Below are 40,373 nucleotides of genomic sequence, written 5' to 3' on the forward strand. Positions count from 1 at the left end.
ATCGAGACCGCGTTGGTGGTGTCGTCGGCGCCCTGGTCGATCACCTTGAGCACATCGTCCGGGCCGATGATCGAAGCGGTGACCTGGACGCCGCCGGTGCCCCAGCCATAGGGCATCGGCATTTCGCGCGAAGCGAACGGCACCTGGTAGCCGGGGATGGCGATGCCCTTGAGGATCGCCCGGCGGATCATCCTTTTGGTCTGCTCGTCGAGATAGGCGAAGTTGTAGGTGGCGATGTCAGTCATGGCGATCACATCCGCATTGTGCTATTGAATTGGCATCCAGGGCGCGGAAACAGGGGCGAAATCGGATGACCCAGACCGCTTGGCTGCATATCGGAATTCTGCTGCTGGCGTTCGTCGGCGTGGTCGCGTTTGTCCTTCGGCGCATGGTTCTTCCTGCGCCGAAAGATGGCGCGCAGGGCGAGACTGTAGCCGGCGCCAGTGGCGGTTACGGCGGCGGCTCGGTTGATGGCGGCGGCCACTAGCATCACTCTGCTGCCTCTCGCTTTTCTTCTATCTTTGCAGGGTTCTCACGCGCGTCATATTCGGCGCGCATGCGGCGCACGAGGTCGAGTTCGGCCTGGAAATCGACATAGTGCGGCAGCTTCAGATGCTCGACGAAGCCGGTCGCCTGGACATTGTCTGAGTGTGAGATGACGAACTCCTCGTCCTGGGCCGCGGCGACGACATCCTCGCCGAGCTCCTTCGCGCGCAGCGCCCGGTCGCAGAGCGCCATCGCCATCGCCTTGCGCTCGCTCTGGCCGAAGACCAGGCCGTAGCCGCGGGTGAACTGCGGCGGCGCCTTGGCCGAGCCTTTGAACTGGTTGACCATCTGGCATTCGGTGACCCGGACAGTGCCGAGCGGGACAGCGAAGGGCAGTTCGGGCACGTCGAGATCGAGCTCGACCTCGCCGATGCGGATCTCGCCGACGAAGGGATGGTTGCGGGCATAGCCGCGCTGCGTGGAATAGCCGAGCGCCAGCAGAAAACCTTCATCGCCGCGTGACAGCGCCTGAAGGCGGATGTCGCGCGCCATCGGGAATTCGAGCGGCTCGCGGGTGATGTCGCCGGGGACATGGTCCTGCGGCATGTCGCCGTCCGGTTCGATCAAGCCTTCGCGGGCGAGGATCGCCGAGACGCGCGGCATGGCTTGCGCTTCCGTCTGGCGCAGCAAGGGCTCGGCGACATCGGCGCCGGCGGCAAGCTCGGGATCGAGCAGCCGATGCGTGTAGTCGAATGTCGGCCCGAGCAACTGGCCGCCGGGCAGGTCCTTGTAGGTCGCCGATACGCGCCGCTCGACCAGCATGTTGGCGGTGTCGATGGGCCTGGAGTAGCCGAAGCGCGGCAGCGTGGTGCGGTAGGCGCGCACCAGGAAGATCGCCTCGATCATGTCGCCGCGCGCCTGGACGATGGCGAGCGCGGCCAGTTCACGGTCGTAGAGCGAGCCTTCGCTCATCACCCGGTCGACGCCGAGCGCCAGCTGCTCGACGATCTGGTCGAGACGAAGGGCCGGCACCGAACGGTCGCCGCGGCGGCGGTCGGCAAGCAGGCTGTGGGCGTTGGCGATTGCGGCTTCGCCACCTTTTACCGCGACATACATCTTACGCCTCCATCGTCTTGATGCGCGTCGTGCGCGGCAGGCAGGCAATGCCGCCTGATGTGACGAGGATGATGTCGACGCCACGCGGAAAGCGCTTGATGTTCTGTTTCCACTGCTCGACGAAATGGCGCGGCATCTGTGCCGGCGCGATCGTGGCGCTGGTTTCGATGCCGGGACCTTCGAGCAACAGCGGCGTGCCGGAGACGAGATCGCCGACTTGCAGGATCAACGTGGTCGAACGGTCGGGATAGTCCTGCGTGCCCTGCGAAAAACCATCAAGCGACATCATCTCGGCCGGGGCCGCGATGAAGGCGAAATGCGCATCGGCCGGTGTGTTGGCCAAGGGCGCACCAGTATGGAAACCAAGCCAGGATCTGATGGCGGTGGAAGCTTGCAGGGCCTGGTCGAGCCAGAGCGGGGTGTCGTTGTCGCACAGCGCCAGTGCGATGGCGCCGGCGGTCGCCGAGAGCGGCGCCGGCGGGCGGGCGAAGGCCGGCAGCGGCTGCACGGAGCCTGGCCGCGCCATTGCGTCCATGACGGCGCGGAACACGGTCTGGGCATTGAAGACCGGATCGGCGAAACCGCCCTCGATCGATTGCGCTGCAATGTCCATCAGTCTTCTCCGCGAACCATGGTGAAGAAATCCACCTTCGTTGCCGCCGTCTCGGCGCGGCGTTTTTCATGCGCTGCGGTCAGAGCCGACCGCAGGGGCGCTATCAGCCCGGTCTCGACCCCATTGCGGCGGGCAGGGTCCTGCCACAGCGCGTCGGCGATGGCCGCCAGCCTCGCCTTCTGCTTGTCGCGGCCAAGCGCATAGCAATGGCCGACCTGACCGGAGGGCAGCCGGACGGTGGCGCGGGTAACGGTCGCCTCGCCGACATTGAAAGCGGCGCCGCCGCCGCCGATGCGGCCGCGCAGGGTGACAAGGCCGGTTTCGGGGCCGCGCAGCAACTCGGCGTCCGAAGGCAGTCCGGCCTCATTCCAGAGCCGTACGATGTCATCGCCGCTGGATTGCGCAAGGGTTGCCATGGCGGCCTTGCGCTCGGCCTGGTCGCGGGCTTCCTGTCCTCGCATAAGCTATCGTCCTCGTGGCTAAATTTGTCTATTGATATAGACAACTATACAAATTATACCTATTATCTAGCGCGTGTCCATGACGGGTGGATGACAGCGATAGAAGACTGGGCGCTGGAAGGTGGGGGGCAATGAAGGTCGGGCAGCTGTCAGCGGACGGCATCGAGCGGCGCAGTGGCGTTTCGCTGTGGCGGCAGATCGCCGACAAGATCCTGTATGCGATCGCCATCGGCGATTTCACGGAGAATGCAGCGCTGCCGCCGGAGGTGGCGCTGGCAGAACGCTATGGCGTCAACCGTCACACGGTGCGCAACGCCATATCAGCCCTTGTAAGGGAAGGCGTGCTGCGGGCCGAGCAGGGGCGCGGCACCTTCGTGCTGTCGCGCAAGCGGCTGTCCTATCCGATCGGGGCGCGCACACGCTTTTCGACAGGGCTGCAAGGGCAGACGACGGAACGGCACATCGTCCTGCTCGCCTCGTCGGTCGAGCCGGCCAGCCAGCGGGTCGCCGAGGGACTGGGTCTTCCCAAGGGAGCCGATGTGATGCGGCTGGAAACGCGCGGCGAAGCCGACGGACGGCCGGTGTCGCGCGCTGCCGGCTGGTTCGAGGCCCGGCGCTTTGCCGGCATCGATGCCGCGATGGCGGAAACAGGCTCGATCACCGCATCGCTGGCGCGGTTCGGCATAGACGACTATCTCAGGCAATCGACCGTGCTGTCGGCGCGCCATGCCGATGCGGCGGACCTTGCCGACCTCGACCTGCAGCCGGGCGCCATCGTGCTGGTCACGGTTGCCGTCAACGTCACGCCGGACGGCCAGCCGATCCAGTTTTCCGAGTCGCGCTTTCCGGCCGAACGGGTGGAGCTGAAGCTGTCGGCGCTGTAGGGAGTGGACAGCTCGGTCGCGCTTATTTTTCAGCGACTTGGCGTTTGAGGACCGCCTTCCCCACTCCGTCTCGGCTTCGCCGAGCCACCTCTCCCCCCCTCCGGAGGGAGAGGAAGGAGCCCGCCTTGCTAAGCTCGCGCCATTCCTCTCCCCCGTCGATCGGGGGAGAGGTGGCTCGGCGAAGCCGAGACGGAGTGGGGGTCGACCTGCGCGGGCGTCGTCAATTCGGACCGGCTTCGCCGTCTGCCATGTTATGATCCGACCTCGATCACAGCCTTGATCAGGCCCGATTTCTCATGTGCCCAACGAGCCAGATCGCGCGGCGTGCCGGCGAGTGTGGTGCGGTGTGTAACGAGCTTGGCCAGGGGAACGGCGCCGTTGCGGATCGAGGCGGCGACGTGATCGAAGTCGGCGCGCAAGGCGTTGCGGCTGCCGATCAGCGTCATCTCGCGCTTGTGGAATTCCGGATCGGAAAAGCTGATGTCGTCCTTGACAACAGAGACCAGCACCAAGGTGCCGCCATGCGCGACATGGGCAAAGGCCGACTGCACCGACTGGGTGTTGCCGGTGGCGTCGAAGACCACATCGAAGCCTTCGCCTGATGTTGCTTCCTTGACCAGATCGGGCACCGCGCCGCGCGAGCCGTCGAGGGTCTGGAAACCAAGCTCATTTGCGGCGAAGGCGAGCCTTTCACTGCTCATGTCGAGCAGCGTCACGTCGAGTTCGGCGATGCGGGCGAAGATGGCGGTGCCGAGCCCGATCGGGCCGGCGCCGATGACCAGCGTGCGGGCGCCGGGGTCGGCGCGGGCGCGCCGCACGGCATGCGCTCCGATGGCCAGGAACTCGACTGCGGCGGCGTCGGCCAGCGACAGGCCGTTGGCCGGATAGAGATTTTGCGCCGGCACCAGGATCCGTTCGCACATGGCGCCGTCGCGATGCACGCCCAGCACCTCGATCCTGACGCAGCAATTGGGCTTGCCGTGCCGGCAGGCGATGCACTTGCCGCAGGAAAGATAGGGGTTGATCACCACGGGCTCACCAACGGCAAGATCGACGCCGTCGCCGGTCTCGACGATCGTTCCCGACACCTCATGGCCCATGATGCGGGGATAGGCGAGGAACGGGTGCTTGCCCTCGAAAATGTGGTAGTCGGTGCCGCAGATGCCGACATGGCTGACCGCCACCAGCGCCCAGCCGGGAGGCGGTGCCTCTGGTGCGGGCCGGTCTTCAAGGACAAGATCGCCGGGCGAACGGCAGAGGACGGCTTTCATGCGCTAATCCAGTCATGAAATCGCCGGCCCGTTGGTGTGGCGGGCCGGCGGTTGATTGCGGGATCGCTACTTGCCGCGGCGGCGCAGGCCGTCGAAGTAGACGATGATGATGATCAGCGCGCCGGTGATGATGCGCTGCCAGAACGAGTTGACGTTGAGCAGGTTGGCGCCGTTGTTGATGGTGGCCAGGATGAAGGCGCCGAGCAGCGGCCCATGCACGGAGCCGACCGCGCCGAACAGCGAGGTGCCGCCGATGACGGAAGACGCGATCGCCTGCAGCTCCCAGCCCTCGGCCTGCGTCGGGTTGCCGATGCCGATGCGGGCGGCCAGCAGCACGCCGACAAAGGCGGCGCACAGGCCCGACAGCGTGTAGGCCATGTAGATGGTGCGCTGGACATTGACGCCGGACAGACGCGAAGCCTCGGCGTTGGAGCCGACCGAAAAAAGGTATCGGCCCCAGCGGCTGTGGTGCAGGAAGATATAGGCTGGAATGCCGACCAGGATCACCATCCAGAACAGGTTGGGGATGCCGATGAAGGAATTGCGCGAGAAGGCGGTGAAGGTGTCGCTGTTGATGTTGATCGAATTGCCGTTGGTCATCAAAAGGCCGATGCCGCGCAGCGAGGTCAGCGTTGCCAGCGTGATGATGAAGGGTGGCAGGCCCATCTTGACGATGCCGAAGCCGTGGAACATGCCGATGGCGACGCCGACCAGCAGCGTCACCAGAATGGCGAGCCAGATGGGGAAGCCGGCATTGATCATCATGGCCACGACCACCGTGGCGAAACCGACCACGGCGCCGACCGACAGGTCGATGCCGCCGGTGATGATGACGAAGGTCTGGCCGACCGCCATGATGGCGATCATCGAGCCCTGGCGCAAGAGATTGGCCATGTTGTTGGCGGAGGCGAAGCTCGTCGTCGCCACGGAGAGAAGAATCCAGAGCAGAACCAGCAGCGCCAAAAGCGTCAGCCCAAACAGGACGTTGTAGTTGCGCTTCGGTTTTTCGACGGCGATCGCCTCGGTGCTCATATCTGTCCTCCCAGCTTTTCTTGTTTCTCGGCGAGCGCCTGAGTGAGAATATCCTCGTGGCTGGCGGCGTGAAAACCGTGCGTCGCCACCAGTTTGCCGCGCCGGAACACATGCAGCGTGTCGGCGAGTTCATAGACTTCCGGCAGATAGGACGAGATCAGGATGATGCCGGCGCCCTTTGACAAAAGTGCGCTGAACAGGCGGTAGATCTCGGCCTTGGTGCCGACATCGACGCCGACCGTCGGTTCGTCGAAGATGAACAGCTTGGCGCCGTGCGCCAGCCATTTGCCGATGACGATCTTCTGCTGGTTGCCGCCCGACAGGCTGGATGCCAGCGCGCCGCGCGTCGGTGTCTTGATGCGCAGATCGGCGATCTGGCGATCGGCTTGCGTCTTCTCCTGCGTGCTCGAAATCAGCAGATTGTTCGAGATACGCTTGTAGATCGGCAGGTTGAGGTTGAAGCCGACCGGCAGGTTGATGCAGAGGCCCTGGTCGCGGCGGCTTTCCGGCGCCAGCGCCATGCCGAGCTTGATCGCGTCATGCTCGGAATTGACCTGCACCTCCTTGCCTTCCCAGAGGATATGGCCGGCGGATTTGCGGTGGCGGCCGTAAAGCGTGGTGACGAACTCGCTGCGTCCGGCGCCGATCAGGCCATAGAGTCCGACGATCTCGCCGGCGCGGACCGTCATCGAGACATTTTCGAAGCCCTTGCCGGACAGGTTCCTCGCCTCGATGAGGGCGGCGCCCGGCGTGAAATGCTCCTTGTGGTAGACCTGCTCGATCGAGCGGTTGATCATCATCTTGACCAGTTCGGCATCGTTGGTCTCGGCGATGTTGCGGGTGCCGACCAGCGTGCCGTCGCGCAGCACGGAAACACGGTCGGCGAGCTCGAACACTTCCTCCATGCGGTGGCTGATGTAGATGATCGTCACGCCTTCGCCCTTCAGCCGGCGGATCAAGGTGAAGAGCTGGTCGGCCTCCTTGCGGGTGAGGTAGGCGGTCGGCTCGTCGAAGATCAGGAATTTGGTGCCGCGCACGGTGGCGCGGGCCGCAGCAATCAGCTGCTGCTGGCCGATGGTCAGGTCCCCAAGCGTGACATGCGCCGGCAGGTCGAAGCCGAGGTCGTCGATGATCGTCTGCGCCTGCCTGACCATGGCGCGCTGCTGCAGGATGCCGAAACGCGAATTCTCCTCGCCGAGGAACATGTTGGCGGCGACCGTCAGGTGACGGCACAGCACGACTTCCTGGTGCACGGCATTGATGCCGAGCGCCATCGCCTCGTGCGGCGCCGCCAGGGCGGCCGGTTGGCCCTCCCAGGCGATCTCTCCGGAGGTGCGCGGCATGACGCCGGTCAGAAGCTTGATGAGCGTGGATTTGCCCGCGCCGTTCTCGCCGACGATGGCGTGGATCTCACCGGACTTGAAGGCGAGGTCGACCGGCTTCAGCGCGTGGGTGCCGGGATAGCGCTTCTCCAGCCCGCGCAATTCGAGGATGGTCCGCCCCGGTTCCAGCACAGGGGCCGGATGCAGTTCCTGCGCCGTCGATGTCATGACAATCCTCCCAGATTGGCCTCACGATTGGCACGCGGCGAGACAAGGATATGTCTCGAAAACAGCCTAGCCTACGCTTATGGATTGCCAAGCCGTTTGTGCGGCAGCTTGTCTCCGGGGCGAGGTGCCCCGGAGACCATTGCGGATGCGACGGCTCAGAGCTTCGGATTGAGCAGCGCGTCGATCTTGGGGTCTTTCATGTTGTCCTTGGTCACCAGATTGGCGCCGGTGTCGACATTGGCTTCGACCTTCTCGCCCTTGGAGGCGGCGAGTGCGGTCTTGATGCCGTCATAGCCCATCCGGTACGGATCCTGGACGACGAGGGCGGAAATGACGCCGTCGTTGAGGAACTTGATCAGCTTCTCGTCGCTGTCGAAACCGACCAGCGCCAGCTTGCCGCCAAGGCTGTTTTCCGCGACAGCCTGGCCGACGCCCTGCGCCATGATCAGGTTGGAAGCGAAGATGCCCTTGAGGTTCGGGTTGGCGGTGATCAGGTCGGTGGCGATGTTGAGGCCGGTGGTGGCCTGGCCGTCGGCATATTTATCGGCGACCAGCTTGAGGCCCGGATATTTGGCGGCCAGCTGTTCGGTGAAGCCCTGCTTGCGCTGTTCGAGCGAGCCGGCGCCCGGTGCGTTGGTGATCAGGGCGACGTCGCCCTCGATCTTGCCGCCGTTGGCGGCGCCGATGGCGGCTGCGAGGCCGTCGGCAGCGACGCGGCCGCCCTGGACGTTGTCGGTGGTCAGGAACGAGGTGAACGCCTTGGAGTCGGCGCCGGAGTCGATGCCGATGACCTTGACCTTGGCAGCGGCTTCATCGATCGGCTTTCCAAGCGCCTTGAACTCCGTCGGCGCAATGACGATCGCCGCCGGGTTGCTGGCAACGGCGTTCTCGAGGATCGAGACCTGGCCGTTGACATCGGTTTCAGCCTGGGCGCCGAGTTCCGGCACGTTGACGCCGAGATCCTTGCCGGCCTTGCGGGCGCCGGCCAGAACGATCTGCCAGTAGAAGGACGTGGTGTCCTTGACGATGATCGGAATGGTGACGTCCGCCGCCGAAACCGGCGCCGAATGCATGACGCCGGCGAGCATCGAAGCTGCTGCCAGCGCCATGACGGCGCGGCGGTTGAGAATGCTGGTCACGAATTTCATGAGGTTTCCTCCCTAAGTCGCCCGGTGAACGATACGGAGCTCCGTTCGGATAGGCGCGGCCCAAACAGAACTTTATCAATAAAAAACAATTGCCATGTTTTGATAATGCATCGAACAGATCGATGCAAGCGGTGTTTGATCAGTCCTTGCGAGGTCTGGCAGAAGCAAATCCACCGCGCTGCTCCCCATTGGCGCCGTCACACTTCCGTTCCGTTCCGGGAACGTATGGAATATTAATTCCATCATTTCGTCAATATGGAATATACATTCCTTCGGGTGACTGCAAGAATATGAAATTTCACGCCAGCTCCTGCACCAGTGTGTAGGGACGATATCTGGCGTACTCCGTCTCCGGCACGTCGATGTCGAGCAGTTGGAGGTTGCGCGTCAGGTTCGCCAGCTTGGCGGTGCCGGTCAGCACGGTGGCGACGGCAGGTTCATGCAAGGGGAATTGGAACGCTGCGGCGGCGAGCGGATAGCCTCCCTCGGCGGCGATCCTTTCCATTGCGCCGACGCGGTCGAGCACGTCATGGCTGGCAGGGCGGTAGTCGAAATGCGCGCCTTGCACCGGCCCGGTCGCCAGGATACCGGAGTTGAACACGCCGCCAATGACCAAGGAGGTCTGCCGCGCCCGGCACAGGGGCAGCAACTCCGCTTCGGCGCTGCGGTCGAGCAAGGAATAGCGGCTGGCGAGCAGGATGCAGTCGAGCGGCGCCTCGCGCATCACGTCCAGACAGATCTGCACTTCGTTGACGCCAAGCCCATAGGCGGAAATGACGCCGGACCGTTTCAGCTCTTCAAGTGCCTTGAGGCCGCCGTCCATCAGGTCGCGAAAGTGCAGCTTGGTCTTCTCGACACCATGGGTGTAGGCGCCGATGTCGTGGACAAACAGGATGTCTATCCTGTTTAGGCCAAGCCGCGCATAGCTGAACTCGACCGACCGCATGATGCCGTCATAGGAATAGTCGTAGTCGAGCGCGAAGGGCAGCGGATCGACATAGGAGTGATCGGGAACCTGATCGTCCGGCACCGGGCGGAACAGCCGGCCGACCTTGGTCGACAGCACATAGGAATCGCGCGGCTTGTAGCGCAGGAAGTCGCCGAAGCGGCGCTCCGACAGCCCGAAACCGTAGAAGGGTGCGGTGTCGAAATAGCGCAGGCCGGCATCCCAGGCGCCCTGCAGCGTCTCCATCGCCGCTTCGCGCGAACAGGCGCGGTAAAGGCCGCCAAGTGCAGCGCCGCCGAAGCTGACCTCGGTGACTTCCAGCGCTGTCTGGCCGATGCGGCGTCTTTCCATGCACAACCTCCCCGTTGCCCGCCGCTGACCGGCGCGCAGTCTACTTTATATCAGTAAAATCTAAAGTGTTGCGCCCAGATGCCAGGGCACGAACTCGTTGTCGCCGTAGCCGAAGTCCTCGCTCTTGGTCTTGCGGCCGGAAGCCGTCTCGACGATCAGTTCGAAGATCTCGCGACCCATACCGGCGATGGTCTTTTCGCCCGAGGCGATGACGCCGCAATTGACGTCCATGTCCTCTTCCATCTGGTGGTACATGGTCGAGTTGGTGGCGACCTTGATCGACGGCGTCGGGCGGCAGCCGAAGCATGAGCCGCGGCCGGTGGTGAAGACGATGACGTTGGCGCCGCCCGCCACCTGGCCGGTCGCCGAAACCGGGTCGTAGCCGGGCGTGTCCATGAACACCAGGCCGCTGCCAGTGACTTTTTCGGCGTAGCCGAAGACGCCGTTGAGGGGCGTCTGACCGCCCTTGGCGACCGCGCCGAGCGACTTCTCCAGGATGGTGGTGAGACCGCCGCGCTTGTTGCCGGGCGAGGGGTTGTTGTCGATCGAGGCGCCATGCTTGGCGACGTGGTCCTCCCACCATTTCACGAAGCCGTCGAGCTTCTGCGCGATCTCCGGCGTTGCCGCGCGGTAGGCAAGCAGATGCTCGGCGCCGTAGATCTCCGTGGTCTCGGAGAGGATGCCGATGCCGCCGACGCCGGCCAGAATGTCGACGGCCGCGCCCAGCGCCGGATTGGCCGTGATGCCCGACATGCCGTCGGAGCCGCCGCATTGCAGGCCGACGACGATCTCGCTGACCGGGATCGGCTCACGCTTCAGCTGGCCGACTTCCTCGGCGATCTCGGCCAGCACGCCCATCGCCTTTTCCACCGATTTGCGCGATCCGCCGGCGTCCTGGATGTTGAAATGGCGTTTGCCGGCAGCGACGCCCTTCTGGCCGTATAGGGTGAGCTGGTTGACTTCGCAGCCGAGGCCGACCATCAGCACGCCGCCGAAATTCGGGTGGCGGGCGTAGCCGGCGAGCGTACGGTGCAGCACCATCATGCCGTCGCCGGTGCCGCTCATGCCGCAGCCCTGGCCGTGCACGATCGGCACGAAACCGTCGATGCCGGGATAGTTAGGCAAAAGGGTGCGGTTGGCGGTGTCGGCGATGGAATGGCAGACGGTGGCCGAGCAATTGACGCTGGCGACGATGCCGATGAAGTTGCGCGTGCCGGCGCGGCCATCGGCGCGGCGATAGCCCATGAAGGTGCGGGCGCGATCGGCCTCCGTCGCGTGCTCGGCCTCGCTCGGCGGCACGACCGGCAAGCGGCCTGATTCGAAAACCAGATTGTGCGAATGAACGTGCTCGCCCGCTGCAATATCCTGTGTCGCTCGACCGATCGCTTGGGCGTATTTCACCACGGCCTCGCCGGCGGCGATCGGCTTGATCGCCACCTTGTGGCCGGGCTCGATCAGCGCACTGGCGACGGCACCGCCCGGCAGCGCGGTGCCGATCTCGATGCGGCCGTTGGCGACGGCGACATTGTCGGCAGGGGACAGGAGAATGCAGTTGGAGGCGTTCACGGGCGGTTTCCTGGGTGATCCTGGGTTGCGCGGACGGATTGACACGCGTCTGTTTAGAGATAATGTCTTTTATCGTGAAAAAACAGTTTTGCGTCAATTGTTTTTTCGTGGGGAGTTCCGCATGTCTGGGTTGTTCCGGGAAGCAATTTCGCTTCTCAGGGCCATGGGAACGTCATATTGCGCTTCAAACCGGCCGCCGCAAGCGACGGCGTGCAACGGGTCAGGGATGTCGAAGAGCAACAACGTCTACAAGGATGCCTACAACCGCTGCCTGCGGCTGCTCGACGAAACGCGCAGCCTGCCTTCGGAGCCGGAACTGGGCACCTTGCTTGGCGTCAGCCGTACGACCGTCCGCACCATTCTTGCGCGCATGGAAGAGACAGGGCTGATCGCCTGGGACAAGCGCGCCAAGACGGTGCTGCGCGAAGCGCGTCCGGACGATTTTTTCCCCGAAGAAGAGACCGACACGCTGGCCGAGATCATCGAACGGTCGTTCATGCGCAGGCTGCTCGCCGGCGGCGCCGAGGCCGGCATGCAGATCAACGAACTCGAACTGGCGCGTGAGATCGGCGTCGGCACCACCAGCGTGCGCGAGTTCCTGATCCGCTTCTCCCGCTTCGGCCTGATCGAGAAGCGCCGCAACAGCCATTGGGTGCTGAAGGGCTTTACCCGCGCCTTCGCGCTGGAGCTGACCGAAATCCGCGAAATGTTCGAACTGCGCTCGGCGGCCGCCTTCGCCGCTTTACCGCAGGACAGCGCGGTGTGGGCCGATCTAGATCGCCTTGAGGATGAGCATCGCCAGTTGGCAAACGACATCGCCACCCGCTTCACCGAGTTCTCCGAACTCGACGAGCGCTTCCACCGGCTCATCCACCGGGCGTCGCGCAACCGCTTCATCGTCGATTTCTACGATGTCATCGCCATGATCTTCCACTACCACTACCAGTGGAACAAGGCGCAGGAACGCGAACGCAACGAAGTCGCGATCGGCGAGCATCTGGTCTATATCGAGGCGCTGAAATCGCGCGACCTCGGCAAGGTCGACGCCGCCTGCCGCAAGCATCTGAAGTCGGCGCGCCAGACATTGCTGACCTCGATCCCGGAGAGCCGGTCGCTACAAAAATCCTGAGCCGCGCTGAGGCTCAGAGTCTTGTTTCATGCATGTCGTTGTCCCAAAATCGCCGCACACTTTTGGGCGACATGCATTGATATGCCGCGTTGGCGCCGCGGCGATTTGGCGATTTTCCACCCGCCAGCCCCGTGCTAGGAATGTCGCATTGCTGCGAAGAGGCAGGGCTTTGAGCGTATCGAGGAGACGGTGGAGCATGCCGGTCGCGCTGGTCGCGGCCTATCTGCTGTTGCTCCAGTCCACGCTCGGAGCATTCGCCTTCGGCACCGGTCCCAATGCATCGCAGCTCGACGCCTTTGGCAACGTCATCTGCACCCATGAGGGCGCAGCCCAGATTCCCGGCGGCAACCAGCAGCCGTCCCATCTTCCGGCATGCTGCGTGCTCGGCTGCAGCATGGTTTCGGCGGTCTTTGCGCCGCCGCCCGGTGCTGGCCTGGCGCTGGGCAGCCTTTCCTTCAAAACGGTCGCCTTTGTTTTTCCGGCGGCCATCCATCTCGACTTTGCGCGTGAGCGCTCGCCGTCGAACCCGCGCGCGCCGCCGCTGACGGCCTGAGCCTGTTTGCCCGGCGGAACTTTTCGTGGGCGTACCAATCCAAAGATCAAACTGCTCGCGACCGGCAACGGCGCGACCATCACTTCATGGAGCAACCATGTCCTATTTTTTCCCTGACGCCGCGCGTCTTGTGCCCGGCGGCATTCTACGCGGCATCGAAGAGCGTGTCGGCATTGCCGTGCTGGCTCTTGCGCTGCTGTTCACAGGCGCCCAGTCCGTCCTCGCGCATGAGTTCAAGGTTGGCGATCTTGAGGTCGGCCACCCTTGGTCGCGCGCCACACCGGCCGGCGCCAAAGTGGCCGGGGGTTATTTCACCGTCACCAACAACGGCAGTGCACCGGACCGGCTGGTGTCGATTTCCTCCGATGTTTCTGAAAAGACCGAGCTGCATGAGATGGGCGTCAAAGACGGCGTCATGACCATGCGGCCGGTTGCCGGCGGCCTGGAAATTCCGGCCGGCGGCAAGGTCGCCCTTGCGCCTGGCGGCTATCATTTGATGTTCATCGGCCTGAAGCGGCAACCCAAACAGGGCGAAAAGTTCTCCGCCACCCTGACCTTCGAAAAGGCCGGCGCCGTCAGCGTCGATTTCGCTGTCGAAGGCATGGGCGGTGGCGCCATGGACGATCACGCCAATTAACCGCGCCAGTTCGACAAATTTTGAAAATCCGAGGGACCATCATGAACAAATATGTTTTGTCGGCCGGCGCACTTCTCGCGCTCGGAACCAGCGCCGCCTTCGCGCATATCACGTTCGAAACCCAGGAGGCGGCGGTCGGCTCGACCTACAAGGCCGTTTTGCGGGTGCCGCATGGCTGCGAAGGCAAGGCGACGACCGCCGTGCGCGTGCAGATTCCGGAAGGGGTGATCGCGGTGAAGCCGATGCCGAAGCCTGGCTGGACGCTGCAGACCAAGAAGGGCAAGTACGACAAATCCTACCAGCTCTACGGTCAGGCGGTTGCCGACGGGGTCAAGGAGGTCGACTGGAGCGGCGGCAGCCTGCCCGATGAATTCTACGACGAGTTCGTCTTCCGCGCGACGTTGACGGCGGATCTCCCGGCGGGCCAAAAACTATACTTCCCGGTGGTGCAGGAATGCGACGGCGCCGCCGATCGCTGGATCGAGATCCCAGCGGCAGGACAGGATGAAGACGCGCTGGAAAGCCCGGCACCCGGCATCAAGCTGCTGCCGAAGAAATGATCTCCCAGGCGGCGCGCCCTTTCGAGCGCGCCGCTCCTTTTCGTGGCGGTGACATGGGCACGACCTCCTTCCTGCAAACGGCTTCCATGACCGGCCAACGCGCCGGCCGGCTTGCCGCCGGCCTGTTGGCCGTGATCGTGTTTCTTGCCAGCCTTGCCGTGTCGGATCAGGCCTTTGCCCATGCCGCGCTGATCAAGACCGACCCGGCCGACGGCGCGGTGCTGGCACAGGGGCCGGCGCAGTTCTCGCTGACCTTCAGCGAGCCGGTCTCGCCTCTGGTGCTGACGCTGGTGAAGCCCGACGGCAAGCCGGTTCCGCTAACGTCATTCCGGCTCAGCGACCAGACCGTCGAGATCGACAATCCGCAGCCACTCAAGTCCGGCACGCATGTCTTGAGCTGGCGAGTCATCTCCGCAGACGGTCATCCCGTCGGCGGATCGCTGCTGTTTTCCATCGGCGCGCCCAGCGAGCCGCCCGCCGTATCCGAAGCCGTCGACTGGCCGTTGCGGTCGGCTATCTGGACGGGCAAAATCTTTCTCTACGTCGGCCTTTTCCTCGGCGTTGGCGGCGCCTTCGCGCTTGCCTGGTTGGCAGGAAGTGGCCGTGCCGGGCAGCGCTTCGTTGCAGCTGCAATCCTGAGCGGGCTGGTCGCGTCGTGCCTGTCGCTCGGCTTGCAAGGTCTGGACGCATTGGGGGCGCCGCTCTCCCATCTGGCACAATCGGTCGTCTGGCGGACCGGGCTCGACACCAGTTTCGGCTGGACAGTGCTGGTCGCGCTGATCGCGCTGGGCCTTGGCCTGCTGTCGCTGGCCGGTCCCCGCGCCACCGCCAAACCATTGGCGCTGGTCGGCCTGGCCGGGGTGGGGGTTGCCCTTGCCGCCAGCGGCCATGCCAGTGCCGCCGAGCCGCAATGGCTGACGCGGCCGATGGTGTTCCTGCATGCCGTCTGCATCGCGTTGTGGGCCGGCGCATTGATCCCACTCGGGCTGGCGCTGAAGGGGCAATCGGCGGGGGCCACGCCATTCCTGCGGCGGTTTTCTTGGGCGATCCTGCCCGTGGTGGCCGTGCTTGCCGCTGCCGGCATCGTGCTTGCCGTCATCCAGGTGCAGACACCCGCGGCTTTGGTCGAGACCGCCTATGGAAGGCTGCTGCTTATCAAGCTGGGGCTGCTGGTCTTTCTGTTCACGCTTGCTGCCGTCAATCGCTGGAAACTCACCGCATCGGCCGAGGCGGGATCGACGGAAGTTCAACGCAGGCTGGTCCGCTCGATCGGCGTCGAGATGTTGATCGTGTTGGCGATTTTCGGCGTTGCCGCGGGCTGGCGCTTCACACCGCCGCCCCGAGCCCTGGCGATTGCGGCAGCGCAACCGGTGTCGGTTCATATCCACGCGCTGCAAGCGATGGCCGATCTCAGCATCACTCCCGGCCATGCCGGCCCGGTCGTTGCCTCGATGGTCATCATGAGCGGCGATTTCGGCCCGCTCGACGCCAAGGAGGTGACGCTTGTGCTGTCAAAACCCGATTCCGGCATCGAGCCGCTGAAGCGCGCTGCGAGCAAGCCCGGTGACGGCAGCTGGCGCGTCGACAACCTCGTCATCCCGGTGCCGGGCCGGTGGACGGTGCGCATCGACATCCTGGTCTCGGACTTCGAGATGGTGAAGATCGAGGCGCCCGTCGATATCAGGCCGTAGCGTCGGCCTTATTGTCCTCACGAAATAGCACCCGCAAAAAGGAGCGACCCAGTCGGCAAATGACGACTGTCAAAATGGTCGCTTTCGTTCGACCTTGGCGGCCATCACTTCGGTTTCGATGCCAATCGCGGTCGTCTCGCCCTATCGAGGCGCATTGGCAAGGGCAAGCTAGGACAAATCGCATGAAGAAGGATCAACGCCTCTCCACTGCGGGGAACGAGAATGCCGGGCGCAACAGGCGACCACCAAACCTCAAGGCGCTGGCTGCGCACAACGACCTTGGCGCTTTCATCGAAAAACTTGATCGTGATCCGACGGAGCCGATGCCTGTCGACATCATCAATCATCTCAGCCTGGGCCGATTTCCGGACGCCCGCAAGGTGGCTGAGCGGGTCTCTGCGCCGAAGGGCTATGTGCCGCGATTGGAATCGAGGCTCAACCTGCCTGTTGCGAAGGCCGTCGCGCGGCCTGAGGGCAAGCCGACGCGCACGGGCAGGCGAAACGAGGATCTGCTCAAGGCCTATGTTCCTCGCCATCTCGCCGTGCGAACGGTCCCACGGTTGCGACCGTTCTTTGCTGGACCGGACGGCGATATTGCCGTCAAGCGGTCGGGGCTTACGGCTATCGGCATGGATCTGGTGGCGTTTCCCTGGTCGGCGATAGGCCACATCCGCACCTTCTCCGAAGGCAAGGAGCTTCCAGGAGGCACCGCCTTCATGGTTGGGCCGAACCTGTTGATGACAGCCAGCCATGTCATGCCGTGGGACTACAGCGGCAACTGTCAAATCGAATTCACGCCGGCTATGTACCCGGGTCACTCCCCTCGCTTCGGCTCCACATGGGTCAGCGACTGGTATGGCGTCAGGCATGACGGCTTCTGGGATATGGCGTTCAAAGCGGATGCCAGCGACTATGCAATCTGCAGGACGATTGATCCGATTGGCAACGTCTGCGGCTGGCTGGGTACGCAGGCCTTCGACGACCACGATGAGTATTTCGACCATCTTTACATGAGCGCTGGCTATCCTGATTTCGCCGCCGGATACCCGGCTGTCGAGCTGGCTGCCTTCATCAGAGATGTCGACGGAGACAAGCATGCGCGCGAGCTTGAAACGACAAACTTCGCCGGCCACGGGTGGTCGGGAGGACCTCTGTTCGGCTTCATCCGCGACGACTGGCGCGTCGTGGGAGTTTGCCATGGCCAGGAAACCGAGTTCGTGGTTCCCTTCCCGCCTTGGAACCCGCCTTGGAATGTGAATCTGCTCTTTGCCGGAGGGGACGCAATGGTGGATTTGGTCTACCATGGTTATGCCAACTACAATTTCTGAACCCGCTTTTCCCTCGACGCCGGCACCTGAATTTCCCGGCGGCTGCGCCAATTGCCAATCTTCTCGGCTCTGGTCTTCACGTTCGATCCGCGCAACACAATTCGGCGAGGCGGTTGACGCGGCCCGAAAGGCCCGTCAATCATCCCGTGAAGAATGGCATCCCGTGATGAATGGGCATCCCCGCAAATCGCGGGCTCGAACCAACAAGATCCGAAAGCAGGGAAGAAACGATGGAAAATGCCGAAATCGGCCTGATCGGCCTTGGCACGATGGGCTCCAACCTGGCGCTCAACATCGCCGAGCACGGGCACCGCATCGCTGTCTTCAACCGCACCAGGGCGCGCACCGACGCTTTCATCGAGAATGCCGGCGCGCTCAGGGACATGGTCGTGCCCTGCTACAGCCTGGAAGAGCTTGCCGCCGCGATCCGGCCGCCGCGCCCGATCATCATCATGGTGCTGGCCGGCAAGCCGGTCGACGAACAGATCGCGGCTCTGCGCGGCGTTCTGTCGGCCAACGACATCGTCATCGACGCCGGCAATGCCAATTTCCGCGACACGATGCGGCGCTTCTCCGAGCTTTCCGGCTCGGACCTCACCTTCATCGGCATGGGCGTGTCCGGCGGCGAGGAGGGCGCGCGCCACGGGCCGTCGATCATGGTCGGCGGTACGGAGGACTCGTGGAAGCGCGTCGAGAAGGTGCTGACGGCGATCTCCGCCAAGTTCAAGGACGAACCCTGCGCGGCATGGCTCGGCACCGACGGCGCCGGGCATTTCGTCAAGACCATCCACAACGGCATCGAATATGCCGACATGCAGATGATCGCCGAAATTTACGGCATCTTGCGCGACGGCTTAGGCATGGGGCCGAAGGACATCGGCACGGTGTTTTCCAACTGGAACAAGGGCCGGCTCAATTCCTACCTGATCGAGATCACCGCCAAGGTGCTGGCGTCAGACGATCCGAAGACCGGCAAGCCGGTGGTCGACATCATCCTCGACCGCGCCGGCCAGAAGGGCACCGGCAAATGGTCGGTCATCGAGGCGCAGCAACTCGGCATTCCGGCGACGGCGATCGAGGCGGCGGTGGCGGCACGCGTTCTATCATCGATCAAGGACGAGCGGCTGGCGGCGGAAAAGGCCTATGGCAACGCCGGCGTCACGAAGATTTCAGGTGACAAGGATGCCCTGCTGAAAGAACTGGAACTGGCGCTGTTCGCCGGCAAGATCGCCGCCTACGCCCAAGGATTCGCGGTGATGAGCGGCGCCTCCAAGGAATTCAACTGGAACCTGCCGATGCCGACCATCGCCAGGATCTGGCGCGCCGGCTGCATCATCCGCTCGCAGATGCTCGACACCATGGCGGAAGCCTTCAGCAAGGGCGGCGCCTCGACCAACCTTCTGATGGCTCCGGCCTTCATCTCGCTGATGCAGGAAGCGCATCCGTCGCTGCGCCGCATCGTGGCGAGGGCTTCGGAGGCCGGTTCGCCGGTTCCGGCGCTGTCTTCCGCACTTGCCTATTTCGACAGCTACCGCCAGGGCCGCGGCACCTCGAACCTGATCCAGGCGCAGCGCGACTTCTTCGGCGCGCACGGCTTCGAGCGCATCGACGACAAGGGCGCTTTCCACGGGCCGTGGGGGAGCGGTGCGGCTGGCTAGCCCAAGGGCCTAAACGAAAACCGGCGGGCTGAACGCCTGAACCTCGCTGGTGGCGACCAGGCGCTGCAACGAGCCGGGTGCGGCGCCGCCGATCCAGCCGAGCACGGAGCGGGCGAGATCGGAGCCGGCCAGGCGGAAGTTCTCGTTGACGACGAGCAATTCCGGCCGGAACAGGTGCAACAGGTCCGACGACTGCTTGGACACGACATCGACGTCGCGGCCAAGCTTGAGGCCGGCATCCTCGATGCCGGCGACGATCGCCAGTGTCGCGGCGGCAGCGCTGCTGACGAAGCCGTCCGGCCTGTTCTCGCGACGCATCACCTGCGCGGTCCTGGTCCTGATCTGCTCGATCGTGTGATCGATGGAAACGGTGTTGAACGGAATTTCGCTGGCTCCGACCTCGCTCAGTGCATCGGCAAAGCCGTTCAGCGTGTGGCCATAATAGGTCAGCCCGGGCGGCGGCGACAGAAGCGCCAGCTTGTGCCTGCCCATACTCGCCAGGCGGCGCACGGCTTCCATCGCGAAAACATGGTTGTCGAAGTCATGGTAGGGATGGACGAGGCCCATGTCGGTGCGGCCATGCGTGGCAAAGGGCATGCCGTGCTCGAGCATGTAGCGGGCGCGCGGATCGTTCGGTTGGGTGCGCGAAATGATGACTCCGTCGGCCGAGCCGGTCTCGACGAGATAGCGGATCGGCTCCATCGGATCCTGCGAGCGGGAATAGGGCGTGACGATCAGGTGATAGGGCGTTTCGGCAAGCACTTCCGAAACGCCGTAGATGATGTCCGAGACGAAGCTCATGATCTCGCGGTCGGTGTTGAGCACGAGGCTGATGACATTGGTCCTGCCGGTGCGCAGACGCACGCCGGCGCGGTTCGGCCGGTAGCCGATCTGCTTGGCGACGAGCTGGACGCGGCGCCTGGTTTCGGCGCCGATTTCCGGGGCATCCTTCAAGGCGCGTGACACGGTGGTGACGCCGAGCCCGGTCATGAAGGCAAGCGTCTTCAACGTCGGCCGTCCCTGTGCCGAGGTCTCCCCGTTCTTGTCCGTACGCTGTCTGTCCATTCGTTCCGCCCGTCAGGCGCATAGCAGCCGCGAGCCATGTCGGCAATCGCCGTCATGGCGATACGATATGCGTTCCAGCCCCGGTAAAGTCTCAATATACTGAAACGTTACAGATTGCCATATCGAGTTACATGTCCCTCGTCCATGAGAGGTGGATGGTTCCTTTGCGAAACGCTTGGGATTCCAGGAGAAATCGCCTCTGCCGCCGCCTATTGCCCCCTATCAGGCGGCATTTGGGTGTTTGCGCCGCAGCAAGCCATGCTGCAGTGCATGAGAAGCGCGATTATCCATGCGAATTAGTTCGCGGCCCGAAAAAATATCGAGGGTGCTTCGTTGATGGGTTGCACAGCCCGCGCAATTGCCGTATCGAAAATCTGTAACGTTTCAGATTCTGGGAGGAGCCGAAATGCGATACAAACTTTTGACCGCTGCGCTGGCAGCGACGGCCGCGTTGCAGTTTGCCGGCCAGGCGGCCGCGACGGACCTGGAAGTCACCCATTGGTGGACGTCGGGCGGTGAGGCGGCGGCGGTTGCGGAACTTGCCAAGGCATTCGATGCGACCGGCAATCACTGGGTGGACGGCGCCATTGCCGGCTCCGGCGGCACGGCGCGGCCAATCATGATCAGCCGCATCACCGGTGGCGATCCGATGGGCGCCACGCAATTCAACCATGGCCGGCAGGCGGAAGAGTTGGTGCAGGCCGGCCTGATGCGCGACCTCACCGATGTCGCCACCAGGGGCAGGTGGACTGATGTCGTCCGGCCGAAGAGCCTGCTCGACGGCTGCACCATCGACGGCAAGATCTATTGCGTGCCCGTCAACATCCATTCCTGGCAGTGGTTGTGGCTGTCCAACGAGGCCTTCGAGAAGGCTGGCGTGCCGTTGCCGAAGGACTGGAATGAATTCGTGGCGGCAGCGCCGGCGCTGGAAAAGGCCGGCATCATCCCGCTCGCCGTCGGCGGACAGGCCTGGCAATCCTCCGGTGCCTTCGACGTCCTGCTTGCGGCTGTGGGCGGCACGGACACATTCCTCAAGGTCTACAAGGACAAGGATGCCAAGTTCGCCGCCGGGCCCGAAGTCGCCAAGGTCTTCAAGGCCGCGGACGATGCCCGCAAGATGGCGAAGAACACCAATGTGCAGGACTGGAACCAGGCGACCAACCTGGTCATCACCGGCAAGGCCGCTGGCCAGATCATGGGGGACTGGGCACAGGGCGAGTTTCAGGTTGCCGGCAAGACCGCGGGCAAGGATTACACCTGCCTGCCAGGCCTTGGGCTGAACGAGGTCATAGCCACGGGCGGCGATGCCTTCTACTTCCCGCTGCTCAAGGATGCCGACAAGAGCAAGGCGCAGGAGGTGCTGGCCGAGACGCTGCTCGATCCCAAGACGCAGGTTGCCTTCAATCTGAAGAAGGGATCCCTGCCGGTGCGCGGCGACGTCGATCTCAATGCGGCCAACGATTGCATGAAGAAGGGCCTCGCCATCCTTGCCAAGGGCGCCGTCATGCCGTGGACGGACCAACTGCTTTCGCAGGACACCCAGAAGCAGAAGGAAGACCTTTTCGCTGAATTCTTCGCCAAGCCGGAACTGACCGTCGAAGACGCGCAGAAGCGCTTCGCCGACCTCATCGCTTCGGCGGACTGACGCTGGAGGCAACCCACCTCGCTCCCGGCCTTGCGAATGCGGGGCCGGGAATGCACCGCCCTTACCCAGCCGGCTGACGAGATGAGCAAGAGCGCACGCCCCAACCTTCTGTTCCGCAACCTCAATGCGAAGGTCGCCTCGATCCCGATGATCCTCACCGCCATGGTGGTTTTCGTCGGCGGCACCGTTTGGACGGTGCTTTATTCCTTCACCAATTCGAAGCTCCTGCCGCGCCTGAATTTCGTCGGACTAGACCAGTATTACCGGCTGTGGGCGGCGCCGCGCTGGCTGATCTCGATCGAGAACCTGTTGATCTACGGCGCGATCTCGCTGGTGTTCTCGCTGGTCATCGGTTTTCTGCTTGCCGCGCTGCTCGATCAGAAGATCCGCTTCGAGGACACGTTCCGCACCATCTTCCTCTATCCTTTCGCGCTCTCCTTCATCGTCACCGGCCTGGTCTGGCAGTGGTTGCTCAACCCTGATTTCGGCATCCAGCATGTCGTGCGGGACTTAGGCTGGACGAGCTTCAGCTTCGACCCGCTCTATAATTCCAGCATCGTCATCTACGGCGTATCGATCGCTGCGCTGTGGCAAGGCACCGGGCTCATCATGTGCCTGATGCTGGCCGGTCTGCGCGGCATCGACGAAGATATCTGGAAGGCGGCGCGGGTGGATGGGATCCCGATGTGGAAGACCTATCTGTTCATCGTCATCCCGATGATGCGGCCGGTCTTCATCACCACGCTCGTCATCATCGCTTCCGGCATCGTCAAGGTCTATGACCTCGTCGTGGCCCAGACCAGCGGCGGCCCTGGCATCGCCTCCGAAGTGCCGGCCAAATACGTCTACGACTATATGTTCTTCGCCCAGAACCTCGGCCAGGGTTTTGCCGCCTCGACCATGATGCTGCTCTCGGTGGTGATCGTCATCGTGCCTTGGGCCTATCTCGAGTTCGGGCGACGCAAATGAGCATGGCAGACATCACCGCTCAAGCAAGCGTTGCCGCCGGCGCGCGCCAGGACATCGCAGGGCCCTACGGTCCAAAGCCGCGCCGCATGATTTCGCGCCGCAACGTCTTCCTCTACGGCACATTGTTCGTCATGGCGGTCTACTACCTCTTGCCGCTCTATGTCATGATCGTCACCTCGCTCAAGGGCATGCCGGAGATCCGGCTCGGCAACATCTTCTCACCGCCGCTCGAGATCACCTTCGAGCCGTGGGTCAAGGCGTGGTCGACGGCCTGCACCGGCCTTAACTGCGACGGGCTCTCGCGCGGCTTCTGGAATTCGGTGCGGATCACCGTGCCGTCGGTGCTGCTGTCGATCGCCATCGCCTCGGTGAATGGTTATGCACTGGCCAATTGGCGCTTCAAGGGCGCCGATACGTTCTTCATCATCCTGATCGTCGGCGCCTTCATTCCCTACCAGGTGATGATCTATCCGATCGTCATCATCCTGCGCGAGATCGGCCTCTATGGCAGCCTCAGCGGGCTGGTGATCGTCCATTCCATTTTCGGCATGCCGATCCTGACGCTGCTGTTCCGCAATTATTTCGCCTCGATGCCGGAAGAGCTGTTTCGGGCGGCACGCGTCGACGGCGCCGGCTTCTGGGGCATCTTCCTGCGCATCATGCTGCCGATGTCGCTGCCGATCTTCGTCGTCGCCATCATCCTGCAGGTGACCGGCATCTGGAACGACTTCCTGTTCGGCGTCGTCTACACCCGCCCCGACACCTATCCGATGACGGTGCAGCTCAACAACATCGTCAATTCGGTGCAAGGCGTGAAGGAGTACAACGTCAACATGGCCGCAACCATCCTGACCGGGCTTGTGCCGCTCATCGTCTACTTCATTTCCGGCAAGCTTTTCGTACGCGGCATCGCCGCCGGCGCGGTGAAGGGGTGACGGCGATGACGGCAGCCAATGATACCAGCGTTTCGATCCAGGACCTGTCACTGAATTTCGGTGCGGTGACCGTCCTGGAGACGCTCAATCTCGATGTCGCCGATGGCGAGTTCATCGTGCTGCTCGGGCCGTCCGGCTGCGGCAAGTCGACCTTGCTCAACTGCATTGCCGGCCTGCTCGATGTCTCCGAAGGCCGCATCTTCATCAAGGGCAAGAACGTCACCTGGGAAGAGCCCAAGGACCGCGGCATCGGCATGGTGTTCCAGTCCTATGCGCTCTATCCGCAAATGACGGTGGAGAAGAACCTGTCCTTCGGGCTGCGTGTCGCCGGCACGCCAAGAGAAGAGATCGCCAAGCGGATCGCGCGGGCGGCTGAAATCCTGCAGATCGAACCGCTGCTGCAGCGTAAGCCGGCCGCACTTTCCGGCGGCCAGCGCCAGCGCGTCGCCATCGGACGGGCGCTGGTGCGCGATGTCGACGTGTTCCTGTTCGACGAGCCGCTGTCCAATCTCGATGCCAAGCTGCGCGCCGAACTGCGCGTCGAGATCAAGCTGCTGCATCGCAAGCTGCAGAACACCATGATCTACGTCACCCACGACCAGATCGAGGCGATGACGCTGGCCGACCGCATCGCGGTGATGAAGGGTGGCGTCATCCAGCAGCTCGATGCGCCGCAGACCATCTACAACCGCCCGGTCAACCGCTTCGTCGCCGGCTTCCTCGGCTCGCCCGCAATGAACTTCGTCGATGGCCGCCTGGAAGACGCCGACGGCGGCTGGCGGTTCGCGGCCGAGGATATCAAGATCCCGCTCGGCACTTACGATTTTGCCAGGCCTCCGGCTCCCGGCCCCGTCACATTCGGTATCAGGCCCGAGCATGTTAGCCTGAATAGCGGCACCGGCTGGCCGTTCTCGATAGCCGCCAATGTCGAGGTGGTCGAACCCATGGGCTCCGACACGCTGGTCTGGCTGAAGCTTGCCCAGCAGAATTTCAGCGTCCGAGTGACCTCGGAACGCACGCCCACGAATGACGAGGCGGTGACGCTTGGCTTCGATCCGATGCGCGCTTCGCTTTTCGACACCGCAACCGGCACACGCATCTAGCTTCCGAGAACCAACCTTCCAATCCCCAAGCGAACGGACAGAGACGATGAATTGGTCATTCCAACTTTACAGCGCCCGCAATTTCCAACCCTGGGACGGTGTGCTCGCCATGCTCGGCAAGCTCGGCTACGCCCAGGTCGAAGGTTTTGGCGGCGTCTATGATGATCCCAAGGCATTCCGTGCGGAGCTCGACAAGAACGGGCTTGCCATGCCGACTGGGCATTTCTCGATCGATGCGCTCGAGAACGATTTTGACGGCGTGCGCAGAACCGCCGACGCACTCGGTATCACGCTGCTCATCTGTCCCTTCCTGATGCCCGATCAGCGGCCATCCGACGTGGCCGGCTGGCGCGGCTTCGGCGAACGCCTGGCCAGGGTCGGCGACGTCGCGAAAAAGGCCGGCTACGGCTTTGCCTGGCACAATCATGATTTCGAGTTCAAGAAACTTGCCGACGGATCGGTGCCGCAGGATCACATCCTGTCATCCGCGCCCGATGTCAGCTGGGAGATGGACGTTGCCTGGGTGGTGCGCGGCGGCGATGATCCGTTGTCGTGGATCGAAAAGCACGGCAAGCGCATCAGCGCCGTCCACGTCAAGGACATGGCCAAGCCCGGCGAGGGGCTGGATGAGGATGGCTGGTCGGATGTCGGCCATGGCACCATCGACTGGGCCGGCCTGATCAAGGTGTTGCGTGCCAAGAGTGCTGCCCAATACTACGTCATGGAACAGGACAACCCCAACGACATCGAGCGTTTCGCCCGCCGCTCCATCGCAGCCGCCAAAACCTATTAGGAGCAATCAGCATGGCAAAGAAACTTGGCATCGGCGTGATCGGCTGCGGCAACATCTCGAAAGCGTATTTTTCGCTGGCGCCGCTGTTTCGCGGCATCGAAATGCGTGCGTGCGCCGACATCAACATGGAGGCGGCCAAGGCGCGGGCGAAGGAGTTCAAGCTGCGCGCCGAGACCGTCGAAGACCTGCTCAAGGCCGACGACATCGACATCATCGTCAACCTGACCATCCCGGCGGTGCACTACGAAGTATCGAAGCAGATCCTCGACGCCGGCAAGCACGTCTATTCGGAAAAGCCGTTCGTGCTGTCGGTCAAGGAAGGGCTCGACCTTAAGAAGCGGGCGGAGAAAAAGGGCCTGCGGATCGGCTCGGCGCCAGACACTTTCCTCGGCGGCGCGCACCAACTGGTGCGCAACCTGATCGACACCGGCAAGCTTGGCAAGGTCACGAGCGGTACCTGCCATGTCATGGGCCACGGCATGGAGCATTGGCATCCCAATCCGGATTTCTTCTTCCAGCCGGGCGCCGGTCCCGTGCTCGATATCGGGCCTTACTACATCACCAATCTGATCCAGCTGATCGGACCGGTGAAACAGGTCGCGGCCTTCGCGACGACGCCGGCCAAGGAGCGGACGATCAGTTCAAAGCCGCGCTCGGGTGAAAAGATACCGGTCAACACGCCGACGACCATCCATGGACTGCTGGAGTTCGAGAACGGTGCCGTTATAACGCTCAACACCAGCTGGGACGTCTGGGCCCACGGCCACGCGCCGATGGAACTCTATGGCGAGGCGGGTACGGTGTTCGTGCCGGACCCGAACTTCTTCGGTGGTGACGTTCGCTTCACCGACGCGGCCAAGCCGGTCAAGAAGCTGCCGAACTGGCCGCATCCGTTCGGCGTGCCCAACGAGATGCATTCGCAAGGCATGATGGCCAACTACCGCACATCGGGCCTCGCCGACATGGCAGTGGCGATCGCGGAAGGCCGACCGCATCGCTGTTCGATGGAGCTGGCGCTGCACGCCGTCGACGTGATGACCGGGCTGTTGCGCTCCGGCGAAACCGGCAAGTTCGTCGCCATGCAGACCACTTGCGAACGGCCGGCCGCACTTGGCGTCAAGGAAGCCAAGGCGCTTTTGGCGAAGAAGAAATAGGGCAGCACACCTCAACCCTCTCCCCGTTCCGACGGAGAGAGGGTAAAGGTGAGGGGCAGAGCCAACTCGCCGCGTTGTCGCGATGCAGCCGACCGGCTCGCTTCCATTTGAGGATTTTCCGATGCCCTACACGCCTGCCGAAAACCGCTATGAAAAAATGATCTACAACCGCTGTGGCCGCTCCGGCCTGAAGCTGCCGGCAATCTCGCTCGGCCTGTGGCATAATTTCGGCAACGACACGCCGCACAGGACCAAGCAGGCGATCGCGCGCAAGGCCTTCGACCTCGGCATCACGCATTTCGACCTTGCCAACAATTACGGTCCGCCACCCGGCTCGGCCGAGACCGCTTTCGGTGAAATCCTGCGCACCGACTTCGCCGCCTACCGCGACGAGCTGATCATCTCGACCAAGGCCGGCTACGAGATGTGGGCCGGACCCTACGGCGAATGGGGCGGGCGCAAATACATTCTGGCCAGCCTCGACCAGAGCCTGAAGCGCATGGGGCTCGACTATGTCGATATCTTCTATTCGCATCGTTTCGACCCCGACACGCCGCTGGAAGAGACCATGGGCGCGCTCGACCATGCCGTGCGCTCGGGCAAGGCGCTCTATGCCGGCATCTCGTCCTACAATTCGCAGCGCACACGCGAGGCCGCCGATATCTTGAAGCAGCTTGGCACGCCTTGCGTCATCCACCAGCCGAGCTATTCGATGCTGAACCGCTGGGTGGAGGAAGATGGCTTGCTCGACACGCTCGAAGGGCTCGGCGTCGGCTCCATCGTGTTCTCGCCGCTGGCGCAAGGCATGCTGACCAACAAGTATCTCGGCGGCATTCCCGATGGCAGCCGTGCCTCCCAGGGCAAGTCGCTGAAGACAGCCTTCATCAACGACAAGACCATCGCCAACATCAAGGCGCTCGACGCCATCGCCGGCAAGCGCGGGCAGACGCTGGCGCAGATGGCGCTGGCCTGGGTGCTGCGCAAGGGCAGGGTGACATCGGCGCTGATCGGCGCCAGCCGGCCGGAGCAGGTCGAGGACTGCGTCGGCGCGCTCAAGGTGCTCGATTTCAGCGATGCCGAACTCGCCGAGATCGACACCTATGCGCGCGAATCCGACATTAATCTGTGGGCGGCTTCCGCCGAGCGCAAAGGCCCGCCGCGAAAATAAGTCCTCTCGATAAGCCGGCAAGCAAAACGGCGGGAACCTCTCCCGCCGTTTTGCTTGAAAGCGAACAGCGCTGCTTCAGGGCGTTTTCGGTTTCTGGGCGGTGCCCAGTCCCGCCTTGGGCTTTGCCGGCGCCGGAGCCGAGGTCTTCATCTTCGCCTCGATCCAGCCGGTGTAGTTGGCCAGCCGCGTGTAGATGCCGTAGGCCTCCTTGTGGCCGCACGCCGCACTGCCGTCAGCCGGGCCTTCGCCCCAGCTGACGACGCCGACCTGGACCGGGCCTTCGGCACCGGTCATGAACAGCGGGCCGCCGCTGTCGCCGTTGCAGGCATCGCGCACGCCGCTGGTGGTGCCGGCGCAGATCATGTTGCCGGTCAGCGGGTCGGTCATGTCGGCGGTGATCGCATTGGCGGCCGCGTCGATGCCTTTTTCCGAATAGCGCATACGGCGGGACAGATCACCGAGCGCTGCCTTCAGATCACGCGCATAGATGGCCTTGATGCCGCTGTTGCAGGCCTGGTTCGGCTGCAGGTCGAGATCGACAACCATCAGCGTGGTCGGAAAGGTGCCGTCCTGCATCTTGCCCCAGCCGGTGACGGTCGTCTTGCCGGTGTCGGGGGTTGCCTCATGGGCGACCTTGATGGTCGGCGCGTCGGCCGGTTCGGCAAGCCGGAGCAGGGCTAGATCGTTGTCGAGCGTTTGCTCGCTGTAGGCTTCGTTGACGATGACCTCCACCACCTTGTGGCGCTTGCCCTCGCTGAGATCGGTTGCACCGGTCAGCACGGTGACGCTCTCCGGCGAAACCGGCTGACCCTTGTCGTTGAGGCAGTGTGCTGCCGTCAGCACCCATTGCGGCGCGATCAGGCTGCCGCCGCAGAATTGGGCATTGGCCTGCGAGGCCGGGTTCTCGTCCAGCCTGTCGGTGGTGAGCAGCGCGACCTGGAACGGGTAGGCTCCCTTTTCGGCCTGGTTGCCGCCATAGACGCGGTCGGCCGCGTCGGGGTTCTCCGCCGCGGCTTTCGCCCTGGCTTCCGTCACGCGCTTCATTGGCGAGACCGCTGCCTCCGGTCGGGCGACTGCTTCGTCGGCCTGGGTGGAATTGGCTGCCGCAAGGGCGGCTGCGATGCCGAGCAGCGATGCAGCGGCGATCGGCCTGAACCGATGGATGATGTTCATCTGAAGCCCTCCTGATATGTACCCGAGCGGACCAGCCCCGGCGCATGATCAACAAAGCAAGCCTCAGACTGGTGGTCAGGCCGCGCAGCTTTCGTTGTAGCGGCACGGCAGGGACACCAAGTCAGGCACTGCTTCGCGTATCGCGTTCCTGTGCAGACCCCGTTCAAAACCCTATAGCCCCCCACGGGCTATGTGGAAGCTAATTGTCATTCCAATGTTGTATTAATTTAGGCAATATATCCGCGCGGGTGTCTTTAGCGGGGGCTTTTGACCGACCGCATAGGCGATGGTCATATTTCAAGTGCGGTAACCAAACTCCTTTTTCGACGCCACCACGATCTCGACAATATTTCTGTATTTTGATCCAGTCCTTGCTGACTTTTGGGAGAGTCTCACCATGACAAAACTGACAAACGCACTCATTGCGTCCACATTGCTTTACACCGCAATGTGGACGGTTCCGGCTTTCGCCGCCGATCCTGGCTCCGCCAGCGCCGGCAATGGCGAAAGCGCGCGCGACGTGACTTCAGGCGACTACAAGCCCGGGCGGGCAAAGCCGATCGCGCCACCGAAGCTGACCGACGAAGACAGCCGCGCCGCGCCGCTTGCCGACGAGGCAACGGCTGTCAAATCCTACGGCATCGTCGGACGGTCCGCCGATGGCAAGGAGATCAAGATCGAGCCGAGCGAAGCGCTGCGGGAGCTTATCATCAAGGAACTGAACGCTCCGGCCACCGGAAAAGACGGGGCCGAGCGCAAGACCGAGGATCCGGACCTCGGCGAAGGCGAAGCCGGCCGTCAGGTCTTCGGCACCGACGATCGCGAGCAGGTCAAGAACACCAAGACCTATCCGTTCTCGGCAATCGGCTATCTCGAAGCTAAATCGCCGAAGACGGGCAGCTTCGGCAGCTGTTCGGCAACGCTGATCGGCCCGCGCACGGTGCTCACCGCCGCGCACTGCCTCTACAGTCATGAGGACAAGGATTGGCTCTCCGACTATCTGTTCGTGCCGGGGCTGAACGGCAGCACGGCCGACGACGCACCGTTCGGCGCCTTCGCCTTCGAAAGCGCCTATGTGCTGCAAGGCTTCATCGACAACTACCAGGGTTATTATGGTTCGGTCCTGCTGTGGGATCTCGGCGTCGTCACGCTAAAGCAGGATGTCGGCACCAATCTCGGCTGGCTGGGCTATGCCAACTATGAGGATCTCGGCGATTTCACCGCCAATCTCGTCGGCTATCCCGGTGACAAGCCGATGGGCACGATGTGGAAGGCAAACTGCGAAGTGCATGCCGAAAACATCGCGCCGGAATATTTCCAGTACGACTGCGATACGTTCCCAGGGTCGAGCGGCAGTTCGGTCTATGCCTACGATAACAAGGCCAAGCAGCGCATCGTCACCGGTGTCAACGTGGCGGAAAGCCCCGACGCGAACACCGCCGTGCGCCTCAACGCTGCCAACGTCCAGTGGATCAACAGCCTGTATAAATAATCGCTGCGCATTCGCGGTGGAGACAAAGGCGGCGGCGCAATCCCGCCGCCTTTTTTCGCGCCGCTATTTGGCTGCGGGTGCAGGCGGGCCGTTGCGCACATAGTTCTCGATTGCCGAAGCGAAAGTGGGAGAACCCGCCTTGCGCTGCTTGTCTATGTAGCCGGCAAAATAGCTCCAGAACGAGACGGCATAGTCGCGGAAATAGGCGTCGGTCACCTTGCGCGAACACAAATCGCCGTCGACACAGAAGGACAGACGGTTGAGGAAATAGACGATGCGGTCGAAATTCTCGCTGAAATCGGCGAGCGGCATGTCGCCGCCGGAGGCGGTCATCGCCTCGATGCCGATCCGTTGCCGGAACACCTGCTCCTCGGTCGGCGAGGGGTTGGCGCTGAGCAGATTATCATATTTGGCGTTGAGGCCCGTCAGACGATCTTTCAGCGCGCGCTGCGCCTGCTGGTAGTCCTTGTTTTCCCAGAGTTCGACAAGCGACATGGTCTGCTCGACGCGCTTCTGTTCCTGGTTGGCCAGGAACTGATAGATCGAAAACATCAAGGTGAAGATGATGGCGAGACGCACCGCCATGCCCGACCAGGCATAGACCAGCATGCGCCAGTCGGGGTCGGTGAAGGGATTGCTCTCCTTCTTGATCTCGTGGGCGCTTGGCCAAGGGAAACCTTCGGTGGTTTCCGGCAGCGCCGTTTTGCCGGCCGGCGCCTTTGCTGGTGCGGCGGCTGCTGTTTGCCTGGTGTTGCCCGTTGGCTTCTTCATCCGCAGCTGTCCAGTTCAATGGTGGCGGAGGGATCCAGCACAATGCCCGGCGTCTCCAGCTTCCGTTTCAGGCATTCCAGTTGCAGGCGCGAAATCATGAACTGTACGTCGGGCTCCGCCGCCCCCTTGTTGGGGGACGGCAAGGCTTCGACGACGCCGCGCGAGGCGCAGTTGCTGAGATCGACGATAACCGCGTCGCTGCCGCTTTTGGCGAACTGGTCGTACTGATCGAGAAAACACGTCGCCAGTTCCGAGTTGGTGACGATCTGCTTGACGCACAGGCCGCAGGCCTCGTCCGCCGAAGCGTTGGCGATCAGCAACAGGCCGCCGGCAAGGCCGGTTACCGTTCCACGCCAGGAAAACACAGAATTCTTCACAATCGATCCTATCCGTTTCATCCGGCCGTCATGCGCCAGGACGCGGCCGGGAATGTTCTCATATCGCGCCGATCGCGCAAGAGCCGCCACAGAGCCATATGGCCCTGGTCGCCGACATCCGCTCAGGCGCGCGGCACCGTTTCCATCGGGAAGATCATCACCGCGCCTTTCGGGCCGCTCTTGTCGGCAAGCCGCATCACCGAGCGGGTGGCCGGCGCCATGCCGAGATCGGTCAGCATGTCGGAGAAGCCGGCGGAGCCCGTTCCACGCGTCGCCGAGGCGACGCCGTCCTGTGCCAGGAAGCTCAGATCCTGCTTCTCGCTCTCCGGCGGCGCCTCGGTCAAAACAGCGATCATCCGCTCCATGCCGAAACTGGTGTCGGTGAAAGCCAGCAGCCCCTCTTCGAGCGTGGCCTGCGGGGCGAGGCGTTCGGCAACGATATGAGTGATCGAATAGTCGCTGCCGACATAGAGCACGTTGATGTCGACCAGCAGGTCCGAGCCGTTCTTGGCCAGCACATGCACTTCGTCGCCCGGCGAGACGCGCGGCACAACCGAAGCCTGCAGCGGTTCGAGGCCATCCTTGTCGCGACGTTTGACCTGGAACTGGACGTCGACGTCCTCGGGCTTGTAGTCTGAGGCCGCCGCCAGCCGCGAAAGCCCGGTGGCACGGAAGATGGTGCGCAGGTTCCTGGCCGTTGCATCGGCCAGCTTGTGGCGGTCGTGAATGATGATCAGCGGCGGTTTGCCGCCCTCCTTCAGGCTCACGTCGCCCGACGCCGGCAGGAACCACAGCGCCGGCTTGTCGGTCGCATCCTTGACGCCGGGAACGGCATTCTCGCGCATCACCGCGAGGCGAAGGTCGGCGCTCTTGCCGGGCTCGACCAGCTCGATGTTGAAGCCGGTCTCCCTGGCTGTGGCCAGTTCGTCGAGAACCGCATTGACCAGAGCGGTTTCCTTCTCAAGTCCCTTGGCTATGGCCGGCCGCGCCAAGACGAGCTTGTAGTCGACGGCGATCTCCGCCACCCGCGCATAGGCGTTGGCGGGAATGTCGGCGACTTCGAGCGCCGGCTTCTTGTCGAACTCGACCGGCTTGACGCGACTTTCCAGGTTTTTTGCCGACTGCACTTCGAGATAGCCGACCGCGTCGGACAGCGGCGATAACGCCGACGGCAGGATGGCGAGCTTGCTGCCGGGGGTGAGGCGATGCAGCAGCCCGGCGCCGATCGTCGCTTCGCCGTCCTTGATGACGACAGGCCACTGCATGAGTGCATCGGTCTTGTCGGTGCCGAAGACGCGGGCATCCAGTTCGCCCTCGAACAGCGGTGTCGGCCGGGTGCGGCTGTCGGCCGAATATTGCTGCAGCACGGCCTGGCCGAGCTGGCGATAGGTTACGTTGGGATTCTCGGCCAGTTTGGACAGGATGGTGAAGGTGAACAGGCCCAAGCGCGGCGCATCCGCGATGCCCTTGGGCAACGGCATCTCGGGCGTCGTCTCCACCGTCTGCGCGGCATAGAAGGCGACCAGCTTGCCCTTGGTGATCGGTTCGCCACCGGTCGGCGTCAGGGTGAAGGCGGGCTTGCGCGTGCCATTGTCGTCGATGCCGCGCGAGCCGGCGACCGAAATCACCTCGTCATAGGCCTTGATCGCGGCAGCCCGCTCGGCCTCGTTGCCGCCGACCAGGTCGGCGAACTCGACCTTGCGCTCCAGCTCGTCATCGACCTCGACGGCGCGTGTCGCGGTTCCGGAATGGCAGCAGTCGAACACAACCCAGACGAAAGCACCCTTGTCGCGGATGGCGTCGAGTGCCGCGCCGATTTCGTTGTCGATCAGCGCATTGGGCACGCCGGCATCGCGGTTGATCCATTTGCCGATATCGACGGGCAGGAAGATCTCGTCGAGCCCGTCGGTTTCGTCGCCCTTGACCATCTGCGGCTGCTGGGCACCGTGACCGGACAGATGCAGATAGACGAAATCGTCGCGCTGGACCTTGGCGGCAAGGTCGGCCAATGCAGCCTTGATCGCCGCATGGGTCGGCAGGCCACTGGCGCCGGGGACATCCTTGGCGAGCAGCGTGACGTTTTCCGGCGCGAAGCGCACGGGGTCGGGCACATTCTTCAGGAGATAGTCGCGGACGAGGGCTGCATCGTTCTTCGGCCCGACAAGCCAGTTCCTCTGCGGCAGGTTGGGATATTCGGTGCAGGCGACCAGCAGCGCATGGTAGGTGCGCGATGCGGCCATGGTCCGGAACGATACCATGCCGGCCATGGTCAAGGCGGACGTGCCGACCAGCAGCGTCCGCCGCGTCAATTTGATCATGATTGCTTCCCCAAGCCCGACCGAATTTCCAAGCGCGGCAATCCTTGCCGAAGATATTGTCAGTATTTTGAACGTCACATCGCAGAGCAACCTGCCTGTTGCCCCGCTCCGATCGATGTTCTCGACCGCCTCGCGGGCAGAATGCTGGAAACAGTAGCAAAAATGCCTGTTCGTCGCTATCTGGATGGGACATGGATCGTTGTGCGCGGCACAAGCGACGCAAGGCGAGTTGGAAACAGGATCATGGCGGCAAGGGATGTGCTGACGAAGAACCAGCTGTGCGTGCTCGAGAAACTCGAGACCGCCAGCGGACCGCTCAGTGCCTACACCTTGCTCGACCAATTGCGCGAGCGCGGTTTTCGCGCGCCGCTCCAGGTCTATCGCGCGCTCGATACGCTGGTGAAGTCAGGTTTCGTGCATCGGCTCGAAAGCATCAACTCCTTCGTCGCCTGCGCCGAGCCGCACGACCACAGCCATTCGATGACTGCCTTCGCGATCTGCGACACATGCGGGCAGGTCACCGAAATGTCCGACCACGATGTCGGCCACCAGTTGGACGAATGGGTGCGTTCCACCGGCTTCGCCGCCAAGAAGGCGGTGATCGAATTTCGCGGGACGTGTGCCAAGTGCCTGGCCGAAGCGGCCTAAGGTGCGTTGATATTCAGGTGATGCCGGCCTGCAAATGGCTGATACCTGCGCTTCCCCGTTCTACCGCGTCGCGGTAGAACTGTGCTCACGTACGAAAAGTATGCTCCGCTCCGGTTCTCGGAATCCACCATTTTCGGCTCGGCCTGACCTGAATCTCAACACACCTTGCGTTGGCGCTAATGCGCCTCGTCCCAGTTGTTCGCCGCCCGCGCGTCGACGTGCAGCGGCACCGACATCGAGACCGCCGGCATCGCCGCGTTCTCCATGACGTGACGCACGACCGGGATCGTTGCCTCGACTTCCGCCTCGACGGTCTCGAAGATCAATTCATCATGCACCTGCAGCAGCATGCGTGCCGAAAGGCCTGCTTTTTCCAGCGCCTCCTCCATGCGGATCATGGCACGGCGGATGATGTCGGCGGCGGTGCCTTGCAGGCGGGCGTTGATCGAGGCGCGCTCGTTGAACGCGCGGAGCGAGGGATTGGACGATCTTATATCGGGGTAATGGATGCGGCGGCCGAAGATCGTTTCGACAAAGCCATGCTCGCGGGCATAGGCCTTGGTCTCCTCGATATAGTCTCGGATGCCGGGGAAGCGCTCGAAATATTTCTTGATGTAGTTGCCTGCCTCCTCGCGCGGGATCGACAGCTGGTTGGCGAGACCGAAGGCCGAGATGCCGTAAATGATGCCGAAATTGATCGCCTTGGCGCGGCGGCGGACTTCCGAAGGCATGCCTTCGACCGGCACGTTGAACATCTCCGACGCGGTGATGGCATGGATGTCGGCGCCGTCGGCGAAAGCCTGCCGCAATTGCGGGATTTCGGCGACATGGGCGAGCACCCGCAGCTCGATCTGGCTGTAGTCGGCCGAGACCAGGCGGTGGCTCTTGTCGGTGATGAAGGCGGTCCTGATCTTGCGGCCTTCGGCGGTGCGAACGGGGATGTTCTGCAGGTTCGGGTCGGAGGACGACAGCCGGCCCGTCGTCGTCGCGGCCAGCGCGTAGGACGTGTGGACGCGCTTGGTGTCGGGGTGGATGAAGCCCGGCAGCGCATCGGTATAGGTCGATTTCAGCTTGGTCAGCTGGCGCCAATCGACGATCTTGCGCGGCAGTTCGTGGCCTTCGGCAGCGAGATCTTCGAGAAGCTGCGCCGAGGTCGACCACTGGCCGGTCTTGGTCTTGGAACCGCCGGGCAGGCCCATGCGCCCGAACAGGATGTCGCCGAGCTGCTTTGGCGAGCCGATGTTGATGCGTTCGCCGATGAGCTGGTAGATTTCCTCTTCAAGGCGAGCGGCGCCCTGGGCCAGTTCGCCGGAGAGCCGCGACAGGATCTGCCGGTCGACCGAGATGCCGCGCTGTTCCATGCGCGCCAGCACCGGCACCAGCGGCCGCTCCAGCCGCTCATAGACAGACACCAGGCCCTTGGCGGCAAGCCGCGGTTTCAGCACCAGCCAGAGCCGAAGCGTCACATCCGCGTCCTCAGCGGCATGAGCCGTCGCCTTGTCGATGTCGACCTGATCGAAACCGACGGAGCTTTTGCCCGAGCCGGTCACATCCTTGAGTTGGAGAGGGGTATGACCGAGCCACTTTTCGGCAAGCGCATCCATGCCATGACCATGGGGCGTGCCGGCATCGAGCACGTAGGAGATCAGCATGGTGTCGTCGAACGGCGCGACATCGATGCCGTAGCGGCTCATGATGACAAGATCGTATTTCAGATTCTGCGCCACCTTGAGAACCGATCGGTCTTCGAGCAGCGGTTTCAGCACGGCCAGCGCCTCGCGCAGCGGAATCTGGTTTTCGAGCGCGCCACCACCGAGCAGGTCGCCATTGCCGCTCATGTGGGCAAAAGGAATGTAGGCGGCGCGGCCGGGCGCTGTGGCGATGGCCATGCCGATGAGTTCGGCCTGCATCGGATCAGCCGATGTTGCCCGGACATCGAAGGCGGCGATGCCCGCCTCCCGAGCCTCGGCCACCCAGGCTTTCAGGGTCGAGACATCGCGAATGCAATGATAGGCAGAAATATCGATCTTGCCGGTGGCCGCGCGCTCCAGCCGCAGTGCCGCGAGCAGGGAAGGGGTATCGCCTTGTTTTGACGTCTCCGCCGTCCCGCCGGCTTCGTCCGGTTCAGTGCCGGACGCGTTTCGGGCAACCGGCGGCAACCCGGCCCCGACATCTGGGCCATGAGCATGATCGGCGCGTTCGACGGTGACCGCGACGGCCTGGACGTCGCCGGCCTCGGTGCTGGTCGCTTCCGCCACACGGCGGGTCAGTGACGTGAATTCCATGGTCTTCAAGAAACCGATCAGCTTCGGGCCGTCCGGCGCGTGCAGGACGAAATCCTCCAGTCCCTCGGTCACCGGCACATCGTTCATCAGCGTCACCAGCTGACGAGAAATGCGCGCCTTGTCGGCATTGGCGATGATCGATTCGCGCCGCTTGTCCTGCTTGATCTCGCCGGCCCGGGCCAGCAGCGTGTCGAGGTCACCGAACTGTTCGAGCAGTTGCGCCGCCGTCTTCGGCCCTATGCCGGGCACACCAGGCACATTGTCGACCGAATCGCCGGTCAGCGCCTGCAGGTCGACCATCTTCTCCGGCGGCACGCCCCATTTTTCTATGACTTCCGGAATGCCGATCTGGCGGTCCTTCATCGGGTCGTACATGGCGACCGTATCGCCAACCAGCTGCATCAGGTCCTTGTCGGAGGAGATGATGGTGGTATCGCCGCCGGCTTCGCAGGCGAGCCTCGCATAGGTGGCGATCAGATCGTCGGCCTCGTAGCCTTCGATCTCGACGCAGGGCAGGTTGAACGCCCTGGTCGCCTGGCGGATCAGGCCGAATTGCGGGATCAGATCTTCCGGCGGTGCCGAGCGGTTGGCCTTGTATTCGGGGTAGAGGTCGTTGCGGAAGGTTTTCGACGAATAGTCGAAAATGACGGCGAAATGCGTTGGCACAATGCCTACATCGGTGTTGCGGGCGTCGAGCATCAGCTTCCACAGCATGTTGCAGAAGCCGGAAACGGCGCCCACCGGCAGGCCGTCGGATTTGCGGGTCAGCGGCGGCAGCGCGTGATAGGCACGGAAGATGTAGCCGGAGCCGTCGACAAGGAAGAGATGATCGCCTTTTTTCATGCCGGCAGGGATAGCGCGGCGCGGCGGCTTGGTCCATGCCAAAGGCAGCGTCGACTATCGGTTCCGGCAACACCCTGACAGATCGCCGTCACCCTGCTCACGCCTATGTTACAAAACTGTAATTTTCGTGCCCTTGAATCGCCACGTTCAGAGACCCAAATACACGTCATCGGCAGTTTTCGCCGAGTCCGGAGCAAGGCCCGTCCCCCGCCTATCCCGGATCCTGCGGCAGCCTATCCCCCTCTCCGGGCTGCCGCATCGTTTCGAGTAGAAGGCCGCCGTGGTTCCCCCTCCACCACGGCGGTCTTTTTTATTCCAGACAGACGTTTGCAGCCCGTGGTCCAATGATCGCGGGCTTTTCGTTTTCCTGTCCTGCCTTTACGGTTCGGGTTCTGAATCGAAAGGCTTCACATATGTCCGCAATTTCCCCCGTCCTCGACCGTCTCGACAACAATCTCGACCAGAGCCTCGAGCGCCTGTTCGGCTTGCTCAAGATCAAGTCGATCTCCACCGATCCGGCCTTTGCCGCCGATTGCCGCAAGGCGGCGGAATGGCTGGTGGCCGAACTCAAGCTGATCGGCTTCGACGCCAGCGTTCGCGACACACCAGGCCACCCGATGGTGGTTGCGCACCATGACGGCCCGGCCGGTTCGCCGCATGTGCTGTTTTACGGCCATTATGACGTTCAGCCGGTCGATCCGATCGAATTGTGGGAAAGCGATCCGTTCGCGCCTGCTGTCAAAGAGGTCGGGCCGGATCACAAGGTGATCACCGGACGCGGGTCGGCCGACGACAAAGGCCAGTTGATGACCTTCGTAGAGGCTTGCCGCGCCTGGAAACAGGTGCACGGCAATCTGCCTTGCCGCATCACCATCCTGTTCGAGGGCGAAGAGGAATCCGGCTCGCCCTCGTTGAAGCCGTTCCTCAAAGCCAATGCCGACGAACTCAAGGCCGATTTCGCGCTGGTTTGCGATACCGGCATGTGGGACCGCGAGACGCCGTCGATCTGCGTGGGATTGCGCGGGCTGGTCGGCGAGGAGATCACGGTGAAGGCGGCCGATCGCGACCTGCATTCCGGCCTCTATGGCGGTGCCGCCGCCAATCCGATCCGGATCCTGGCCAGGGTGCTGGCCGATATCCACGACAAGGACGGCCATATCACCATCCCCGGCTTCTATGACGGCGTCGAGGAAACACCGTCGCAGATCCTGAAATCATGGGAGACGCTCGGCGAGACCGCCGAGACGTTCCTGGGACCGGTCGGCCTGTCGATCCCGTCGGGCGAAAAGGGCCGCTCCGTGCTGGAGTTGACCTGGGCGCGGCCGACGGCCGAGTTCAACGGCATCATCGGCGGCTATACCGGCAAGGGCTTCAAGACGGTGATCGCGGCGGAAGCCTCGGCGAAGGTGTCGTTTCGCCTCGTGCACAAGCAGGATCCCAAGAAAATTCGCGCTGCGTTCCAGAAATTCGTCAAGGAGCGGATTCCGGCCGACTGTTCGGTCGAATTCCATCCGCATGGCGGCTCGCCGGCAATCCAGCTTTCCTACGACTCGCCCTTCCTCGCCAAGGCCAAGAATGCGCTGTCCGACGAATGGCCGAAGCCGGCGGTGACGACGGGCAGCGGCGGCTCCATTCCGGTTGTCGGCGATTTCCAGACCTATCTCGGTATGGAATCGCTGCTGGTCGGGTTCGGCCTCGACGACGACCGCATCCACTCGCCCAACGAGAAATACGAGCTCAACTCCTTCCACAAGGGCCAGCGCTCCTGGGCGCGGATTCTCGATGCCTTGACGCGCTGAGCGGCGGAAACTCCTGTTTTCCTGTTGATTTTTCAGCGGATCGCGGCGAGGACGGGCCACAAGACAAAGCGCTGCAGCGTCCCTTGCGGGTCAGGGGACACTGTAGGGCTCGACCGGAGAAGACAATGGCCGATATCCGTTTCCACAAGCATGATCTGCCCGACCTCTCGCACTACAATGTCGGGGCAGTGGCCATCGACACCGAGACGCTCGGGCTCAATCCGCATCGTGACCGGCTGTGCGTGGTGCAGATTTCGCCCGGCGACGGCACGGCCGACGTCATCCAGATCGCGCCTGGCCAGAAGAAGGCGCCGAACCTCGTCAGCCTGCTGCGGAACCGTGGCGTAACCAAGCTGTTCCACTACGGACGCTTCGATCTTGCCGTGCTCTACAATGCGTTCGGCGTGATGCCGGAGCCGGTGTTCTGCACCAAGATCGCCTCGCGGCTGACCCGCACCTACACCGACCGCCACGGGCTGAAGGACATCTGCTTCGAGCTTCTCGGCGTCGGCCTCTCCAAGGCGCAGCAATCGTCGGACTGGGCGGCCGAGACGCTGTCGCCCGAACAGCTCGAATATGCAGCTTCCGATGTGCTTTATCTGCACCGGCTGCGCGATGTGCTCGCCGGACGCCTGGCGCGCGATGGGCGGACCAAGGAGGCCGATGCCTGCTTCCGCTTCCTGCCGACGCGTGCCAAGCTTGACCTGATGGGCTGGGACGAAGAGGATATCTTTGCCCACAGCTGACGGTCGTCCGGCCAGCACATCGCGCAGCCGGTACCGGCTGGAACCGGATGCGGGCCGCGGCGTTCTGTCGGCTCAGTTTGTCGGTGCAATTGGGGGATGATGACATGGC

General features: G+C 63.1%; 36 protein-coding genes (1 of these 36 cut by a window edge). 20 read left to right on the forward strand and 16 right to left on the reverse strand.

Annotation, left to right across the window (positions count from 1 at the left end; genetic code table 11):
• Positions 1-245 carry the 5' end (the start) of an alpha-D-ribose 1-methylphosphonate 5-phosphate C-P-lyase PhnJ gene (locus AC0L2U_RS13385; protein ID WP_473602013.1) on the reverse strand. The gene continues 655 nt to the left of window position 1, outside the view, so only the first 245 of its 900 coding nucleotides appear in the window; its start codon is at positions 243-245; its stop codon lies beyond the left edge, outside the window.
• A 65-nt stretch (positions 246-310) separates the two neighbouring features.
• On the opposite strand from AC0L2U_RS13385, the gene AC0L2U_RS13390 reads away from it, so the two are divergent.
• On the forward strand, positions 311-487 hold the full coding sequence (locus AC0L2U_RS13390; protein WP_189526676.1) for a hypothetical protein: 177 nt from the start codon (positions 311-313) through the stop codon (positions 485-487).
• Positions 488-489: 2 nt separating this feature from the next.
• On the opposite strand, the gene AC0L2U_RS13395 is transcribed toward AC0L2U_RS13390, so the two are convergent.
• From AC0L2U_RS13395 to phnG, 3 genes are read right to left on the reverse strand one after another with little or no spacing between them, the layout of a single operon-like run.
• Positions 490-1,602 (reverse strand): carbon-phosphorus lyase complex subunit, encoded by a 1,113-nt coding sequence (locus AC0L2U_RS13395; protein ID WP_473602014.1) that lies wholly within the window; start codon positions 1,600-1,602, stop codon positions 490-492.
• Between the two features lies 1 nt (position 1,603).
• A complete protein-coding gene (gene phnH / locus AC0L2U_RS13400) occupies positions 1,604-2,215 on the reverse strand; it encodes a phosphonate C-P lyase system protein PhnH (protein WP_473602015.1) in 612 nt (203 codons plus the stop codon).
• Positions 2,215-2,676 (reverse strand): phosphonate C-P lyase system protein PhnG, encoded by a 462-nt coding sequence (gene phnG, locus AC0L2U_RS13405; protein WP_473602016.1) that lies wholly within the window; start codon positions 2,674-2,676, stop codon positions 2,215-2,217. Before phnG ends, phnH begins: the two co-directional genes overlap by 1 nt.
• Before the next feature lie 131 nt (positions 2,677-2,807).
• On the opposite strand from phnG, the gene phnF reads away from it, so the two are divergent.
• Positions 2,808-3,560, forward strand: a complete 753-nt coding sequence (phnF, locus tag AC0L2U_RS13410) for a phosphonate metabolism transcriptional regulator PhnF (protein ID WP_292703594.1) — start codon at positions 2,808-2,810, stop codon at positions 3,558-3,560.
• 251 nt (positions 3,561-3,811) lie between these two features.
• Here the strand turns inward: phnF and AC0L2U_RS13415 are convergent, their stop codons facing one another.
• The 6 genes from AC0L2U_RS13415 to AC0L2U_RS13440 all read right to left on the reverse strand — a co-directional run bounded on the left by AC0L2U_RS13415 (position 3,812) and on the right by AC0L2U_RS13440 (position 11,424).
• Positions 3,812-4,831 (reverse strand): zinc-binding alcohol dehydrogenase family protein, encoded by a 1,020-nt coding sequence (locus AC0L2U_RS13415; RefSeq protein ID WP_292635703.1) that lies wholly within the window; start codon positions 4,829-4,831, stop codon positions 3,812-3,814.
• Positions 4,832-4,897: 66 nt separating this feature from the next.
• Entirely contained in the window at positions 4,898-5,863 is a 966-nt protein-coding gene (locus tag AC0L2U_RS13420; protein WP_023812479.1) for an ABC transporter permease, read from the reverse strand.
• On the reverse strand, positions 5,860-7,413 hold the full coding sequence (locus tag AC0L2U_RS13425) for a sugar ABC transporter ATP-binding protein (protein ID WP_473602017.1): 1,554 nt from the start codon (positions 7,411-7,413) through the stop codon (positions 5,860-5,862). The genes AC0L2U_RS13420 and AC0L2U_RS13425 overlap by 4 nt, the downstream gene beginning before the upstream one ends.
• A gap of 155 nt (positions 7,414-7,568) precedes the next feature.
• Positions 7,569-8,561 carry an ABC transporter substrate-binding protein gene (locus AC0L2U_RS13430; RefSeq protein WP_127272465.1) on the reverse strand — a complete coding sequence of 331 codons (993 nt, stop codon included), beginning with the start codon at positions 8,559-8,561 and terminating at the stop codon, positions 7,569-7,571.
• Positions 8,562-8,859: 298 nt separating this feature from the next.
• The gene (locus tag AC0L2U_RS13435) at positions 8,860-9,858 is read right to left on the reverse strand and encodes an aldo/keto reductase (RefSeq protein ID WP_127399065.1); all 999 of its coding nucleotides are present in this window, start codon (positions 9,856-9,858) and stop codon (positions 8,860-8,862) included.
• A gap of 60 nt (positions 9,859-9,918) precedes the next feature.
• Entirely contained in the window at positions 9,919-11,424 is a 1,506-nt protein-coding gene (locus AC0L2U_RS13440; protein WP_128290096.1) for a UxaA family hydrolase, read from the reverse strand.
• A 226-nt stretch (positions 11,425-11,650) separates the two neighbouring features.
• Here AC0L2U_RS13440 and AC0L2U_RS13445 point away from each other — a divergent pair, with 226 nt between their 5' ends.
• From AC0L2U_RS13445 to gndA, 7 genes are all read left to right on the forward strand, one after another.
• Positions 11,651-12,553 carry a GntR family transcriptional regulator gene (locus tag AC0L2U_RS13445; RefSeq protein WP_127398733.1) on the forward strand — a complete coding sequence of 301 codons (903 nt, stop codon included), beginning with the start codon at positions 11,651-11,653 and terminating at the stop codon, positions 12,551-12,553.
• Between the two features lie 196 nt (positions 12,554-12,749).
• Positions 12,750-13,106, forward strand: a complete 357-nt coding sequence (locus tag AC0L2U_RS13450) for a DUF2946 family protein (protein ID WP_473602018.1) — start codon at positions 12,750-12,752, stop codon at positions 13,104-13,106.
• 97 nt (positions 13,107-13,203) lie between these two features.
• The gene (locus AC0L2U_RS13455; RefSeq protein ID WP_473602019.1) at positions 13,204-13,743 is read left to right on the forward strand and encodes a copper chaperone PCu(A)C; all 540 of its coding nucleotides are present in this window, start codon (positions 13,204-13,206) and stop codon (positions 13,741-13,743) included.
• A gap of 41 nt (positions 13,744-13,784) precedes the next feature.
• Positions 13,785-14,303: a YcnI family copper-binding membrane protein gene (locus AC0L2U_RS13460; RefSeq protein WP_127321859.1), complete on the forward strand. Its 519-nt coding sequence runs from the start codon at positions 13,785-13,787 to the stop codon at positions 14,301-14,303.
• Between the two features lie 53 nt (positions 14,304-14,356).
• Positions 14,357-15,994, forward strand: a complete 1,638-nt coding sequence (locus AC0L2U_RS13465) for a copper resistance CopC/CopD family protein (RefSeq protein WP_473563617.1) — start codon at positions 14,357-14,359, stop codon at positions 15,992-15,994.
• 182 nt (positions 15,995-16,176) lie between these two features.
• On the forward strand, positions 16,177-17,322 hold the full coding sequence (locus tag AC0L2U_RS13470; protein ID WP_473602020.1) for a trypsin-like serine peptidase: 1,146 nt from the start codon (positions 16,177-16,179) through the stop codon (positions 17,320-17,322).
• A 230-nt stretch (positions 17,323-17,552) separates the two neighbouring features.
• Positions 17,553-18,980: an NADP-dependent phosphogluconate dehydrogenase gene (gene gndA / locus AC0L2U_RS13475; protein ID WP_473602021.1), complete on the forward strand. Its 1,428-nt coding sequence runs from the start codon at positions 17,553-17,555 to the stop codon at positions 18,978-18,980.
• Positions 18,981-18,989: 9 nt separating this feature from the next.
• On the opposite strand, the gene AC0L2U_RS13480 is transcribed toward gndA, so the two are convergent.
• On the reverse strand, positions 18,990-20,045 hold the full coding sequence (locus AC0L2U_RS13480) for a LacI family DNA-binding transcriptional regulator (protein ID WP_473602022.1): 1,056 nt from the start codon (positions 20,043-20,045) through the stop codon (positions 18,990-18,992).
• Between the two features lie 406 nt (positions 20,046-20,451).
• On the opposite strand from AC0L2U_RS13480, the gene AC0L2U_RS13485 reads away from it, so the two are divergent.
• From AC0L2U_RS13485 to mgrA, 7 genes are all read left to right on the forward strand, one after another.
• Entirely contained in the window at positions 20,452-21,690 is a 1,239-nt protein-coding gene (locus tag AC0L2U_RS13485) for an ABC transporter substrate-binding protein (protein WP_473602023.1), read from the forward strand.
• A gap of 81 nt (positions 21,691-21,771) precedes the next feature.
• Positions 21,772-22,659 (forward strand): carbohydrate ABC transporter permease, encoded by an 888-nt coding sequence (locus AC0L2U_RS13490; protein ID WP_473602024.1) that lies wholly within the window; start codon positions 21,772-21,774, stop codon positions 22,657-22,659.
• Between the two features lie 2 nt (positions 22,660-22,661).
• Positions 22,662-23,594: a carbohydrate ABC transporter permease gene (locus tag AC0L2U_RS13495; RefSeq protein WP_292695750.1), complete on the forward strand. Its 933-nt coding sequence runs from the start codon at positions 22,662-22,664 to the stop codon at positions 23,592-23,594.
• A gap of 5 nt (positions 23,595-23,599) precedes the next feature.
• Complete coding sequence (locus tag AC0L2U_RS13500) at positions 23,600-24,697, forward strand: ABC transporter ATP-binding protein (protein WP_473602025.1); 1,098 nt, start codon at positions 23,600-23,602, stop codon at positions 24,695-24,697.
• Positions 24,698-24,743: 46 nt separating this feature from the next.
• The gene (locus AC0L2U_RS13505; RefSeq protein ID WP_127809285.1) at positions 24,744-25,490 is read left to right on the forward strand and encodes a sugar phosphate isomerase/epimerase family protein; all 747 of its coding nucleotides are present in this window, start codon (positions 24,744-24,746) and stop codon (positions 25,488-25,490) included.
• A gap of 11 nt (positions 25,491-25,501) precedes the next feature.
• On the forward strand, positions 25,502-26,644 hold the full coding sequence (locus AC0L2U_RS13510) for a Gfo/Idh/MocA family protein (RefSeq protein ID WP_473602026.1): 1,143 nt from the start codon (positions 25,502-25,504) through the stop codon (positions 26,642-26,644).
• A 121-nt stretch (positions 26,645-26,765) separates the two neighbouring features.
• Positions 26,766-27,812 carry an L-glyceraldehyde 3-phosphate reductase gene (mgrA, locus tag AC0L2U_RS13515; protein WP_256745389.1) on the forward strand — a complete coding sequence of 349 codons (1,047 nt, stop codon included), beginning with the start codon at positions 26,766-26,768 and terminating at the stop codon, positions 27,810-27,812.
• A gap of 75 nt (positions 27,813-27,887) precedes the next feature.
• Here the strand turns inward: mgrA and AC0L2U_RS13520 are convergent, their stop codons facing one another.
• Complete coding sequence (locus tag AC0L2U_RS13520; RefSeq protein WP_473602027.1) at positions 27,888-28,985, reverse strand: S1 family serine peptidase; 1,098 nt, start codon at positions 28,983-28,985, stop codon at positions 27,888-27,890.
• Between the two features lie 397 nt (positions 28,986-29,382).
• Here AC0L2U_RS13520 and AC0L2U_RS13525 point away from each other — a divergent pair, with 397 nt between their 5' ends.
• Positions 29,383-30,477 carry a trypsin-like serine peptidase gene (locus tag AC0L2U_RS13525; RefSeq protein ID WP_292658343.1) on the forward strand — a complete coding sequence of 365 codons (1,095 nt, stop codon included), beginning with the start codon at positions 29,383-29,385 and terminating at the stop codon, positions 30,475-30,477.
• A gap of 63 nt (positions 30,478-30,540) precedes the next feature.
• On the opposite strand, the gene AC0L2U_RS13530 is transcribed toward AC0L2U_RS13525, so the two are convergent.
• The 3 genes from AC0L2U_RS13530 to AC0L2U_RS13540 all read right to left on the reverse strand — a co-directional run bounded on the left by AC0L2U_RS13530 (position 30,541) and on the right by AC0L2U_RS13540 (position 33,943).
• Complete coding sequence (locus AC0L2U_RS13530; protein ID WP_128364506.1) at positions 30,541-31,248, reverse strand: DUF4760 domain-containing protein; 708 nt, start codon at positions 31,246-31,248, stop codon at positions 30,541-30,543.
• Entirely contained in the window at positions 31,245-31,625 is a 381-nt protein-coding gene (locus AC0L2U_RS13535; RefSeq protein WP_127809291.1) for a hypothetical protein, read from the reverse strand. Before AC0L2U_RS13535 ends, AC0L2U_RS13530 begins: the two co-directional genes overlap by 4 nt.
• A 122-nt stretch (positions 31,626-31,747) precedes the next feature.
• The gene (locus tag AC0L2U_RS13540) at positions 31,748-33,943 is read right to left on the reverse strand and encodes a caspase family protein (RefSeq protein WP_292635322.1); all 2,196 of its coding nucleotides are present in this window, start codon (positions 33,941-33,943) and stop codon (positions 31,748-31,750) included.
• A gap of 243 nt (positions 33,944-34,186) precedes the next feature.
• On the opposite strand from AC0L2U_RS13540, the gene AC0L2U_RS13545 reads away from it, so the two are divergent.
• Positions 34,187-34,591: a Fur family transcriptional regulator gene (locus AC0L2U_RS13545; RefSeq protein ID WP_109658718.1), complete on the forward strand. Its 405-nt coding sequence runs from the start codon at positions 34,187-34,189 to the stop codon at positions 34,589-34,591.
• A gap of 176 nt (positions 34,592-34,767) precedes the next feature.
• Here the strand turns inward: AC0L2U_RS13545 and polA are convergent, their stop codons facing one another.
• Complete coding sequence (polA, locus tag AC0L2U_RS13550; RefSeq protein ID WP_164762617.1) at positions 34,768-37,719, reverse strand: DNA polymerase I; 2,952 nt, start codon at positions 37,717-37,719, stop codon at positions 34,768-34,770.
• Positions 37,720-38,132: 413 nt separating this feature from the next.
• On the opposite strand from polA, the gene AC0L2U_RS13555 reads away from it, so the two are divergent.
• Entirely contained in the window at positions 38,133-39,518 is a 1,386-nt protein-coding gene (locus AC0L2U_RS13555) for a M20/M25/M40 family metallo-hydrolase (RefSeq protein ID WP_128364028.1), read from the forward strand.
• Between the two features lie 125 nt (positions 39,519-39,643).
• Positions 39,644-40,264: a ribonuclease D gene (locus AC0L2U_RS13560; RefSeq protein WP_127809295.1), complete on the forward strand. Its 621-nt coding sequence runs from the start codon at positions 39,644-39,646 to the stop codon at positions 40,262-40,264.
• Positions 40,265-40,373: the final 109 nt, after the last annotated feature.

This window comes from Mesorhizobium sp. WSM4808, from assembly GCF_055811675.1.

Coding starts and splice junctions, on each gene's coding strand:
- AC0L2U_RS13390 (WP_189526676.1), top strand. CDS start 311: ATGACCCAGACCGCTTGGCTGCATATCGGAATTCTGCTGCTGGCGTTC.
- AC0L2U_RS13395 (WP_473602014.1), bottom strand. CDS start 1,602: ATGTATGTCGCGGTAAAAGGTGGCGAAGCCGCAATCGCCAACGCCCAC.
- phnH (WP_473602015.1), bottom strand. CDS start 2,215: ATGGACATTGCAGCGCAATCGATCGAGGGCGGTTTCGCCGATCCGGTC.
- phnG (WP_473602016.1), bottom strand. CDS start 2,676: ATGCGAGGACAGGAAGCCCGCGACCAGGCCGAGCGCAAGGCCGCCATG.
- phnF (WP_292703594.1), top strand. CDS start 2,808: ATGAAGGTCGGGCAGCTGTCAGCGGACGGCATCGAGCGGCGCAGTGGC.
- AC0L2U_RS13415 (WP_292635703.1), bottom strand. CDS start 4,831: ATGAAAGCCGTCCTCTGCCGTTCGCCCGGCGATCTTGTCCTTGAAGAC.
- AC0L2U_RS13420 (WP_023812479.1), bottom strand. CDS start 5,863: ATGAGCACCGAGGCGATCGCCGTCGAAAAACCGAAGCGCAACTACAAC.
- AC0L2U_RS13425 (WP_473602017.1), bottom strand. CDS start 7,413: ATGACATCGACGGCGCAGGAACTGCATCCGGCCCCTGTGCTGGAACCG.
- AC0L2U_RS13430 (WP_127272465.1), bottom strand. CDS start 8,561: ATGAAATTCGTGACCAGCATTCTCAACCGCCGCGCCGTCATGGCGCTG.
- AC0L2U_RS13435 (WP_127399065.1), bottom strand. CDS start 9,858: ATGGAAAGACGCCGCATCGGCCAGACAGCGCTGGAAGTCACCGAGGTC.
- AC0L2U_RS13445 (WP_127398733.1), top strand. CDS start 11,651: ATGTCGAAGAGCAACAACGTCTACAAGGATGCCTACAACCGCTGCCTG.
- AC0L2U_RS13450 (WP_473602018.1), top strand. CDS start 12,750: ATGCCGGTCGCGCTGGTCGCGGCCTATCTGCTGTTGCTCCAGTCCACG.
- AC0L2U_RS13455 (WP_473602019.1), top strand. CDS start 13,204: ATGTCCTATTTTTTCCCTGACGCCGCGCGTCTTGTGCCCGGCGGCATT.
- AC0L2U_RS13460 (WP_127321859.1), top strand. CDS start 13,785: ATGAACAAATATGTTTTGTCGGCCGGCGCACTTCTCGCGCTCGGAACC.
- AC0L2U_RS13465 (WP_473563617.1), top strand. CDS start 14,357: ATGGGCACGACCTCCTTCCTGCAAACGGCTTCCATGACCGGCCAACGC.
- AC0L2U_RS13470 (WP_473602020.1), top strand. CDS start 16,177: ATGAAGAAGGATCAACGCCTCTCCACTGCGGGGAACGAGAATGCCGGG.
- gndA (WP_473602021.1), top strand. CDS start 17,553: ATGGAAAATGCCGAAATCGGCCTGATCGGCCTTGGCACGATGGGCTCC.
- AC0L2U_RS13480 (WP_473602022.1), bottom strand. CDS start 20,045: ATGGACAGACAGCGTACGGACAAGAACGGGGAGACCTCGGCACAGGGA.
- AC0L2U_RS13485 (WP_473602023.1), top strand. CDS start 20,452: ATGCGATACAAACTTTTGACCGCTGCGCTGGCAGCGACGGCCGCGTTG.
- AC0L2U_RS13490 (WP_473602024.1), top strand. CDS start 21,772: ATGAGCAAGAGCGCACGCCCCAACCTTCTGTTCCGCAACCTCAATGCG.
- AC0L2U_RS13495 (WP_292695750.1), top strand. CDS start 22,662: ATGGCAGACATCACCGCTCAAGCAAGCGTTGCCGCCGGCGCGCGCCAG.
- AC0L2U_RS13500 (WP_473602025.1), top strand. CDS start 23,600: ATGACGGCAGCCAATGATACCAGCGTTTCGATCCAGGACCTGTCACTG.
- AC0L2U_RS13505 (WP_127809285.1), top strand. CDS start 24,744: ATGAATTGGTCATTCCAACTTTACAGCGCCCGCAATTTCCAACCCTGG.
- AC0L2U_RS13510 (WP_473602026.1), top strand. CDS start 25,502: ATGGCAAAGAAACTTGGCATCGGCGTGATCGGCTGCGGCAACATCTCG.
- mgrA (WP_256745389.1), top strand. CDS start 26,766: ATGCCCTACACGCCTGCCGAAAACCGCTATGAAAAAATGATCTACAAC.
- AC0L2U_RS13520 (WP_473602027.1), bottom strand. CDS start 28,985: ATGAACATCATCCATCGGTTCAGGCCGATCGCCGCTGCATCGCTGCTC.
- AC0L2U_RS13525 (WP_292658343.1), top strand. CDS start 29,383: ATGACAAAACTGACAAACGCACTCATTGCGTCCACATTGCTTTACACC.
- AC0L2U_RS13530 (WP_128364506.1), bottom strand. CDS start 31,248: ATGAAGAAGCCAACGGGCAACACCAGGCAAACAGCAGCCGCCGCACCA.
- AC0L2U_RS13540 (WP_292635322.1), bottom strand. CDS start 33,943: ATGATCAAATTGACGCGGCGGACGCTGCTGGTCGGCACGTCCGCCTTG.
- AC0L2U_RS13545 (WP_109658718.1), top strand. CDS start 34,187: ATGGCGGCAAGGGATGTGCTGACGAAGAACCAGCTGTGCGTGCTCGAG.
- polA (WP_164762617.1), bottom strand. CDS start 37,719: ATGAAAAAAGGCGATCATCTCTTCCTTGTCGACGGCTCCGGCTACATC.
- AC0L2U_RS13555 (WP_128364028.1), top strand. CDS start 38,133: ATGTCCGCAATTTCCCCCGTCCTCGACCGTCTCGACAACAATCTCGAC.
- AC0L2U_RS13560 (WP_127809295.1), top strand. CDS start 39,644: ATGGCCGATATCCGTTTCCACAAGCATGATCTGCCCGACCTCTCGCAC.